This is a genomic window from Parasedimentitalea huanghaiensis (assembly GCF_009753675.1).
Taxonomy (GTDB): domain Bacteria; phylum Pseudomonadota; class Alphaproteobacteria; order Rhodobacterales; family Rhodobacteraceae; genus Parasedimentitalea; species Parasedimentitalea huanghaiensis.
Window position 1 is genome coordinate 1 of record NZ_WQLV01000007.1, and the last position, 57,671, is coordinate 57,671.

Sequence of the window (57,671 nt, forward strand, 5' to 3'; positions counted from 1 at the left end):
GTCTATAGACAACTTCACCTCAACCCAGCAATCGCCACAACAGACCCAAAACTTGCTTAAAGTGACAAAATTGGGCAAGCGCTTAATAGGCTTACACCCTGCCCCGTGACTGCATTAGTTTCACCCAGAACGACATACCTGTGAGAAGAACATCGTCGTTAAAATCAAAGGCTGGATTGTGAAGTTCCGGACCCGGACCTTGATCCATGAAGATCATTGCCCCAGGCCGTTTCTGCAGCATAAATGCAAAATCTTCACCTCCCATACTGGAGGGAAAATCTCGATCCACGTTGTCGTCTCCGACCAGGCTTGCAGCCACATCAGCGGCTATCATTGCCTGTACAGCGTGATTGCTCATCACCGGGTAGTCGCGTGTATAGTTCACCTTAGCAACAGCGCGGTGTGCAGCGGCTGTTCCAGTCACGATCCGGGTCAGTTGCGCCTCGGCTAAATCCCGCACCTCGGCAGAAAGAGAACGCACAGTCCCAGTTAAGAGTGCTTTTTGTGGGATAACATTTGTTGCCTGACCCGCGTTGAACGTGGTTACAGAAACCACCAACGCCTCTTTTGGATCAACACCGCGAGAGGTAATTGATTGTAACGACTGAACGATGTTTGAAGCGATAACAATAGGATCGACCGAGGCCTGCGGCTTGGCCGCATGGGCACCCTTGCCGGCAATCTGTATTTCAAAGGTATCAACCGAAGCGAGGGCAGCCCCAGACCGAATAGCAAAGGCCCCACATCGTGTGTTTGGAAATGTATGCAGCCCATAGACTTCTTGAATGTTGAACCGCTCCATCATGCCATCTTGAACCATCTCTCTGCCACCGCCGCCACCTTCTTCGGCCGGTTGAAAGATGACCACAGCAGTGCCCGAAAAATCACGCGTGTCTGACAGATATTTTGCGGCTCCCAAGAGCATGGCCGTATGACCATCATGGCCGCAAGCAGGCATCAGGCCAGGTTTGACGGAAGTATACTCCACCCCGGTTTCTTCTGGAATTGGCAAGGCATCCATGTCCGCCCGCAGGCCAATTGTACGCCCTGGGCTTGACCCTTTGATCACCCCGACCACGCCGGTCTGGCCAATGCCTGTCACAACTTCATCAACACCAAACTCGCGCAGTTTCTTTGCGACCAAGGCTGCGGTCTCGTGTACGTCAAACAATAGTTCGGGGTTGGCATGTATCTGACGTCGAAGCGCTACAAACTCGTCTTCATAGCCATAGAAATTTGGATTACTTTGCATGATCCGTCAGCCTAAAGAGTACACAAAAAAGGGGCCGAAATCGGCCCTCTTCTGTTTCATTTTTGAACATCTAATCGGGGAAATGCAGCCGGTTTTCGGCATCCCAGGTAAAGCCTGCTTCAGTCAGAATTTTACGCGCCTTGTCCAGATTGTAGTCTGGTACCTCCAACTCAGGATTGCTCCAATAGGCGTTGGAGGGCACAATCGACGAAGGTGTGGGCGCGGCATCTCCACCAAGAACTTCTTCGATGATGGCCTCAAACGGAATGGCATGTGACAACGCTTGGCGAACTGCTTTGTGGGAAAACAATTCTGTGTTCAGATTGTAGCGGGCGGACATATAGCCGTTGGACTCTGCCTGCACCAATTCCAGCTGATCGAGGGCCTTAAACTCTTCAATCACCGTTGGCACCAATGGCTGTAACGTGATGTCGATGTCACCTTTGGTCAGGGAAGAGGACAGAATTTCAGCTGATCCAAACTGGATCATCAGCAGGTCCGCCTTTGGTGCCTTGAAGTGATCTTGGTTGCGCTCGAAGTAGATTTCCCGGCCTTCTTTCCAATACTTCAGATTATAGGCGCCGCTGCCGACTATCTTGGTATTGCGGTAGTCCTGAGGCTTTTCCAGCCCGGTTTCTTCAAGAATGTTAGACCATATATGTTTGGGAAGAATTGGGATTTGACCCAGTGCAGCAGCAACAAAAGGAGCTGACGGCGTCGACAGTTCAAAGCGAATTTTTTGACCATCCACCGTGATGTTGGCCAGGTTTTCCAGATACTGCTGGAAGTAGACTGCGTTGTTTTCCTTTAGATAATTGAATGTGAATTTCACATCTTCTGGAGTCAGGGCGACACCGTCATTGAACGTCAAATCGTCCCGCAGTGTCACTTCGAACGTAGTCTCATTGATTGCATCAAGCGACTCTGCCGCCCACATTTCAGGCTTCCCGGAGGGCCCTACCACCACAAGGCGGTCGTAAACCAAGCCAAGCCGACCCAGGTCTTCAAGCGTTTTGAAAGACAGAGGGTTCCAGCTATCCTGATCGATGGTCCAGCCAAGGCGTACGATCTTATCTTCGTTCAGGGGTTCGACTTTCAACAGGTTCCAAATTGAACGCAGCCCTTCGGGGGTGCTTTCATAACCTTCAATCTTAACATTCTCAGTATTGTACGCAGTGGTGTTGACGACATAGGCGACCAGTGCCTCTGGTTGCTGGTCGTACAGCACTTCTTGCAGCTCATAAATAACTTCGCGACGATCGTCTAAGTCGTAGGTCCTCATTTGCCTGGCACCTAAAGCATCGACTTCCGGTGATGAAAAAGATCCAACATTCATACCGCCCGGACGGGAGTTCTCTGTCTTGAACTGATTGTTGGAGTAGAAATCTGGCTCAAAGCGTGCTGATGATCCGGATAAGACTGACATGACAACGTCGAATTTGTGATCGGTGAACCACATTCCCAGCATCGGTGCGGGAAAGGGCTGCGGGTCCAATTTGATATCAAGCCCCAGCTTGCGCCACGATTCTGCCAGATATGCACTGGTTTCATAGTAATGCTGGTACTTGGTAGACGGCCAAGTCAGAAAATTGATTTCGGGTACCAAACGGCCCTCAGCAACCCCTTGTATTGGCGCGACTAAGAGCCCCACAGCCATTGCGGTCATTGTTGCTAGCTTCATAACTTCCTCCTGATGGTCAAATTGGGTGTTTCTTGTTCGTGAGGTCTTTCAAGTTTGCGCGTGCGCGATCATCGATCGCAGGCCATGTTTGTATTCTTCTGGAAAGGCGCAGTGGGTCAGCCCCAGCAGGATTGGTTCGACATATTTGTCTGTCGGTGCCCAGTTTTTATGCTCGCCTGGAATGATGTAGGTGCTGGATTGAACCTTCTGACCATTTTCATCGGTCAGAGTGACAGGGAAATGGACCCACTGTTCTTCGTCAACATGCGCCGCTTTATCCAAGACAGCCATCGATTCATCTGACAATTCATATTGGATGCCGTATGTGACAGCGCCTTCCTGAGGGATCAAAGTGCAGCCCGCCACACCGGGTTGGCTACACTCGCCAAATCCAAGCGCATAATTGTCGAGCCGCATATATCCAACATTGCGGGCACCAGCGGCCACCTTGCGCATCACATCTTCGGCCAACAAAGTACCATATGCGAAGTAATTCATATTTGTTTCTCCTAATTTTTTTGTCTTGGAACAGCGCCGTATGCCGAGGCTGAACTCATGTTGTTGCTGTGGTGCTTTGCATCCAAGTCTCTGGAGACTTGGCAAGTTTTGAAAACTCGTCGGCCTTACTCCAATGGTGACACAACACCTTCTGGCCATTTTCCAACGTGGTTGGTTCGGGGATTTTCTGGTGGCAGAGCGCAGAGGCAAATGGACAGCGAGGCGCAAACCGGCAGCCTTCCAGATTCTCAAACAGGTTGGGCGGTGAGCCGGGAATTGCAATTGGCGCCGTGACTGACCCTAAGACCGACACCGCGTTGATCAGGCCAATTGTATAAGGATGGCGTGGCTTTTGGATAATATCGCGGGTGTTGCCTGCCTCGATGATCATGCCAGCATACATCACACAGATCTTCTGACAGTTTTCGACGACCAACGCGATATCATGGGTCACCAGGATCATGGCGAAACCACGATCTTGCTGAAGTTGTCGCAACCGCGAGAAGATCTGATCCTGTACGATCACATCAAGCGCCGTTGTTGGTTCGTCAGCAATGATCAGTTGCGGTGAAAGGGCCAAGGCCATGGCAATCACTGCCCGCTGCCGCATGCCACCTGAGAACTGATGCGGATAGTCCCGCGCCCGAGCCGGATCTACGCCCACCATACCAAACAGCTCTGACACCCTCTCTGCAGCTTGTTCTTTCGACATAGCTTGATGGGTTCTAATGGCTTCGATGATCTGCCTGTCGATCCGCTGTACCGGGTTCAGCGCATTCAGGGCGCTTTGAGTGATCATCGAAATTTCTGCCCAACGGGTCTGGCGCCGCAGTTTTTCATCCATTTCGATCAGATTGCGGCCGTCCATTTCTATGCTGCCGCGGTTCACTTTCCCGTTGGGCGGCAGTACGCCCATGATGGTTTTTAATAGGGTGCTTTTGCCACACCCGGATTCTCCCACCAGCCCCAGGCGTTCGCCTGGCAGAATTTCCATTCCGATATTGTGCAAAGCCTTGGCTTGAACGCCTTTGGTGTAATAGCTCACGTCGAGGTTCTGGATTTGAACAAGAGGATCAGTTCCTTGCATCTCCTACATCCTTTCCTGCAATCGCGGATTGATAACTTCTTCGTAGGCGCGGCCAATGAAATAGACCGAAGTCACCAGGATCATGATCGCGATGCCGGGCGGGAACACCCACCATGGGGCGCGGTACATCATCTGTGAGGCGTAGGCGTCGTACAGGATTGACCCCCAGCTCACGACATCTGGATCCCCAAAACCAAGGAAGCCGATGCTCGCCTCTGTGATAATTGCCCAGGCAAGAGCAAAGGTAATCGATGTCACTGCCAAGGGCATGATGTTAGGTGCAATTTCGCGATACAGAATGTCGGTATCATTGGCGCCAGTCGTGCGGGCAGCAGCAATGAACTGGCGTTGACGCAAGGACATCACCTCGGCCCGAACAATCCGCGCAGTTGAGCGCCACATGACAAACATCATTGCCAGAATGATGGTCCAGATGTTGCGGTCGGTCAGCGACAACAAGACGATGATAAAGGGCAGGAATGGTAGTCCCAACAGGATATCGGTAATCCGCATCAAAATGGCGTCAATGCGACCACCAAAGTAACCTGCAATCAGACCAAAGTTGAGACCAATCACCACTGTTCCCAGTGCAGTCAGCAACCCGACCAGCATGGCGGTCTGCGCGCCCCACAACATCTGACTTAAAATATCGCGGCCCAAAACAGTTGTGCCCAGCCAATGATCCCAGCTTGGACTGGCCAAGCGCAGCAATTTTCCAGCCGCATCATAGCAGCGCTCATTTGGTCCGTAGGGGGCAATATGCGGCCCAACAACAGCCAGTACTAAACAAAAGCCAAAGATGATGAGACTGATGCGACCGCTCGTTGACTTCCAGGTTATCTGAATGAAAGATTTGAAGATATTCATGGAGATTGCTCACTCATTGACGATGCGCGGATCAAGCAGGGTGTAAAGAAAGTCTGCGATCAGCGTGCCGAGGACCGTCAAAACGGCGATCAACAAAAATGCAGCCTGAACCACCGGATAGTCTGACCGGCCGACGGCCTCGACCATCAGCAGCCCAAGCCCGGGCCAGGAAAACACTGTTTCGATTACAACTGACCCTGCGACAGCCCAGCCCAATGTCATTGGCAAGGTCGTGGCCAACGGCAATAGAGAGTTGCGCATTGCGTGCCGGTAAAGAACGCTTCGCTCTGAGAGACCCTTCATCCGTGCCAGTTCGACGTAATCTTCGCCAACGGTGGCCAAAATGCTGGATCGCATCAGCAGGAAGGGAAAGCAGAACTGATACAGCGTATTCACCAGAAACGGCAGCGCCAAATGGTGTAGAAAGTCCGCCGAGAAATACATCCGCCAGGTTTCATCAGGGAATTTCCCAGGCGAGACGATGTGACCGATGGGGAAAAGGTCCAGCTGGATGGAGAAATACAGGATTGACAACATCGACAGCCAGAAAACCGGAGCCGATTGCAGCGCAGTCGAGAGGAAAACCAGAATTGTCTCAGTTTTGGAACCGCGGCTCCACCCCACCACAGCGCCCACAATCGAACCCAGCGCGTAGGCCGTGATTAGGGATGGAAACACCAACAGCACGGTATTTAGCAGGCGGCTGCCTATTTCATCCGCAACTGGGCGTCCGGTGTGAAACGACAGGCCAAAATCAAAAACAGACAGGTTTTTGACATAGACAAAATACTGCTCCCACAACGGTTTATCTAGGCCAAACTGCATACGCAGGATCTCCTGCGCCTTGGGATACAGTGCCGGGCTGATCACCGTTGCGGTTGGATCACCGGGCAACATCCGAAACAGGAAAAACATCAATGTCAGCATAGTGAACAACGTCAAAGCCGACTGCCATAGGCGTCGGAACCAGAACATACTCATTGAACCACCTCATTGGGGCATGCGTCGTCAAGATCAGCGAACGAATAGCGACAGGCCGCCTGATGTTCGCCATTGCGCAATGTTGGTGGCACTGTTCGGGCACATTCTGGTTGTGCCACCGGACAACGTGGGTGAAACCGGCAACCGGATGGCATATCCGCAGCGTTAGGAATGGCCCCCTTAATCTGAGCAGCCTCGCGTCTCAGGTCAGGATCAATCTTGGGTGTCGAAGCCAGCAAAGCCCTTGTGTAGGGATGTTGCGGGTTGTTGATGAGTTCCAACGTTGGGCCGCATTCAACAATTTGCCCCAAATACATCACTGCCAGTCTGTCACAGATCGAAGCTGCTGAAGACAGATCATGGGTGATATAGACCATCGCAAGATTTCGATCCTGCACCAGCTTTTTCAGGAGCTGGATAATCCCCCACTTGATCGAAACATCCAGCATAGAGATCGGTTCATCCGCAACTAGCAGTTCCGGTGCCAGCACAATGGCCCTGGCGATACAAACACGCTGACGCTGGCCGCCGCTTAACTGATGAGGAAATTTTTCTAAATAATCCGAAGGCGGCGTTAAGCCCGCCTCCTCTAATGCAGTTATGGCAAGTTGATGTACCTCATTCAGGGACTTCTTAGCCCTCTGATAAATCAGCGGTCGGGTAACAATCTCACCAATCTTGTGCTGAGGGTTGAGCGACCCATAGGGATCCTGAAACACCATTTGCACTCGCCGGTGAAACGCTCGCCGATCCTGATCCTTCAGAGTTATTGCACTGTCTTCACCAAAGTAGACATCGCCAATAGTCGGCGCCTCGAGCCCAACAAGAAGCCGAGCCAGGGTCGATTTTCCACAACCGCTTTCACCAACCAGCCCCATGACCTCACCGGCGGAAACTGAGAAGTCAACGCCATCGACAGCGCGCAGCTTGATACCTTCTCGCCCTCGTAGGACATCTCGAAATGAACGGGAAATCGGATAGTGCTTACTAAGATTTTCAACTTTTATCATCCGGCGCGCGCTAACCAATGTGGCTTTACTGGCTGCATTTCTAGTCTCCCCCTTCAACGTAAATCCGACGACTGCGGCCTGTCAGATCTCAGCGTGAACCTAGCGACGCAAAACCAAATTGCATAATTCAGTTTCCTCCGGTATTCATTCCAAAATGGAATGAAGAGACCCAAAATGCGTAGAACGTTACCCTCCACCAGCTCACTCGCATGTTTCGAAGCGACCTTTCGCCATCGCAGTGTCACCCGAGCTGCGGAAGAGTTAAACATGACACAGAGCGCAGTAAGTCGGCGCATTCAGTCGCTAGAAGAGCTATTAGGAAAGTCGCTTTTTCGGCGTGAAAACAGGCAGTTAATTCCTGATATTGCGGCCATCCAATACGGGAAAGATCTGGGGCGCCTTCTGGGTGAGCTTGAAGCAGTTACCACGAGGTTCATCTCGCAAGGGCATGAACTCGGACTACTGACTGTGGCTGTCCCCCCAACACTTGCTTCACGCTGGTTGATACCAAGACTGAATGATTTCATTACAAAACACAGCCATATTGACCTGAATTTGGTCTCGAAAATCAAACGCTTTGACTTCGACAATGAAGATATTGATGTTGCTGTTTACCTAGGAGATGGCAATTGGCCAGATGTACATCTGCAACCGTTAATGAGCGACTTTGTAGTCCCGGTTTGCGCCCCCAGCCTGTTGAATGGCCAAGAAATTAAGACAGCAAAAGACCTGCTTAAATTCCCCCTCATTCAACACACGACACGCCCCCTGTTGTGGAAAAACTGGTTCACAGAACTGGGCATCGAAACCGCCAAGGCCACGAGCGGTCCGAAATTTGAATTCCACTCTCATGCAATTGGAGCCGCCACTAGTGGTATTGGCATTGCTTTGATGTCCGATCTGGTTGTCCAAAGAGAAATCAATTCTGGGGATTTGATCATACCATTTGGTGGGCGAACAAAATTTGAAGACGGTTACTTTTTTGTCTACCCACCCAAAATGAAGAACGACGTGAATGCCCAGACATTTGGCTTTTGGTTGCAACAGCAATGCGCCAGTTTTCTTGCGACGACCCCATAGGACCTTGGAGCAGGCTAACCCGCAACAATTGACCCAAGGCAAACCGTGCAAGGGAACGGCACAGACTAAAAATTAATTTAGAATGCCTAAATATGCTCAACTTTGTGATATTAAGCCAGAAAAGCGGCCAACCAGCGCAGCCAAAACACGACCTCATTTGACACATTGCCTGTATGGCCCTGTTCCATAGTAGGTAGTGATTGCTCTTAGAATACAAAGGACAGACGGATGGACGGACCAAACAAACGACGTAAGCGTACAGCTGGCCCAGAGCCTACCCAATTGGGAAACGCCATTCGTTACCGCAGGAAGGCGCTTAAAAAAACTTTGGAAGATGTTGCCAACGAAGCAGGTCTGACCACGGGCTTTATCTCTCAAGTTGAACGCGGCATCAGTTCACCTTCGCTGTCATCTTTCATGAGCATTGCATCGTGCCTTCAGACCAACATCGAACAACTTTTGAGCGTGCCGGAAGAGCTACGCGAATATACTCCTAAAGATAAACGTCAGACATATTCGTTAGGTACGGCTGGCCGCCTATATGAAAAACTGGGGCCGGGTTTTGCTGGATCATTGCTTTATTCATCAATCATTCACCGGCCACCGGGGCATGTATCGGAGAAGATGCAACATGATGGTGAAGTGTTTTGTTACCTGCTGGCCGGCCAGCTGGAGTATCACTTAGGTGACGAAATATTCGTTGTTTCTCCGGGCGACACTATTCACCATGACACTTCTAAACCGCATTTTTCCAAAGTTCTGAGCGACACCGAAGCTGTAGAGCTTTGGGTTTGCACCTCGCCAATGAGCGATGCCAACAGCAAAATCTGATCTGCCAAACCCCCGCTGAATTTGATTCGAAAATGCAAATCTCTGTCAGTGGGGGCACTATTGAAGTTGTGTCGGTTGGCAGGGCCTCTTGTCCGGGAAGACCCGCGAAGCGGAGCTTCATGAGTGCCCTTCCACCATGTTCGCGCCGCTACAAGCATCTGAAAAAACAATCAAAAACAAGTCAACTTCAACCCGATCACACTCGATCAGTGTAGATATTCAGCGTTGCTAAAAAAAATTATAGTATGACTAATAAAACGTCTTATACTCCGGCTCACAGTCAATCGTCTTGGGAGGACACGACTATGAGAGGCAAGTTACTAGCGGCGGCCATTGCTGCAGCAACGGCAATTACGACGCCCGCTATGGCGCAAGACCGCGGCGGGGTTTTGAATTTCGCCCGCTATGACGGTTCAAAGCTAATTGATCCAATTTATGCTGACCGCAATCCGGATATCTGGATGGTTGGCAGCCTATTTGACACATTATTGCGGTCCAGCCCCGACGGGAATTCAGTGGTTGCGGGTCTAGCCGAAAGCCACGAAATGTCGGACGACGGCCTATCCGTGACGCTAACCCTACAAGAGGGGCTGCAATTTTCAGACGGCGCGCCGTTAACTGGCGATGATGTAATTTTTTCACTGAACCGGGCACGCAATCCAGACCTCAGCCCCTGGGCGGGCCTGCTAGGGTCAATCGACGATGTGTCGGCAAGCGACCTTACCGTTACCATCTCACTGAAGGCGCCTGATCCCACAATCCTGTCGATGCTGGCTACTTTCAATACAGCGATTGTTTCAAAATCCGTATTTGAGGCCGCAGATGGAGCCAACGATCAGGAAAAGTCTGCCGCAATTTTTGCCGCAGGTGGCGCCGGGGTTGGGTCCGGACCTTTCTACCTCTCAGGCTTTGAACAAGGCTCTTCAATGAGCTTTTCTGCAAACCCGAACTATTGGAAAATGGGCGCCGACGGCAAGGCCTTGCCGTATGTTGACGGTGTTGAATTCCAGATCATACCAGACGACGCGACACGGATCCTAAAGCTGCAAGCCGGTGAAGTTGACGCTGCCGAGTTCATCCCGTTTTCGCGGGTTGCAGAGCTTGAAGCAGATCCGTCGATCAACATGAACCTCTATCCATCAACCCGGATCATCTATTCGCCGATCAACACACGTGAAGCCCGCGCAGACGGCACTCCGAACCCGCTGGCCGATGTACGCGTACGTCAGGCGATCAACTATGCGACTAATAAGGACGCGCTAATTGGGTTGGTTCTACAGGGCGCAGGTAAACCGATGACCTCACCGCTGATGGCCGCTGCCACACAACTGTCGTCAGATCTTGGCCCACTCTACGGCTATGATTTGGAAAAGGCTAAATCTCTGATTGCCGATGCAGGTGTCGCACCGGGGACCAAGATCACCTTTACCACACTGGCTGGTTCAGCCGATGACAGCACTATCTTTGCGGCGCTCCAGCAGATGTGGGCCCCTTTGGGAATTGCACTGGAAGTTGAACAGGTTGATGGAGCGACCCGTGGTGCCAAGAACCGGTCAGGTGAGTTTGACATCCACACCTATGGCTGGGTGAACGATGTAAACGATCCTAGCCAAGTGGTTGGCTGGTTGGGTCATACACCCACCGCTAAAGCAGTAGGCACTGGGTGGGAGAACCCAGAGTTCAACAGTCTGTTCGAAGCTTCAGCGACCGAAATCAACGCTGAAACACGTGCAGATCAGTATGCCCAAATGCAGAAACTCTATGCAGACTCTGCGCCTTTGCTGTTCATGTATGAAACTCCATTTGCCGTGGCAGTATCCAATGCCGTCGAAGGTTATGTCCAAACGCCTCTAGGCAACAATATCTTCGAAGAAGCAACTGTCAGCCGCTAATTGCAGCAGATCTGGTGCCGTCGGCCGATCGTGTCGGCGGCACCTTCTTAAAGAGAGGCAACGATGGCCATCATCCAATACACACTCAAGCGATTGCTGTTGATGATCCCGACCTTTTTTCTGGTCATGATCATTATTTTCCTCCTGGTACGGTTTCTACCCGGAGACCCGGCGATTGCGATAGCAGGTGATCGTGCCTCTGATGCCGATCTGGCCGCGATCCGCGAACGTCTGGGCTTGAACCAACCTCTACTTGTGCAATTCTGGCTGTTTGTGACGAATACCCTACAAGGTGATCTGGGCCGTTCGATCCTGATGCGTGCACCGGTTACGGACATAATCTACGACCGTTTGCCCACTACAATTTTCCTAACAGTTTATGCCGTTTCCCTGTCTCTGCTCATTGCCGGCCCATTGGCTTTTGTCGCAGCTCTGAACCGCAATAAATGGCCGGATGCGGTGATCCGCACTGTGTTTCAGGTCGGGTTATCAATGCCGGTTTTCTATATAGGTTTGATCCTGTTGACTTTTCTAGCCGCACAACTGCGTTGGTTTCCGGTCGGCGGCTATGGAGATACCTTTATCGAACGGCTGCATCACTTGTTTCTGCCTGCCGTGACCGTTGCGCTCTATACCTCTGCGATCATCATGCGCAACCTGCGGTCTGCAATCATCGAAGTTTTGGATGCCGAGTACGTTCAGTTTGCTCGTGCCAAAGGATTGCCGGACCGACTTGTGCTGGGTCGGCATGTCCTGCGCAACGCGTTGATTTCAACCGTCACCCTGCTGGGCCTGTCGATCGGCAACTTGATGAGCGGCACACTGGTGACTGAAACTGTGTTTGCAGTGCCAGGTGTCGGGCGACTGATGCTTGAGGCGATATTTGCCCGTGACTATCCGCTGATCCAAGGTCTGACTTTGACTTTCGCAGTTCTGGTTTCAGTGGTCTTCCTGCTGACTGACCTGTTCCAAAGTACTCTTGATCCCCGGATGCGCCTGACATGACTGATATCACCGCACTCTCCGCTGAAGCCACCATCCCCCAGAAAACCCGCATTGAGTTGGCTCTGCGCAAACCTGGCTTTCTGGTCGGCGCCCTCATCATCGGGGTGTCAGCCATGCTGGCGTTGATGCCGGGAGTTTTTGCACCCTATGACCCCAACCTAATCGACTATGTCGCCGTGAAGCAGCCGCCAAGCTGGGCCCACCCATTTGGCACTGACATGTTAGGCCGGGACAGTCTGAGCCGGGTGATTTTTGCCTATACGGTCAATATGCAGATGGCGATTTTGGCCACGGTGTTCGCAATGACAATCGGTGTTATTGTTGGCGCTCTGGTCGGGTATTACCGCGGTGTCGCTGATATGGTGTTTGGCCGGGTGGTCGATGCTGTAATCACGTTTCCATTTCTGGTTCTGGTGATTTCGGTTGTCGCCGTGCTCGGGCCTGGATTGATCAATATGTATATCGCGATCACGCTGGTGGGCTGGGTATACTACGCACGCCTGATGCGGGCCGAAGTGATTGCCCAGATGGGAAATGACTATGCCGGCGCTGGTATCGTGATGGGATACTCCGACCGGCGTATTATCTTTCGTCATCTGCTGCCCAACGCGATCACCCCGGTGATTGTGTATTGGATGACCGATATGGCTCTGGCGATCCTGCTTGGTTCGTCGCTGGGTTACTTGGGCCTTGGCGCCCAACCACCGCAGGCCGAATGGGGCGTGTTAATCGCAGAAGGCCGTAACTTCATTACCACTGCCTGGTGGCTCAGTCTGATGCCCGGCATCGCCATTGTCCTGACGGGTCTTGGCTTTTCCCTGCTTGGTGACGGTCTTGCAGACCTGCTGCGCCCCCGTGGATGAGGAACGAAAATGAGTGATACCCAGCCAATACTTGAGGTCGAAAACCTCTGCACGACCTTCACTCGGGGGGGCGTCGCACTCCCTGCAGTGCGCGATGTCAGCTTTAATGTCGGCAAGGGCGAAGTGCTTGGTCTTGTTGGTGAAAGTGGATCCGGAAAAAGCGTCACCCTGCGTTCTATCCTCGGTCTATCGCGTCGCTACGGCGATGTTACCGGCAGTGTTAAATGGATGGGGCAGGATATTGCTCAGATGCCGGAACGCAAATTACGCCACATCCGGGGCCGCGACATTGCTATGATTTTTCAGGAACCGATGACCTCGCTCAACCCGCTGTTGACGGTTGGCCTGCAACTGACCGAAACCCTAAAAGCCCATACTGACATGGGCCGCGCCGCTCGCCGGGATCGCGCGATCGAAATGCTAGATCACGTTGGTATCCCAGCCGCCGCCTCGCGACTAAACGAGTACCCACACCAGTTTTCCGGAGGCATGCGCCAGCGGGTGATGATTGCTATCGCACTGGCGGCTAGCCCGAAGCTGTTGTTGGCCGATGAGCCAACCACGGCGTTGGATGTCACAATTCAGGCACAGATCCTTGATCTGATCCTGTCGCTGGCAGATGAGTTGGAGATGGGGGTGATCCTAGTTACCCACGATCTGGGTGTTGTCGCCCAAACCTGCAAAAAGGCTGCAGTCATGTATGCCGGGCGCATTGTCGAACAGGGTGATGTGCGCCAAGTTTTGCGCGCGCCGCGCCATCCCTACACTGTGGGCCTAATGCGCTCCGTACCGCAGGATGTTCCACCGCGTAGCCAATTGTATACGGTGCCTGGCACCCCTCCCAGTCTCGAAGCACTACCGCAAGGATGCGCTTTTGCGCCTCGCTGCCAAGGCCGGACCGAAGGCTGTCTTGTCGCGCGCCCTCCGCTTGCAACCATCGCGCAGGGCCGGTCGGTTGCCTGCTTCAATCCTGTCACCGATGCACAGGGAGCCGCCGCATGACCCAGCCCGTAATGGACATCAAAGATATCGAGCTGGAATTCCAGGTGTCCCGTACACTCACCGACTTTGTAAAACAGCGTCCGGGGCGGGTAGTTCGGGCGCTCAATGGCGTCAGCTTGCAGCTGAATAAGGGAGAGACCCTTGGCGTCGTTGGGGAATCCGGTTGTGGAAAGTCAACACTGGCCCGTTGCATCGTTCGTCTTTACGAACCCAAACGCGGTTCCATTCACTTTGATGGCAAAGACATTTTCGCTGCAGGTGCAAAAGCTGACCGAAGCTATAACCGCCGCGTTCAGATGATGTTTCAGGACCCGTACTCGTCTCTTAATCCACGCATGACCACTGGACAGATCCTGTCCGAGGCTCTCAGCGTGCACAACATGCGCCCGAAAGACGAAATTGCCACGCGCGTCGCCGAATTGTTAGATCTTGTTCGTCTGCCGCAGGATGCTGCGGGCAAGCTACCGCATGAATTCTCTGGCGGGCAACGCCAACGTATCGCTATCGCCCGGGCACTCGCGGTAGAGCCTGAGGTTCTGATCGCCGATGAACTGGTGTCAGCACTGGACGTTTCCGTGCAAGCGCAGGTGGTCAACCTGCTGCTGGAACTGCAGGATCGGTTGAACCTAACAATCCTGTTCGTCGCCCATGACTTGCGTCTGGTCCGCCATGTCTCGAACCGCGTGGCAGTGATCTATCTGGGCCGAATTGTCGAAGTGGGTGATAGCGAAACGTTGTTCTCCAACCCCTCACACCCTTATTCGCAAGCCCTACTTAGCGCCGCACCGTCCCTTGATCCCGACGACAAAGGGAGTGCGATCCGACTTCAAGGTGAATTGCCTTCTCCTTTGAACGTGCCGTCGGGCTGCCCCTTTCATGTGCGTTGTCGCCATGCGACCGATTTTTGCAAAATTGAAGTACCAGAGCTGCGTGCGCTACCCGGACGCGGTGAAGTTGCTTGCCACCACGCTGAAGAGGTCAGTGAACATGCCTGATACTTCTATCCCTAGGGCAACTCAGCATATTGCTGCCTTGCGTACCGAGATGTCTGCGCGAGGTTTGGATGCCTTTATCATTCCCCGTTTTGATGCACATTTGGGGGAATATGTAGCACCTCATGATGAACGGTTGAAATTTATCACTGGTTTCTCTGGATCGGCCGGCATGGCCATCGTCACTCATGATACCGTCGCAGTTTTTGTTGACGGGCGCTACACAGTGCAGGTTGCAAATGAATGTCCAGGTGATCTGTTTACACATTGGCATTTGCACGATGCACCGCCGTCACAATGGTTGGTAACAAACGCTATGGCGGAATGGGCAGTAGGGTTCGACCCAATGCACTTGCCAACCACATGGCATGACCAGTTCCATCAGAGCTGCGCCAATGTGGGGGCAAAGCTTGTACCGCAGAACAGCAATCCAGTGGATGCGATTTGGCACAATCAACCCAAGCCGCCAAAGGGGCTCATCTCAACCTTCCCGCTGCAATTTTCCGGTAAATCCAGTGCGGATAAGTTGTCAGACCTGTTCGCGCACATGGTGAACGCTGGCGCAGATTTCTTTGTCGAAACCCAGCCAGACAATATTGCCTGGCTTATGAATGTACGCGGCGAGGACCTAACCTACACTCCGATACCACATTCCTTTCTTCTGGTGGCACAATCGGGACAGGTATTCTGGTCGGTCGATCAATCGAAATTTGATGATCTGGTGCACGATAGTATTCCCGAAAAAGTTGAGATCTTACCGCATGGCGATTTTTTAAAATCAATTTTGGAACGGGTTGGCGCTGGAAAAGTCGTTTTGCTGGACCCCGGGTTTTCACCTATTGCCGTACGCTTGGCACTTGCGGATGTTCAGGCGGTTGAAGTCAACGAAACTAGCTCTCTGACTTTGGCAAAGGCCAAAAAGAACGCGACAGAACTGGAAGGGATACGCGCCTGCCATGTTCAAGACGGTGTTGCTTTGACGGAATTCTGCGCGTGGATTTCCAAAGCTGTCCCCATGTTATCTGCCACCGGAAGCCCGTTGCGTGAACGCGACGCAGAAGAGAAAATCCTTGCTTTGCGAAAGGCCCGACCTGGTTTCATTTGCGAAAGCTTCGACACGATCTCGGCCGCTTCGGGTAATGCCGCAATGTGCCATTACTCCACAACCCCTGAGCAGAATGCGCCAATCTTGCCTGAAAACCCTTATCTTCTGGACAGTGGTGGCCAATACGACACTGGCACAACCGATGTGACCCGTAGTTTCTGCTTTGGGGCGGCTTCCGAAGAGTACCGGCGGGCCTATACTGCTGTCTTCAAAGCATTTCACGCACTGGCCACCTTGCGTTTCCCCAAAGGCACACAAGGTCACCATATCGACGCAATCTGCCGTCGTCCGCTTTGGGATCTAGGTTTGGACTATGACCATGGCACCGGTCATGGGATCGGTCATTGTCTTTCAGTTCATGAACATCCCCACAGGATTGGCAAAGATGTAAACCCAGTCGATCTTATTCAGGGAATGGTCCTTTCGATCGAGCCTGGGTTTTATGCAGCTGACCAATTTGGCATCCGTATTGAAAACCTTTTTGAAATTATCGAGGAAGCTGATGGGTTTCTGTCCTTCCAAAATCTGACGTTTGCTCCGATCCAGACCGATATGCTCAACCTCAGCAACCTGACCCCATCAGAGCTCGATTGGTTGAACACCTATCACGAAGAGGTGGTCAGCAGATTGTCGCCCTTTCTAACCGAAGTTACACGTGACTGGTTGGTTTCGGTGTGCAGTGCTTTGGCTCTGTCAAAAAGTCATTAGCTGCGAAAGACCTAAGCGGCTGAATTTTTTAAGATTTCCGACCTCGCAACCAAGCAAGTGTCAGAACGATCTTGCGCACACTTAGACTAAACTATACCAGATAGTACAGAGCTTCAAACTGGTGAAACATGCCTCCTAAATCCAAACGCATCTCTAGGGAAACCTGGCTGCAAACCGGCCTTATGCTGCTAAAGACAGAAGGGCCCACCGCCCTAACGGTTGATCGGCTCTGCAAAGAAGTGGATCGCTCCAAAGGTTCATTTTACTTCCACTTTGGTTCGATTGATCCCTACAAAGAGACGCTGCTCCTCTATTGGGAGGCACAGCACACACAGGTGGTCGAGGACTATGTTGCCTCACAACCCAACCCACAGGCACAGCGCCTTTCCGTCCCGGTTATTGCTGCAGAACTCGACGACGGGGTGGAGCGTGCCATTCGGGTTTGGGCTCATACAGAACCCCCTGCCCGTCAGCTAATCGCAAGGGTCGACGCACGCCGCATCGGGTTTGTAGCGCAGTTGATTGTAGAAACTGACGGGCTGGAACCGTCTGAGGCGCGTGAATTGGCTACCATTGAATATGCTGCATTTCTTGGCTTTCAACATTTGATGAGCGGAAGCTCTGCAGACCAACGTCAATCGATGTTTCAGCGCGTATTGCACCTGATATCCCCTAACAATTCGAAAGACACCTAAATGACCAAACTTTTCCTTGCCACGACGCTACTCTCTGGAGTGTTGCAGTGCTACCTGAGCTATGCGCTTCTTACTGACCCTGAGACTATGATTGCATCCTTTGGTCTGCCAACCGATGCATCAGTCGCGTTTGTCGCCCGCCGCGCCGGTGCGATGTTCCTTGGCCTAGCGGCACTTTCTTTTGCTGCAGCGTTTCTATACCGCAATCAGCAGATTGCAGCTCTGGCTTTGGCGATGCCTTGGCTTTGCTTGGCGCTCCTCGGCAGTTATGAACACATGCGCGGTGCTGTGGGAGCGGAGATCTACCCAGCTCTTGTAATCGAAACGATTTTTGCCCTGCTTTTCCTGATGATTGGCCTGTTCGGACGAGACCACCCAACCGCCAAAGCCAACTAAACGTCTCCAGCAGTCAAGGTTTCTGACCGGCCTCAACGGGTGCGCCTGTCAGTTTTCCAATATGGAGCAAATAGAGATCGGTCGACAGGTCTGGCGCGTATTTCAGCAGGGCTAGCGGTTTCACGCGTGAGATAGCCAACGAATAAACCCCGACCATTGGGCCGGGGTTTATCGGAATATCGAACCGCCTTTAAGCGTCAGTTGCAACAAGATTACGCGTCGTTACCCGGTGGAGGCAAAGCCTCAGCTAATTCTTCCCAAGACCGTCCTGACGCCACAAGGCAAGTCTGACCAGTTGGGGTCGTCACCGTGATAGTCCAAGTACCGGTACTGGAAGAGGCAAAGGTTTCGATGACCATTCCCTGTTCACCCAAGCCAATGCTCTGACGACTTTCGCCATATGTATTGGCCAGCCGTTCGATAACGGCATCACGCGGGGCACATTTTCTATTTTGCTGAGCGGTTGCTTGCTGGGCAACCATTACGGTGAGACCAAGGCTCATTGTCAATTTAATCATAGTCTTCATCATGGCTTTTACCTTATTTTTGACTGCTGATGTTGCTCGGACGTTTGAACATTTGAAAGTTAGCTGAACTAAAGATTCTCCTAGGAGGCGGTGACGCAGCCCCTGACAGCTGCGCGCTTTGAAGACCTGTTCTCGCGGCACATCCGCAAGAAAACATTCGTTTTTGTACTCGAGCTCTTGCTGACCAAGGTGGCCTGCATAAGGGTTACATCGTGTTGCTCTTGCTCTTTGGCGTGTTTGGCGAACATGACGGGCTCCCTTTTGTTAGTGTGCCTCTCTGCAATTAAAATACATAAAATTGTCACTATTTGTCTATTAGTGCATAAGTCGAACAATCCCGTCTTTCGAGTTTTCGGCCTGTCCAAAAGGATAGTTCGCCTCACCAAAATGCAGGCGAGCTGCCTTGCTGTCCGCAAAAAGGCAACAATGACGGCGACAATTTTTTGAACTTTTCCACACAAGCATCACCCCCACGAAACAAATGATCTCGTGTTTCTACATGAACGTTAGCGGGCATCATTATTATTCACCCTGAAACATGGACATGACCGGCCTGCTTCGCCGCCTCAACTAGAAACGCTTGAACGCTGCCACCTTTCAGGTTTGCTAAATAGCCCGTTCAGCGTGCGTCATTGAAAATCATATCAGCGGCTTTTTCGGCGATCATCACCACGGGGGACGCGGTATTGCCCGAAACGATTTTGGGCATCACCGAGGCATCAACAATGCGCAGTCCATCAAGCCCGCGTAGCCGTAACTGCGGGTCCACCACCGACTGCTCGTCACTGCCCATACGGCATGTGCCCACAGGGTGGAAAATGGTGGTAGCAATGTTACCGGCTTGCTGCAGAATTTCCTCATCTGTTTGGGTCTCTGGACCGGGCAGGATCTCTTGTGGCATGTGGGGGACCAGCGCCTTGGCTGTCATTATCTGACGGGCCTGTTTTATGGACTGCACCGCAATGCGCCTGTCTTTTTCCGCCGACAGGTAGTTCAGGCGGATATTCGGCTGGGTGCCCGTTTGGGCGCTGGATATATGACAATCACCGACGCTTTCAGGACGCAGATTACACACTGACACAGTGATAGCTGGAAACGGATGCAACGGATCACCCAGTTTATCAGTGGACAGCGGTTGTACGTGGTATTCCAGATCGGGCATCTCAAGCGACGGATCCGATTTGGTAAACATACCAAACTGACTTGGTGCCATCGACATGGGACCGCTTTGGTTAAAGGCATATTGCATCGCAATCCGCGCCTTGCCAAACAGACTGTTGGCCATAGTGTTCAACGTCTTGGCATTCTCTACCTTGAACACGGTCCGAATTTGCAGATGGTCTTGCAGGTTCTCTCCGACCGCGGGCAAATTATGCTCCACATCCACCCCCAGCCCCCTCAGCAAGTCTGGATTGCCGATGCCTGACAGTTCCAGCACCTTGGGTGAGTTGATTGCACCAGCGGCCAACAGCACCTCAGCACTGGCATTGGCTTGCAGCAACTTGCCTTTGTGGCGGAACAGAACGCCGGTGACGCGGTGATTTTCGATCACCAGCCGTTCCGTCTCGGCCTTGGTGATCACACGCAGGTTGGGCCGTTTCATTGCCGGGCGTAAAAAACCCTTGGCGGTATTCCAGCGCACGCCGTTGTTTTGGTTGACCTCAAAAAAGCCGCTGCCTTCGTTGCTGCCATCATTGAAATCTTCGCGCGGCATAACGCCAAATTCCTTGGCTCCCACCTGCACCGCCCGCAGGATGTCCCATTCAAGCCGCTGCTTTGAGACCTTCCATTCACCGCCCGACCTGTGCAGATCAGTGCTTCCACCGTGGTGGTCCTCGGACTTAAGGAAATAGGGCAGCACGTCGTCCCAGGCCCAGCCAACATTGCCCAGCTGACGCCAATGGTCATAATCCGTGGACTGGCCACGCATGTAGATCATGCCGTTGACGGACGAACAGCCGCCCAGCACTTTACCCCGTGGATACACCAGACTGCGTCCATTCAGTCCGGGCTCGGGCACGGTTTTCATCATCCAGTCGGTACGTGGGTTACCGATGCAGTAAAGATACCCCACTGGGATATGTACCCAGTGGTAATTATCCTTCCCCCCAGCCTCTAGCAACAGAACCCGAGTAGTGGGGTCCTCGCTTAGCCGGTTGGCCAACACGCAGCCGGCAGTGCCAGCCCCTACGATAACATAGTCATATTGCCCATCAAGGGGCTGCGCCTGCGCCATAGTCATTGATCCGAGTCTTGAGGTTAGTATTTGATCACGAGTTTGCCGATCATGGCAGCACCTTCGATGATCCGGTGGGCCTCTTTCAAGGTGTTCGAAGACAGTCCATGCAGAACCTTGGTTTCGGTTGTGGCAATGGTCCCATCATCAACCAACCGCGCCATGTGCGTCAGGATCTGGCCCTGCTTGTACATGTCCGGCGTCCCAAACAGCGAGCGTGTGAACATCAGCTCCCACATCAGCGCGGCAGATTTACCTTGCAGCGCCGAAACATCCAGCTTTTCCGAGGTCTCGACAATGGTACCGATCCGGCCCTGAGGCGCGATCAACTCGCACATGGCATCCCAGTGCTGGGCCGTGTCGGCATATTGCACGATGTAATCGGACTGCTCGAACCCGGCCTGCTTCATATCCTTGACCAGATCGCGGTGGTTCACCACATGATGAGCGCCCATTTGACGGCACCATTTGGCCGTTTCAGGCCGCGAAGCTGTGGCGATTACTGTTGCATTGGTCAATTTGCGGGCAATCTGCGCGGTTATTGATCCAACACCACCAGCGCCACCAATGATCAACAATGAAAACGGAGTTTCGCCCTGTGGCACCTGCAGCCGTTCAAACAGGATTTCCCACGCGGTGAGCGAAACCAGTGGCAGAGATGCCGCAGCCTCGGGAGAGACGCTTTTGGGTGCATGGGCGGCAATGCGGTGATCGACACATTGCATCGATGCATAAGAGCCGGGGCGATTGGCATCACCTGCGTACCACACCCGGTCACCCGGTTTGAAACCCGTCACGTCAGCTCCGCATTCGACCACAATGCCCACCGCATCATAGCCAAGGATAAATGGCGTCTCGTGTGGTGTGTCTACAGCGGTGCGAATGCGCCGTTTGGCATCCGCCGGGTTGACCGAGACAGCCTCAATCTCGACCAACAGATCATTCATTTCTGGTTTAGGATCCGGCAGGTCCACATCGAACAGGCTTTCAGCTTCTTCGATTGGTAGCGAATTCAAAAATCCAACAGCACGCATGGCTGTACTCCTTACTTGTCAAATTTGGTGTCAGGACTGGTTAGGTGTCAGGACTGGGTCCACAGCGGTTTCATGGCTTCGCTTAACTGCAGATAGCGGCTGTAGCGTTTGTCATAGTGGGACTGCATCCCGGCGTCCGGCGTGAACGAGGCACGCCAGCGGGTCATTGCAGCAATACCCGCCTCATAATCGGCAAACAGCCCAGCCCCCAAACCCGCGCCGATGGCAGCCCCCAGGGCACCGGTCTCCTGTGCTTCGGCGACTGTCACCGGCACACCTAACCCATCAGCAAACATCTGTGGCCAGATAGGGCTGCGCGACCCACCGCCGGACAGCACCGCCGAGTTGAATTCCACTCCAGCACTGCGCAGCACCTCAATATGGCGGCGATGTTCGAACATCACGCCCTCAAACAGGGCGCGCAGCATGTGGCCTTCGCCGTGCCAGCCGGCAACGCCATAGAACCCAGCGCGATAGTCTGCCCCCTGCCCTGATCCATATAGGAAGGGGTGGAAATACGGATCGTCTGCCGCAGGCGTGATTTCTGCTACCTTTGCATTGCTATATCCAAACGGGTCGTCATGGTGTGCGCCGCGTTCTATGAACTCTCGGACGTACCACTCCAAATTGGCTGCCGAGGTCGCACTGGCCTCGATATTCACAAATCGAGCGCGACCAAAACCGGCAACCATGAACACACCCGGATCGACCACAGGCGCGGATGAAAACACCTGATTGATGCTCCAGGTGCCACAGATGATCGAGGCTTGTCCTGCCTCAACCACGCCAGATCCCATCGCGCTAGAGACCACGTCAAAATACCCGCCCACCACGCGTGTACCTTCCGCCAATCCTGTGGCCTCAGCACACTGGGCGCTGACTGTTCCCGCGACATCAGCAGGGTCAAACAACCAGGGCAACATCGGGCGTGCATCTTCAAGCCCATATAGCGCCAGCAGATCGTCATCATAAATGCAATCCGGCATTCGCAGCAGCCCACAGCCGGACATGTCCGAAATGTCGCTTGTGCGAAGTCCTGTCAGTTTGAAGTTGATGAAATCCTTGCACAACATCACAGATCCAACCTGCGCATAGATTTCAGGGCGGTGCCGTTTGATCCATGCCAGCAACACAGGCGTTTGCGAGGGCCAGGGTTTTTGCAAGCAAATCTCATGCAGGGCATCACCGTGTGCCTCGGCCAGCTCCGCCGCCAGATCCGCCGCACGGGTGTCCAGCGACTGAATGCCAATCAGTGGTTCGCCATCGCGGTCCACCAGATACAGCCCGTTGCCATGACCGGCACAGCCAACCGCTGCAATCTGGCTTGGTGCGATACCTGCCGCATCAATACAGTTACGGATTGCCGTTTTGGCATTGGCCCACAGCTCGTTCAGGTCACGCTCAACATATCCCGGCTGCGGCGTCGAGGATTGCCCATCCAGTGCATGCATCGCGACCTGACGTCCCTGCAGATCAAACAACACCGCCTTGATCACAGTGTTGCCCGCATCCAGCCCCAGCAGATATGTCTGTTGATCACTCACGGTTGTAAATATCCCATGCTTCTTCGCCACTGGCGCCATCGTGGATCATCGCCATCAGTGAGGCGACCACCGCTTTAGGATTGTCATGCTGATAGATATTGCGACCATAGACCATGCCTTTGGCGCCCTGCCCCATCAGCGCCGCTGATTTCATCAGCACGGTTTTCAGGTTTTCCTTGCCGCCGCCCCGCACCAACACAGGCACCCGAGCAGCCTCAACTACGCGATGGAAATCCTCGGCATGTTCGGTTGGGTCGGCCTTGATAATGTCCGCGCCCATTTCACTGGCCAGCCGGGTCAGCGTGACAATCTTGTCGGCATTGCCATCCACCTGATAACCACCACGGATGTCATTGGGCAGCATCACCAGTGGTTCGATCATCAGCGGCATGCCGTATTTTTCGCAGGCCGCCCGCACCTTTGAGATGTTCTCGACACACTGGCGGAACAGCTCGGGCTCGTCCGGCAACATGAACAGGTTCACCACCACCGCAGCAGCATCCATTTCCAGCGCGCCGATAATCGGCTCTTCCGCGTTTTGTAACAGGGACCACATCACCCGGTGGCGTTGGTCGTTATAGGGATTGCCCATGTCGATCCGCATCACCAGCGCCGGTTTGTCTTTCTCGGGCCGGGCTTGCAGCAAATCAGCCTGACCATAGGCCATCTGAATTGCATCCGGGCGGGCGTCGATCAGGGTGTTCACAACACTGCCCATGTCCTCTAGCCCGACCATAAAGCTGGGTTCGTTGCAGACCCCGTGATCAATCGCGACATCCAGACAGCCACCATTGGTGAACATCCGATTCATGCGGGCTTTGGTGCTTACACGCATTCCATTCTCCTTGATTTTGCATTCGGCTCTTGCTCTGACAGCAAGACACCGTGGAATTTTTCCAACTCATTCAACAATGATGTCCGCTCGGCCACCAACTGATCTTGGCTCCAATCCAGGTCCTGCGCCATCAGGTCAGCGATGGCATCAATCAGGGGCAGGCTTAACCGGCCCGTAATGGCCAGATCTGTGCGCCGAAGCACGATGTCGGACAGGTGCACAACATGTTCCCGTTGCACCAGAAACCTGATTTCTGCAGCCGTATAGTGACAGTCCTGCGTCAGCGTCTGATCATCGCCACTGGCAACGCTATATCGCATAAGCTCACGTGATCGGGTGCCATAAACCTGCACCAGATGCTCGGCCCTGTCTGCCGCCAGTGAGAACTCCACCATCAGCGCCCGCGCCATCGCACCATCGCCCGCCGGGAAATCAGCTCCTCCACCGATGGGCAGGTCAATTGTATCCTGCTTGCGAGGCTTACTCAACTCGGCCAGCACTTCGTCCGTTGTCTGTTGCGCAAAGGCGCGAAACGTCGTCCACTTGCCCCCGACCATGCAGAACTGCGGCACCGTGCCGTCGATCTTTTGGGTGAAATGTCCGCGTGAAATGCGACCGGTGAAATCATGATCGCTCGACGGCAGTGGCCGGATACCACTGTAGCTAAACATAACCTCGTCCTCGCTCACCGGGACCTGCGGAAAGATCAAACGCAGTGACGTCAGGATATAGTCCATTTCCTCTGGCTCGCAGCGGGTCCGTGAGGCTGCGGTCACCCGGATATCAGTCGAGCCGGCCAGTACCTTGCCCAGATAAGGAAACACAATGCAAACCCGGCCATCAGTATTTTCGAAATACATCATGTGGCCGTCCAACGCTTGCAGCAGTGCCGGGTTGTCCAGGATCAGATGCGACCCTTTGGTGCCGGACACCAGTGGTGGTGGCTTGGTCTCTGATGACGATAGCTGCGCTATCACTTCGTCTAGCCAAGCCCCCGAAGCATTCACCACCGCCCGCGCGGTCACTGAGAATTGGTCACCAGTTTCTACGTCGTTTACCAAAAATGCCCCATCCATCGCATTCAATTCAGCATAGTTTACCGCAACCGAATCCGGAGCCAGCGTTTCGGTGTCCGTGATCAACTCCACCCCTAACCGCTCTGGATGCGAAATCCATGCATCGTAATAGGTGGCCGAGAACAACAGCTTGCGTGTCAGGTTTGGCCATTGCCTCCAAGTTGATTTGGCGCTGCGAAACTTATGCTTAGGCAAGATCCGGCGTTTGCGGGTCACCAAATCATAAAGCGTCAAACCGGCCTTGATCGGTAACGCGCCACGGTTCGACGGCTTGCCCGATCCGCCAAAGAAACTGGTCGCAGCATTAAACAACCCCGAAAACAGCGAGGTGATAGGGATCGTGGTTGGCAGCGGCCGTACCATATGCGGTGCGTTGCGCAAAAGTGCATCCCGCTCCGCCAGTGACTCGCGCACCAAGTCAAACTCGCCATTTTCCAGATAGCGCAGTCCACCGTGGATCATCCGCGATGGTGCCGCGCTGCAGCCTGAACAAAAATCGTTGCGCTCGACCAGCAGCACCCGCAGCCCTTGCAGGGCCAGTTCGCGGTAGACGCCCAGCCCATTGATACCGCCGCCGATGACGACGACGTCAAAGGCACCGTTATCGCGGATGCGCTGAAAGCTGTTGTGTCGTTGCGCAGACATAACTTCTCCGTTCGCCAGAGTTGCCCTCTGACGCCTTCTTGTTGTCGATTTTTAGTTCTGGTTAGCCGTCGAGGTTGGTCAAATGTGTCCCGGCGGCGACGGTAATGGTTGCGATGTCCTGTTGTGAAAGTCTGATGCGCCCTGCGGCGGCATTCTCGCGGGCCTGGTCCGCGTTGCGGGCACCACAGAGTGAAAAGGTGATGCCGGGTTGTTGCACAGTCCAGGCAATCACCGTCTGCGCCAAGGTTGCGTCATGGGCATCGGCAACAGGTGCGATTTCCACCATCAGTGCCGCAATCTTTTGGCGGTTTGCCATGGAAAATCGCGGGTTGTCCTTGCGCTGATCATCGCCCGAGAATTCCCGATCCGGTCCAACCTTGCCACTTAGCAGTCCCAGTGCCAGCGACGAATAACTTAGCGCCGAAACACCGTGTTCCGCACAAAGCGGCAGTAGCGAGGTCTCAATATCGCGTTTGACCATGCTGTATTCTTCTTGGATGGCATCCAGCTGCCCCCCAGCCACATAGGCAGCAACATCATCTGCACTGGTGTTGCTGGCCCCGATCGAACGAATTTTGCCCTGTTGTTTCAGTGTTTCCAGCGCCTCCATCGTCTCGGCGATAGGGGTGGTCGGATCCTGCCAGTGGGTGATGTAGTGGTCAATATAGTCAGTTTTCAGCCGTGTCAGGCTTTGCTCAACCTCATAAATGATCGCATCTTTACCCAGATAGCGGTGCACTGGCTGACCGTCGTAGTCAAAGAAATGGTTGCCCTTCTGGCTATGCCAGACCAGCCCACATTTGGTTGCCAAAACAACTTTATCACGGCGCCCAACCAAAGCTTTGCCGACGATCTCTTCGGCCAGTCCCTGACCATAAGCAGGAGCAGTGTCGATCAGGGTGACACCTTCGTCTACGGCGGTTTGAATAGCCTCGATTGACTGTGCTTCGTCAGTGCCGCCCCACATCCAGCCGCCAATGGCCCATGTGCCCAGACCAATCACCGAGGCTTCGATCCCGGATGCCCCAATTGGGCGTGTTAGCATTTCATGCGACATGTTTTGACCTTTCCATAGTCTCTAGCACCGCGTTGACGGTCTCTTCGTCCAGGACCAGTGAATCCAGGAAATTTCCATTCAGGACTGCCCGTATGGGCCGTGTTTTCTGTTCCCCGGCAGCGATGCCAATCACGGTGCGGCAGGTTTCCAGCTCGCTCGGGTCCAGTGCCACCAGACGCGAGTTCAGTTCATACTCAGCAAGACGCCCGTTTTCGCCGATCAGATGCGCCATGAATTCAGCCGCAACGCCCATGCCAACCAGCATCTTGCGGTCCGCCTCGGGTACTGGGTTCAGATCGTAGTAGCTGGAGCCGCGTGGTTCGACCGAGCCAACCCCAACCAGCGCCACATTGGCACGGCGAGCCAGGTCGAACACCTCTTTGGTCGAGGCCATGCTTTTCAGCATGTCGCGCTGATTACGGCTTTCGGCAAACAGCGGCGCGTGGATCAACATCGGTGTGCCGCCCAACCGTTCGGCCATTTGCGTCGCAAGATGGTTCACATCCGTATAAAACTTGCCCTGCACCCCGCCGGTCAGCGGCACGACAGTCACGTCTATCTTACGCTCAGGTGACAGGTTCTCGACTACGGCACTCACCGCCTTGCCGCCGGTGATCGCAATGACATCACCGTCCCGGATGGTCTCGAGCAGCATGTTTGCAGCCGCCCGACCAACCTGTTGCAGCGTGGTGTTCGGATTGCCTGACACTGTTGGTGTTACCATCGCGCCATTTAGCGCAGTTGCCCCAACCAAGCGGTTTTCCAGATCTGCCAGCCGCTGAAACGGGCTTGTGACGTCAATCTTGACCATGCCCTGCTTGCGCCCTTGCGCAATCAACCGGTTCACCTTGGACGTTGACAGGTTCAGTCGTTTAGCAATCTCTGACTGCTTTAAGCCTTCGACGAAATGCAACACCAGTACTGTATGGATCTGTCGCGAGAGTTCAAAATCTGGGATACGTTCTGACATGTCTTTGCCCTCCCTTATCCGCGTTTCTTGTGCAGGTAGTGGTCAATCGACACCGCCGCCAACAAAATCGAGCCGCGAATGATGTCCTGCCAGTAGACCGACACATCCAACAGTGCGAGCGAGCTGGACACCACCGACAGCAGCACCACACCAAGGATGGCGCCAAAGATGGTGCCGGACCCGCCCGTCAGGCTGGCGCCGCCAATCACCGCTGCGGCGATCACGTTCAGCTCCATCCCCAACCCAAAGGTGGGCTGCGCCGAGCCAAACCGAGCCATGTAGATAATGCCAGCAAACCCAGCCAATGCAGAACACAGAGTGGTGGTCAGAAAGATCACTTTCTTAGTGCGAATACCGGAATAGGCTGCGGCCTTTTCATTGCTGCCGGTATAGAAAACTTTGCGAAATACAGTGGTACGGCGCAGCATGAAGTCGAACACGAGCACCACCACCAAGAAGATGATAATCACCAGCGGTATTGGCCCTATTGTGCCCTGACCAATGAATTTGAACTCAGGCGGCAGCGTGTACAGCCCCAGCGGTCGCCCGCCAGTACCCAGCAAACACGCCCCCCGTGCGATCACCATGATCGCCAGCGACACAATGAAGTGATGCAGCCCAACGCGGGTGACAAAGAACCCCATAAAGGCCCCAATGGCAGTACAGGCCGCAATCGCGATGGCCGAGGCCACCCAGGGGTCAATGCCCTGCAGGAACAGCCAGCCGGCAATCACCATCGACAGCGCGGTGACCGAGCCAACTGACAGGTCGATCCCGCCAGAGATCAGCAAGATGGTCATTCCAACCACCACGATACCCTCGACCGCGAAGGCCATCACCATGGCCCTCATATTCACCCAGGTCAGGAAATAAGGCGAGGCAAAGGACATAATCACAAACATCACCAATATGATCGCAATCAGCCCGGTTTCACGCATCCGCAGCAATTTGTGCAACGTGCTGGTCGTTGGCTCTGCGGGCGCCGAAGCTGTTATTTCTATCGAGTTCTCCACCGTGCTCTCCCTCAGCCCGTCAGTTCTTGGGCATCCAGGCCCGAAGCCAGATGCATAATGTTTTCTTCAGTAATCATGTCGCCTTCGACCACTCCGCCGATGCGCCCCTCGCGGACCACCAGCACCCGGTCACTGACCCCGATCAGCTCAGGCAGTTCAGACGAGATCACCACAATGCCCACGCCACTGCGGGCCAAATCGCGCAGAATGCGGTGAATTTCGGCCTTGGCGCCAACGTCAACACCGCGCGTAGGTTCATCCAGAAAGATCAGTTTGGGGTTCACCGACAGCATCTTGGCAATCGCGACCTTTTGCTGATTGCCACCCGACAGTGACGAAACTGGATCCGATAGCTGACCACACTTCAGGTTCAGCTTGTTGCCCAATCTTTCGGCCTGCCCGTCCTCTAGCTCACGATTGATCAGCCCCAACGGACTGGCCACTTGGTCCAGCTTCAAGGCGGACACATTGTTAGAGATCGGCATATCCAAAAAGATACCGTCGCCTTTGCGATCTTCGGACAGATAGACCATGCCTGCAGCGATACTGTCTTGATAGTGCTTCAGATCAAGCTGTTCGCCGTTCAGACTAACATCACCGGAAATATCACCTTCCAACCGGCAAATGCCTTTGACGATTTCGCTGCGTCCCGAGCCGATCAACCCGGCAATGCCGAGGATCTCACCCTTTTTCAGCTGGAACGAGACATCGCTGAATCGTTTGTTATCCGTCAGCCCCTGCACATCGAGAATAATGTCTTCTGATTTATCAACCTGCGCCTGTTTGTCCGGATATAGGTTCTCGATCACCCGCCCCACCATGGCGTTGACCACATCCGCAGGTTCAATCTCGGCCACATCACGCGTGGTGATATATTGACCATCGCGAAATACCGTCACCCGATCACAGTTGTCGAAGATCTCGATCATGCGGTGTGAAATGTAAATGATTGCGATACCGCTGTCTGCCAGCCGCCGCATGATACCAAACAGCACCTGCGCCTCTTTCTCGGTCAGTGCAGCGGTGGGCTCATCAAGGATCAAGACCTTACAATCCAGCGTTAACGCCTTGGCGATCTCAACCAACTGCTGGTTCGAAATCGAAAGATCCCGCACCAGAACCGAGGGATCAATATCGCTGAGTTGGCGGAACACTTCACGTGCCTTGGCCTCCAGCCCTTTGTAATCCATCAAGAACGAGCGGCTGATATTGGTGGTCGACATGAATATGTTTTCAGCCACAGAGACGTCCGGGCACAGGGCGATCTCTTGATGCACAAATCCGATACCCAGCTTCTGCGCCTTAGTCGGAGAACTGATCCGGACAGGTTTTCCATCCCAGTTAATCTCGCCGCTGTCCGGTTTTAGAATGCCATCGATGACATTCATCAGCGTGGATTTCCCCGCGCCATTTTCGCCCGCCAATGCGTGGATTTCACCGCGACGCAGTTCAAAATCAACACCCCGAAGCGCGCGAATGGCGCCAAAGGACTTGCTGACGTTTGAAATACTGAGGATCACGTCATCTGGCATGGGCGGGTTTCAGTCCATTTGAATTGCAAAATGTGACGGGCCGCAATTGGCAAACGGCCCATCAAGAATGTTTAGATCAACAATCAGCTGGGATCGCGGCCATCCATGTAGACATTCAGATCAAAGCTATCTGCATTTTCTTTAGTGATGACGGAAAAACCGTTGTCAACAAAAGGAATTTGCATCGGGTTATATCCTGATACCTTGTAGTCGTTGAACGGATCAAAGACTTCGGAATGTGCCGCCAGGAATGTGGACATAAAGCCCATGAATCCCTGCATGGCTTGGTTCGGGTTCAGCGCCATGTGGATATTGCCTGCCTTGATGTGCTCCAGCGTGGTAGGCGTGATATCGGCATGCATGACCAAAACCTCGGCTTTGGCTTCCAGAATGGCGGCAACTGCACCTTCAGCCGAGCCTGCCTCGGGGATCCACAAAGCGCCCAGATTTGGGTTGGCTTGCAAGATCGACGCTGTGGCGCGATAGGCTGCAGTGCTATCCTGATTGGTGGCCTGACGTCCGACCAACTTCATGTTGGGATAGTGCTCTTCCATATAGGACAGCAGTGCGGTGACGCGCAGGTCGTGGTTGGACTGACCTGGGTTCTCCAACACCGCAAATTCAGCACTGTCACCAATCTGGCTTACAATCTCTTCAGCAGCAAACTTGGCCTCGGCCAGATTGTCCGACGTAATGTAAGCGGTGCGCTTTGACTTGGGCGAATCCGCCGCAAAGGTTGCCACTTCGGTGCCACTGTCGATTGCACGATCGATTGGCTCAATAAACGGGTCTGACTGCATCGGATGCACCAGAATGCCAGCCGGCTGTTTGACCATATCCTGTTCAAACGACGCGATCTGTTTGGTGATGTCGTAGTCCGGAGTGCCCGAGAACACAGTCTCGCAACCAAAGGCCTCGGCGGCCTGTTTGAACCCCTGGTAGACCGGGACCCAATAAGGGTGCCCCGACACCATGACGTTCATGATATATGTCTCTCCCGGTTCGCAGCGCAGTCCGCCTTCGGCCTGTGCCGAGGAAACAGAAATAACCGAGGCCGTCATGGCGAGAGACGCCAGAATTCCAGTAACGTTATGCTTCATCATCTTACTCCTCCCTAGAGCATCTGAATTGAAGGTCCTTTACACGATGGCACGAATGTGCCGAGCTGCGGTATTTATTTCAGGCACCGCAAGAAACTTCGCCTTTGATTGGTAGGAGGCAAAATGAAACCGGTCAACGAGCTGGTCAAAAAAAATCACTAGATGAAATTTATTTCACACCTGAGGAGCGGGCGACACCTCGCCCGCTGCCCATCATATGCAGTTGGGCATCAGCGATTTGAGCTTGATAGCTAGCAAACGAGACAAAGCTGGAACCAAAACGGATGCAATGGTTCGGCGAACATCCATTCGAACGCCGCTGCCCACCGGATGAACCAAAGTCCGGCAATCGAAATGTAATCTCGATGAGACCTGCGTAAGCACTTGGCTGTTTAACTTGTCGTTCCATAACAAGTCAGGGAAAGAGCCCTGCAAAGCTTTCCGGAGCCGCCCAGCCAGCCGCAGATAGCGATCTGTTTTGGTTGCCTTGTCACAGAGCAAAGGCTTCGTCGCTTTAACTTTGGCTGGTATGGACTGCCACGAATAACAAAAAGGCTGAAAGATATCCTGTGGGCCGTTATCACCTTATGTCCCCAGTCAAAGGCGACATCCATCACACCGGATGGCGGTTGGTCCAAACAACTTCGAGCAAGGTTTTGAACTACCGACAGGGATCAAGGATCAGCAGGCTTCGATGCTTATGGATCACCCTACCCGCCTTATCCTGATATCCCCTGACAAAGCTCAAATACCGGTTGAACAGTAAGCAACCGGAACTCACGTTATCTGTCCCAGATCAGTGTTTGGTTGCCACCCAGTTTAGAAAAGGACAAAGGCCGACGCGGGGCGGCGAAATCTTCGGCCAAGGGATCCGATGTTAACGTCAGATAGGCCTCCAGCCACGCCAAATGATGTTTGCCGAGCTCTGCACTACCATCGAAGAATGACTGCACCTTCCCTGTCATTGCCTCAGTCTGTGCGCCATCTTCTAGATCGGACAGAGCAAAATGTACTGCCCGTTTTAGGGCTTGATCACATTGATCGACTATTGGTGTACCTTGTTGTTCCAGCAACAAAATTGAAGTCACCAAGGGGGCCAGCGCGTAAAGTTGATAATGCAACGCGAATTTTCCGCGGGTCATTTCTTGGGGCAGACTTCCATCCGGATTGGCAGAACAGAGCACATATGTCGTCGACCAGATCGCCCAGGAACGCATGACTATGTCATTTCTCAATTCTGCAGTTGCTGTTGCGGCAAGTCCAGCCCAGGCCCGCAAATTCCCCGAAGCAGCACCTTTAGGAGCCTGTTCCCAAAACTTCATTTGCTCACTGACACGACGGGATAGCCAGGCGACCACTGTCTCCAATCCCTGTTCGTCGGCGGAAAATTGCGCTGCTTGACCTGTGACGATAGCAAGACCGGCCAAGCGGGCACCGATAGTCAGCTGAGCGGTTTGGGTGCTCAGATCAGACAACGCATCTGCTTCGGCCCAGACTGCGAGCTGGCGGATAAGACAATCGGCCTGATCGGGGCGTTGGCTCATCTCAGATTTCAACAGTGTCTCAAGCCCTTCGGCAAGATCGCGCAAAAAATCATCCAGTGGCTTTAGCGAGATCTCAGCTTTCGCCTGCGCTTCTTTGTTCAGCGTCGCGCGGCTGGCATCACTGCCTTCATAGCGGCTTTGGACTGACAGGCTTTGTATAGGTGGTGGCGCCGGGGCACAGATCGATGCGTCTTGAGCCGCAGCTGCGCCTGCCCCAGATAACACGGCAAAGGATAGACCTATGAAAAGCGCTCCCGTTTCAAACCTTTTGAGTGTGTTACTTCCCATGAGCAGCCCCTAACAACTGGGCAAGTTCACCGGCACGCGGGTGACTTAGATTTTCGGCGCGTGCCAGCCAATCCAGTGCAACTCCAATGTTACTTTGGGTACCAAGACCAAAGCCCAGGGCAAAGCCCAGCTCGACCATGGCTTCATCATACCCGCCTTCGGCAGCCTTTTGTAACCACTGTGTAGACTGGCGCAGATCTTCGGGCGTTCGAGCGCGATCTCGCAAATGCATCGCATACTCGAACCGCGCTCTGTTGTCGCCAGCATTGGCCGCGTTACGCAATACAGCCGCCATATCGCGGCGCTGATCAATCTGTGCACGCACATCTTCATGCGCAGTGCGATAACTGGACATCACCCAGACCAACTCATCACCCTGAGCCTCTTCCAAAACGGCCAACAGATGGCTCGCCGCCGCCTGAGCATCAAAGCCCGGCAAATCAGGGTTTCCGGTCAAACGGTAAAGGCGCAAATTGGCATTGGGCTCGCGCTCGGTCAGGTTGCGGGCCGCGACACCCTGCATATCAGGCGCAGAACCGGCATCAAACAGTCTGACTTGACTGTCGACCAGCTTCAATTTCGACAACAAATGCCCGCCGTCAAAATCCAGTATCACGTTGCGCCAATGATAGACCATTTCCGGGTCCTGGCGAATGGCATAGGCATCGCCCATTTCATCGGCGTCTTTGTTTTCACAACCCATCAAAGATGCTGCGCGGTCAAAATAGTCATCCACCCGGTTTGCCGGCAGAAACGGAATAGCAAAGATCAGCCCTAGAAAATCGCCACGCTCTTCGATCACATCCTTGAATTCATTATATATAACAAATGCACTGGCGGCGTAGTCTTCTGGGCTGGTGCTTTTTGCCAACAGCCGTGACTTCAACCGAATTGAGGCCCCTTCGCCGCGGTTCCCGGCGATGGTCAACATCTTGATGATGTCTTTTGCCACATCAGGTTCGCGCGCTTGATCCTCAAGTAATGCAACCGACAAATCCAAGGCCGACGTCACGCCATTGTTCAAATACACTCTGCGAAAAAACTCTATTGCCAAGGCCCGCTCTGCTGGCGTTCTGGATAGCTCCATTTCCATGCGAACAAAGGTTTCCAACGCTTTATCAGATGGCGAAAGGCGCTTGGCCCAAAGTCGCAGCGCCGCCTCTGACGTCAGTGGGTTTGACTGCAACAGTTGCGCCAGTTCTGCCCGTGCCTGTGTGCGCCCTTGCAAGGCTTGCGTTTGAATCCGTGCCAGTAATTCAGGGGATCGAAACGGGCTCAGCGTCAAAATGTCGGTGGCCGATGCCTGCACCGCAGCTTGCCCAGTTGCGGCATAGTTGCGGGCCCACAGATCGGCGGCGTCCTTATGTGGCGCATCATTCAACTGGCAACGATACAAACCTTCCAGAACCTGCATGGAACTGGCCATGCCGAAGCGCGACACAGTATCAAGCAAAAGATTCTCCGCCCGATTGATACGCACAGGATCATCACGATAGCGGATCAGAAAACGTGCCAGCATTTGCATGCCCGTCTCGTCGCCACGGGTGACCGCAACCTCAAGCAGGTCCATAGCCTCAGCCTCACCAGCCCAGCGACCTTTGCGGGCAATCACCTCTTCGGCGAGATCCGTGAAAACAAACCCCGGAGCCTCTGGCATCGCGGACAGTTCGCGAAGATACTGCAGGCGAACGCTGTCTTCATTGACAACGACGTCATTCTTGCGCACCCCAAGGTCAAAATAGGGGATCATAGAGTTTTGGACTCGCCGGCGGTCTTGACTTTGGTTGAAGCCCAAAATGTCTTCGATTTCTTGCGCTGTGATCACGCCACTAGCCAAAAGCTGGCTGGTTTGGCGTTCGTCAGGCGACAGACCCAGTTGTGCAGCACGTCTCAGATAGGTGCGCATTTCGTCTAGATCTTTGCGATCCGCGTCGGCGTTCAAATGGTATTCCACAACGCGCCACGCGGCCTTTACCCCGCCCATATCCGCCGCAAACTTGCGCCAGGCATGTGCCATATCAGGATTGGCGACCACAAGATCACCCTTCAGATACTCCTGTGCAATGCGTTCGGCCCGCTTGCAAACACTCGGGGTCAATTCACCCAGCAATCCACCAAAGGCCAGCGTGACCGTCAAGTCCAACGGTGCGTCCCAACCTTCGAGCATTTCACCCCGTATTTGCATGCGGGCGATCTCAGTCAAGGCGCGGGCATTGCCACCAAAGGCTGCCTCACGCAGCATTTCCTGGGCAAAAGGAAGATCAGTGGGCACCAGAATGCCTTCGCGATAATAGCGCGCCAAGACAAGTTGCTGATTGTTTGATAGCTCGTCAGACCGGACACGTAGCTGTCCAATCAGATTTATGCTGCGCAATTCATCAAGGCGTCTGGCCTTAAGATACAAGGCCACACGAGCAAACTCTTCACTCACCCCAGCGAATGAATCGTCCAACTGAGCGCGGCGAGTGATTAATGCGTTGATAAAATCGAACCAACGATCCGCGTCCTGTCGTTGCAGGCGATGAATGTCGCGGACCAAAAATTTCAACCGCAACTCATGGGTCAAAACCAGATCACCCAGTCCATGTTCTGTGTGAAACTCTGCCTCACCAGCCGCAGGGGCATTGCACAAATCGCGTGACGAAATGCTGGGCGGCAAAAAATCGATCGGAAGGGGATTGGCCGAGGCGCCAAATGGCAACAGGATGCCAAGTATCCCTAAACTCAGTCCTATTTCCAGACCTGCAAGTTTACGCAGCATCAGTATGCCTCCTCTTGCTGACAGGCGGTTAGACTGGCGGCAGGGCCAAAGGAACCACCACCCAATTGGACGTCCACATGAGATGCCCCCTCAGGCCACAGCCCTGACATCGGCATGTAGAACCGCCCAGTCAGAACCTGATCAGGAGTGCGGTAGACTGTTCGGGCACGAACACTCTTGTTCCGGGCGGCAAAAATAAAGCGAGCCGCTTGTACCTGAACGCCATCATTATCGAAGAACAAGGTGTAGCGTTTGGCTGGATCAAGGCCGCTCAGATCCGCCTGAAAAACCTTGCGGCCCTTATCAAACCGCAAAGGTAAGACAATCTCGCATCTCGGCCCGGCTGCTGTAATCAATTCCCGCAGGGGTTGCTCTCCAAATTCACCAGAGTTTATCCAAATGGGCTGTTCCCAAATTAGAAATAACGGCCTGTTGGCCTGAAACTGTTGTGAAGTCAGATAGGCGGTCATCGCCGCCAGGGAGCCACCTTTGGCAAGGCTGTAGTGACCAGCGGACAGGCCGGTGGCCTCTTGCAAATGATGCGCAAAACCCAATGTCGATCCACCAGTCATCTCTGAACTGACCACTGCAACTTCAATGGGCGCAACCGAGTTGAACAGATCCTGCGGGGCCGCCCCTTGACGCATCAGAACTTGATCAAATGTCAAACCAGGCAGGTCTTTTTCGCAATGATCTTGCAAATCAAGGCGCCTGTCTGAGTGCATAGCTGCTTTACCACTAAGCCCGCTGAGAAACGCCGTTTGTGGCAATGCAGCATACCCGGGCGATCCTGCAACCATTTCCGCCGCAGCCCGCACCATGGTGCGCACACCGTGCGAGTTCAACCGCGGGTCAGGTCCAAAAAATACCGGGGCATCCATAGCAGCGCGCGCCAGGATATGACGGACATTTGGAGCAGCCACCCCATGGTGATTCAAGCGCTGAATGTTCTCATCATAGACCGTAGCAGCAATATCAATGTCAAAGCCCAAATCAACTGCGGCCCAAGGTAAATTTTGAGGTTGTCCCAGGGCCTTAGTTGGCGTCGCCAGATAGATTAACGTTGTTCCCTGTGCTGCGAGAGTGTCAGACAGTTCCGCAAGGTCTTGGGCAATTTCTTCGGTGATCTCATGTGACATCATCAGGTCAGGAGACACGCTGTAGAACATGCCCTGCGATCCTTCCACACTCGGGCTGGTTCCTGAGTTCATCAGCCCAGAACAAGCATATTCAGAGCTTTGCGCGGCCAGAGGTGCGCCGAATAGCGAAAGCAACAACGCAGCGCACTGAGCCCGTGCGTTACATTTGAAAAATTTGACCATGTTGCCCGTCATAAGCTAGCCCCTGCTGCCCTGTTATTCTTTAAGCTATTCATTAGCTGCGTATGTCTTGTCCATGAGCGCCACCAGATTCTGAGCTGACGTCATGATACCCAGATGCGATGACGTCTGCGCACGCTGCAAATAGGACCTCGCCCAGCCTTGCTGTTCTTTAGTGAGGTTAACTTGCTCCAAAAGAGCCACCGCCAAGCGCAACTCGACCCTGCCATCACCATTGCGTTGGCTTTGTTCTAGGATTTTGTCTCTTGTACTTTCACTGAGCTCACCGAACAGCTTGCCCTTACCATTGAATTCAATGACCGCATCCAGGGCCAGTGTATTTCCGGCCCAAGCATACGGATAAAGCACCTGAATATACTTTCGAAGACGGTCGCGTGGCTCTGTGGCTGGATCAAGGCGCATCATCGCCTTGATCATGTCGGGCAACGTCCAGACCCGCCCGGTGCCCACCGCAATTGCGCTGTAATAGGCCACGTCTGACGGCGTGTTCACCGTCGCGCCGGCGGAGATCAGGCGACGCGCATAGGTCTGAGCCGCCAGTCCATAGCCGGCCTCACTCAGTTTTATCAGATTAGCGTCGCTTACAGGTTGATGTGCATGCAGCTGCTGACGCGCAGCGACCAGCGATGGCGACAACCCCTTCATGCTGAGAGGATCAGGTGTAATCGTGACGCTGATCCGCGAGGCCTTGGTATCGTCTGCAAACGGCAGCGGCATGTTTTGCGCGACTGCTGCCGTGGCGCAAAACACCCAAAGGCCTAGAAAAAAGCGTAATATCATGATCATGACTCACATTCAGCCAAGCCAACCTGCACAGGGTATTGGGTACCACCGGCTGACATCAGCATCGGAGTCTCGCCGCTCAAATTAGTGGCGACAGCTCTGTTTTGCAGCGCAATATCACCGTCAATCAAACGTGGAAGTTGATCTGACAAGTCGTTTCCTACTAGCATAAGCTGTCCACCTGTGGCCGTAGATAGCCCTGCTTTGTTCTGGCGCAGAGTATTGTCTGAAACATAGGTCACTGCATCTCTAGGCTGATCTGAAACCCAAATCCCAGCGCTACGGCTTCCACTGATTTTATTTGCCTGAACCGTAGTTTGGCTACTGGAGCGAATATCAACCCCCTTTTGGCGGCTGTTCAGAATCACATTGTCGCGTACAACAGCACAATTTGAGCTGGAAATTTTGATTGCACCGCCGCTGCGCCGCCAAATCACATTCCCCGACACCAGGACGTGATTGCTTTGGCCCTGCACCAAAATGCCAGAGCGGTCACCTTGTAGCAGAACATTCCCCTGGAGAGTGCTGTGGTCGGACCCGCGCAAAACCCGTATCGCATTTGTCGGACCCGAACCAAAAAACAGGTTACCCTGTACATTGGTACCCAACGAGGTCGACAGCAGCAAAGCATTGTTACGCATATTATAAAACTGGCTACCAGAGACCTCACCACCAGATATCCCAGTCAATGACACCGTCTGCACATCATCAAAATAAGTATCTGTGATCCACGTTTCCCCGACCGTTGGCAAAAGCGGATGAGCCACAACCGACAGGCCGGAAAACTTTGGTGACTTGCCAAAGCCAAGTCCCTGAAAGACAGCCTTGTCAACTTGCAGTGCACCACCACCACCGATGGTGAAAAAGGGAACAAAATCCCCGCTGCTTGGAGAGGCTTCCCCAACAACGCTAACGCGACTGCCGGTTATCTCCACGCGGCCAAAGCTGATGATAAACGCCCCATCCCCACGGCTAAGTTGCAGATGGTCTTCTGGGCCCAACTGCAACACCGTGTCATCCCAGAGAATGACCGGAACCCGCAAAGTGTTGTTCCTTGGCTGCATTTGGGCTTGTGGAAAAGTTTGTGCCTGGCTGGCACGGATGTGGTCCAGCGTCACCAATCCGGAGCGAAATGTCAGTGCCTGGGTTCTTTCACCTGGATGTGCGTTCAAGACATCAAGATTATCTTGCCCACCGTGCACCTGCGTCAGCAGCGCCAGCGCTGTGCGAAAATCTTCAACGCTTGTGTTGGCCAACTGGGTCGGAGAATCTGTGGTTTTTACGCCAGTCACTGGGATTTGGTACGAAGATGGCAAGTCTGGTGTCAGGCCCGACAATCCAGTGCGATGCATCAACTGCCCCAAGGGCAAACGCAAGGTAGCTCTGTCCTGAACCAAGAAATCGGACAGCTCGGTCAGTTGCTGATCTAGTTTCGTCAAATCAGAGTTGGGCCCAGCCCAAGAGGGGCTGGGCACCAGAAAGGAGACACAGAACATCAACGCAACCCAAAGAGCCCGGATCTGTATTTGTACCTGCCTGTCAGCCATTGATCACAATAGGCTCGTTTTGCTTATCTAAGTCCGCATTTTCCAGCGTCACAAACAGGAGTTCCGCAGTGGTATCGCCACTGTTAAGGATGCGAACACTACCGGCCTCATCTGCATAGATACGCCCGCCTTCCACCGCTGCCTTGCTCCAGTCTGGGCCTGTGGCATGAACGGTCCCCTGAACCACAATGACCTGCTGGCTGCGCGAGCCACGGTCGAGCAAAATCGTCCGCCCCACTTCGATTTCGGCGGTTCCCAGGTGAAACCGGTCTGTTTCGACTATCTTTTCCAGTTGGTCTTGTTTGTGGAACGGCACCATGGTCGGAGTGGAATTGACGTGAACTTCTGCCTCGGAGCGCTTGCTGGCTTTGAGCAGATCAACAACCGCTTTGACGTTCTGGGTTTCATCCATTTTTGCCACAAGCAGTGCGTCTGGCGTGTCGATGACAATGATATCGCTCAGTCCGACCACACTGACCAAACGAGTATCGGTAGAGACCATCGTGTTTATCGAATTCAGCGCGACAACATCGCCTTGCAGGACATTGCCATCTTTGTCGGGCTGCGAAATATTGTACATCGCCAACCAGCTGCCTACGTCATTCCACGACACATCCAAAGGCGCCAGAGCGATACGGTCTGTTTGTTCAAACACTACACTTTCGGTGGGCTGGGCAGCGGATTCGGCGAATTCTGCCTCGTCGAGATACAAGGCTTCGGGCGTATCAGAACCAAAGTCCACAGAGGCACTCACGTGGCCCGCGGTCGTTGGATCAAATTTCTGGTATTCTTCGATGATAGTTTTGGCGGAAAACATCGACAGTCCTGACGCCCAATAGGCCGACTTACTGTCAATCAATGCCTGAGCTTCCTCCTGCGGAGGTTTTTCGACAAAGCCGCCAACCTGTCGAACTGTGTCAAACCCAGCCAAAGGTCCGGCATCGGTGATGTAACCAAACCCGGTTTCCGCATAACGCGGCGGAATACCGAAGGTGATGATATGACCAGCCTGAGCCGCTGGAATGCACGCCTCGATTGTTTCCGTCAAACGACCTTCAATCACGTGATCCGCAGGGATCACGACAAATAAGGCGTCTGGATCTTTGCGCGCAATAGCATGGGCAGCCGCGAGGACAGCTGGACCGGTGTTGCGTCCAACGGGTTCGCAAATTATCTGCGCCTTGGACTGAATTTCACGCAGTTGTTTCACCACGGTGCCACGATGAATGCCACCGGTGACAATCACAGGATCCTGGTAAACTGGCCCGCGATGGCGTTGCACGGCGACCTGGAAAAAGGTCATCGACTCAGGGCCGCTGATTTTTTGGAACTGCTTGGGGCTTTGAGTTCGTGACAAAGGCCAAAGGCGGGTGCCTTTTCCGCCGCAGATGATCAGTGGATAAATCGTGGTCATTGTAATTGCCTCTCGCTTCAATCTCAAAGGCCCAACAGGCCCTTCGACAGCCGCAATCTTGCGGATTTGCCGATATCCTTTGTTGTCAAAGCACCCTCTTCAGAAACAAGTTCGACAGGGACAAAAACGTCACCACGCAGGCTCGCTGCTGTGGTTGCCTCACTGGCGATAACCTCGACAGGAATGCTTCTCCCGTCATTGAGATCCATATGAACCTGATCTCCGTTCATCGCCCGATTCAGCCCTTCTATGCTCATCAGAGTCTGTGCTCTGATTAATGAAGTATTAACATAAATTGTCAGAATTAAGTCCGTTTGAAGGACAGTTGTGCCATCTGAAATTCCTTTTGTAACAACCACTTCACAGTCACATGGCATCGTGAAGTTCAATACATTGCCGGTATTGGCGTTAACCGAATACAGCACCTCTCCCTTGGCGGCGTTAGGATTTAGGTAAGAAATTTGCCCGGCGGCTGTAGCGCGCATTTTTTGACCGGCTCGCTCCACAAACACCGGATGCATTTCGTAACTCGTTGAATAGCGTTGAAGTAGCACACTGCCTGCTACAATAATTAGCAAAACCGACAACGCGGCCACACCAAGTGAGCGCACCCGGTTCATGAGTGAATGCCCCCTCGCCTCACCCTTTGGCTTTTTGGGTGCGGTCGGCCCAGTATAGCTGATCATACCGTCTACGGATACAAAATCCCCGCCAATATGGCTGTTCACTATATAGCGTAGCTGCGGCAGGTGCCCGCCGGTGGGATCTGTAAACTGAAAGACTGATTTGCCCTGAACGTCTTCACTAATCACCATAACTTCGGGATGCAACGAGAGTACAAAGCTCTCGAATGCAAAGTTGATAATAGCGATATGCCGCGTGCCGTTCCCCAGCATCCCACCTTCTGTCGCCTGTGCATGGATCTGCATAAGCGAGATACTGTCACCGGTATATCGTTGCCCGGCGACAGTCACCGAATACGGAATTTTCAACAGTGGATGCTCATCATCGTAGCCAAAATCTACCGGTAAAGGCTGGCTCTGTGTTGTGCCTGACGGGGATTGAGGTTCGCGATGAACTGGCTGGGGTGCAGGTTCCGGGGGACTGGCTTCGCCCGGGTTGTAGTTCTTGCTCATACTGGCAGTCCGCTGGACAAGAGGACGACGGGCTTCGGCCCGTGGTTCGGGTGTTTCAGGCTTGTCAGAGGGAGCCAGTCGAAAAAGGTTGTTGTCCATAAGGGTACCTCGTCGTGCCTATTAGAGAGTGTTCAGAAACATTACGGCGATGGTCAGCCATGACAGGGCAAGCGCGTGGTGAGCAAAGGATTCCCAAGCTTTGACACGGTCCTGCAGGGCCATAGCCTTGCCCGAACCGCCGCTGCCTTGCCGCGTCCATTTCTGTTTATCCAGTCGAAAAAGAACAAAAGTTTTGATGATGGCCCCAGCAACCTGCCCGAAATACAAGATCGGGGGATGAGTGATGGGGAACCATTCTTTGTTAAACAGGGCGATAAAGATACAAAACATATAGCGGGTCGCCATAACCCAAGCGATGTAGAGTGGGATCACCGAAAGCGAAACTGTTGCCGCCGCTACAATAACTGAGATCGGGCCAACAAGTGTGGTCCACATAGAAACCCGCTGATCAAGGATCGACCACCAGGTAAAAAATCCGATTTTGCGCGGATCTTCACGAAGTGCCCGACCATTTGTGCGCATCATATTGCCAAACCATCGGATCATCAGCGTTTTGGCACTGTCATAAAACGTGTCACGCGGTTGGTCTTCCGCGGATTGTGACTGGATATCGGGCATATAGGCCATCTGATATCCATTACGAAGTAGCCAATACCAAGTGGATTTGTCATCACCGGTTAGGAAATTCACCCGACCAAGACGCCAATGATCAAGAAAGTCAAAACCAACACCTTTGATAAAGCCTGGATCTGTCGCAAGGGAAGCGCGAAACACTGACATACGCCCCGTCAGCGTCAGCACCCGGTTGCCCAGTCCCATTGAACACATCATCACCTGACGCTGGTTGAAGCGCAGTGTGAACCAGTCTTTGAACAGATTCTGTTTGTCGATGATTGCGGCCTCATCGGTGGTCAGCGCCCCCATGCGCGGATCCGAAAAGAAAGGAGCCGCTTGGGCCCAGATATCAACCGGCACCACAGTATCCCCATCGACAAACACCATAATGTCATCTTTGGTCGGGGCCTTATCAGCCAAGATGCGTAAAGCCTTCTCCATGGCGTCACGTTTACCGCTGGATTTGATTCGATCGATAACCAGTTCGACATTGCTCATATCGAACTTCGAAGACGCATAGAGCTGCTGGATCAGACGCTCATCTTTACCGTCCACAACTGAGGCCACAATCGTCGCGCCATCGCGAGCTTTTGACGCTGCCTCAAACAAACGACGATAAACCATGATCGTCACTTCGTTATCGACCATATAGCTGGTCAGCATAAAGTAGCAGTGCGATTTAACGTTGCTGGCCCAAAAACGCCTGTGGTGACGCCGCTTCCAGATTGGATAGGCAATGCGGCGAAAAAAAACGGCCCGACCAAAATTGGTCACCGCCCAAGTATAGCGCCAAGTCCCCAAAAAGCCGACGATGAACACCGCATTAGATGCGTGATGCAACTCCCCCAGGAAACCCTGGGGGACAACGGCCACCAACAAATAGATGACCGCAAAATACGCCGTATGAGTAAGGACCATTGTCATTGCGGTTTTACCAGCAAATGCCTTCGTAGTTTTCGTCTGACACCATATCGCGATGCAATCGGGTCAGGTCGACAACTGTCTGGGTTTTGGCTGCTTCTTTAAGCTTTTCAACGGTCTCGTTGTAGTAGTTCCCCACCAAAACCGCACCGGCGTCATTGATTAGCTCATCAAGATCGCCGACCAGTCGGTTTTCAAGATTTGGGACGCTTTCATTGCCACGCCCCGCACCTGGGGTACCGCTGTCATAAGCTTCTTTGACAAATGGGTCGTAGATATTGACCTCTATGCCTTTGTTGATCAGGCGTGCCGCAAGGCTGACCAGGGGACTTTCGCGCAGATCATCAGTACCTGGTTTAAAGCTGATACCGACAAAGCCAACTGTCTGTGCGCCGCTCTTTTCAACCATGGCTTCTGCCTTGGAAATCTGAGCTTCGTTGGCCTCTAAGACTGCATTCAACAGATGCGCTGGTGTATCGTTCTGACTGGCGAGGTGGCGCAACGCACGCACATCTTTTGGCAGACAAGAACCACCAAAGGCAAAGCCCGGGCGCATGAAATAGGGCGACATCGCCGCCTTTTTGTCACTGCACAGAATTTCCATAACGCTTTGACCGTCAATCCCGCAGGACTTGGCAATGTTACCGATTTCGTTGGCAAAGGTCACCTTGACCGCACGCCAAGTGTTAGAGGTGTATTTCACCATTTCAGCGGTACGAATATCGACTTTGTTGACCGCACAGGGCATGTCTTTATTCAGATCCGCCAGGATCTGGCCGGTCGGCTCATCCATAAAGCCAAAGACCACCAGACCGGGGTCATAGCTGTCGGCAATGGCAGTGCTTTCGCGCAAGAATTCCGGGTAATAGCCAACCCCGAATCCCACACCAGCCTTTTTGCCAGATGTCTGTTCCAAAACCGGAATACATGCGCTTTCAGTGCTGCCCGGCACAATGGTCGAGCGGATAACGACCGAATGATAGACGTCTTTTTCACGCAATGCTTTGCCAATGTCTTCGCAGACACTGGTTACGTACGATAGTCCTACAGATCCGTCAGCTGCTGAAGGTGTTCCAACACAGACGAAGGACATCTCCGTCTCGTGCACTGCTCTGCCAAAATCGCTGGTTGCGCGCAGCTTACCTTTGGCCACCATTTCTCGGACAAGATCATCGATCCCTTCCTCAACAATGGGGGACATACCCGCATTAATTGCATCAATTTTACCCTGGTCTACATCAACTGCAATGACTTCATGACCGTCCTGCGCAAGACACGCAGCGGACACGACGCCAACATAGCCAATGCCAAAGACACTGATCTTTGCCATATCGTTCTGCCTCTCAATATCGGCGCCATCTGATGCAGCGCTCGACTCGCAATGTATGGAGGAGAATCGAAATCAGACAAGCAAGCGGGTTTTCTAGCGTTAACTTTTTGTTAACTGTGCCCCGTTCGCTACAGTTAGTTCCTTATTTCATGCGCGTTGCGTTACAGATCACCCTCTTTCGATTTGTAATTTTTATCGTTATGTTACAGTGTATTAGCTCATTCTGTTGCGCCACCTATTTTTGACGTCTATAGAATGCCATCTAGACTTTAGATCAACGAAGAATGAGACGCCCAATGCAGCGAATGGCCCGGATTGCATTTTTTCTCAGCGCTTTCTTAACCGGCTGCACCGGTGCGATTCCCAATTCGACCAGTGGAAGTAACGAAGTGTTTACGCCCGGAGACGGCTACGAAAGGTTTTACAGTTCAGCCGACCACAACTTCCGATACGCATTTGCTGAACACCAGGCGCCCACCCGCCGGGGCAGCCGTAGTGAGCGGTTCGAACTGCGTGATGGCGATTGTGGCGGTGGTGATTGCGGTAATCCCCGCTACCGCACCGAAATTCAGATGCCAACCAAGTCGAACCCTGCCAACGTCGGCAAAGATATTTGGTATGGCTGGAGCTTCCTAAACTCTGGCGTCCCCAGTTTTACTCGCGAAAACTCTTTGCGACTTGTCTTTGGTCAATGGGGCATGCCTGGCGGGGCAACACCTTCGATCCGGCTGATCCAATTGGGCACGGACGAAGGCAATTGGACGGCCTGCCAAAACACCACCTGTGCCGGGTCAGCCATAAATCACGGCGACGTTGTCATTCAGCTCGCGGATATGAATCGTGCCTTCGACTGGGGTAAACACAAGAATGAAGGTTATGTGTGCCGCTTATTTGAGATGCAGGAGCATAAAGACCGGTGGGTTGACTTGGTTATGAACACTAACTTTTCAGACGGTGAAGACGGCTATTTGCAGGTCTGGGTCAATGGTGATCTACGGTGTAACTATAACGGCCCAATCGTTTCTCCCAACAGCTTGCTCAAAGGAGCAAAACCGGGGCATCGCCGTGGTATCTTTTCAAGCTACACAGAACGCTGGACAAAAACACATGGCGCAAAACCCAAGCCAACTCTGGTCGTGTACTATGACGAATTCGCGGTTGGGTCATCGCGCAGCCAGGTCGACCCATTGTTGCGCGAGCAATCTAATAAGCCGGCAATCGACTAGCATTTTCCACAAGGAGTGCGCAGCAAAAAGGCCCGTATCCCTACGAGCCCTTTTGAATTTCAATCCAAAACTAAGCTTCTGTTAAAGATTGGCAATCGTGACAGCAGTACCATCCGAGTAGCATAGCACAAGATCATTACCTTCTCTGTATGCATGCACATTGCTGGTAAAGCGCTTGCCATCCTTTGGGATGATTTTCATCACAGTATTATCGACCATATCAATGGTTTTATGACCAGATTTGGCAATCGTATGGGTCTTCGTACACATAGGGGCAGCTCCTAAGTCAGTGCGATTAGAGGCGGCACGATACACATAGTCAGCGGGATCCTTTCCAGTAGCTGTGCAGCCAGCTTCCGCAAAAAATCTTCATCAGGACCGGGGAGGTCCAGCGCTGCAAGGCCCATCGTGGCAGGAAAACACCTTCATTCGCTTCAGTTCATTTGTGCCCGTAAAATCGTGCTCGGGCAATCCAATTTAAGGTAAAATTGCGGCGAAATGGGGCAAAGAGGCCTTATTTCGCCAATTGTGGGCACAGTTTTGACAATAGAAGCCCCGAGACGAATGGGCTGATTTCATCGTTTGGAAACAGATTACCTAGCATGTCAGAACTGTTTCGTTGTCGTCATTACAATTAGCGCGCATATGACCGTTCAGACGCGAATCAACTTCTACACGACAGCATAATACCCTCTCACCTCGCCCCTGCCTGCAAGAATGGCGATGCGGCTAAGCTGGAATTCTCATGTAAAAATATGTGCTCTGCTCATTTCGTCATTTCTTTGGCGTGTATTCCCAAGAGCAAGAGACTTGGCCAAAGTAGATAGACCTCGATCTCGATGTTCTCACCAAAAGACAGCAGCACAAAAACCAGAATGATCCCAAAAGGCAGCGTTCCGCGGTTCGATTTTATGGTGTCAGTCACTGCCAACACCAATTGCCACAGCAGTGGGATCAATAGTGCGAGAAACCCGGTGACGCCTTTTACAAAGAGCAACCCATACCAAGTGTGGTGGCTGCCGATGGGCATGTATTCAACGATGTGAGACCCCGGCGCGACCCTACCGTGGCCAAACCACACCGCTTCATTCTCCCAGCGTTCAGTTGCAATACGTTGCAGGGTGGCGCGCACGCGGGAGCTGTCGGCACGGGCAGATTTGAAGGCGCGGACACTAGACTGGGCCGAGGTGATCAACCCGTCAGCAACCATTGAGGCCACCACCAAACAGCCTGCCAACCCCTGCCAGGCCCAAGATTGGGCGGACAGACGCAACAGACGTGGGATCGCCGGACAGACGACCAGCCCAACCAGCCCCATGCGCGATTTAGAGGCAAGTATTAGGAAAATACCAGCAGTCACGCCGATGGCTTTCCAGCGGGTGCATTTTTCTTCGAGTGCAAACAGCACCATCAACACCCCCAACAGCGCCGCAAAAGGCGACCATGGCGCGTAGAATTGCCAACGTGGTGTGCCGCTGGCCGGGTCCAGCGTATACAGGAAAACAGTAAAATACTCGGGCCCCGGCCCGCCAACCACCTTGAGCGGAGATGTGAAAATCTTTTCAGGCAGGCCAATATAGGGCGCAACCAGCATCAGGGGTGCAAGAACAAGAACCCACAGGCCAACAACACATTGGCCACGGATCAGGATCGCGCGCCGGATGGGCAAGACGGCTCCGGCCAGTGGGAACAGTGCCATCAACGCCCAGCCCTTGGCCCAGCCGATGGTCGAACGGATAATCGTCTTCGTGCCGAAATCGAAATTGATCAACCCAACCCAAAGAATGATCAGCATGGCGGTCATACCGATAATCCAGGCCCAGACAACGGCTGGTATCGGGGTGTCACACCGTAGATCCTCGCGCACAGCTGCCCCGAAATAGACCACGAGCGCGGCCAATCCACCTAGCATCCAGCCCAGCACCGGACCAACAATATACAGAGCGCCAACGGCATAGAACGGCCAGGTCCAGATCAAAACTTTGTAGACGATGTTTTCAGCCGGGTTACGTGGAGTGATATCGCTCATGAGCGGTGCTCTTCACGGCGGGCAATCAACCAGTTGATCATCCCAAAGCGGGCCCAACCCAGCGCCAACGCAACCATGACGCAAAACGTGGCGGCAACACCGGCAACAATGGTGAGCATGCGCCGGGGGGATGACGGTTTCAGCGGCAGCGAGGGGGCTTCGAGTACCTGAACCAGTGGATAAGACGCATAAACATCAACCTTGGAGGACTGCCCCCGTGCAATGGCCGAGGTGAAAACTGCCTCGGATACGCGGAAGTCACGTTGCAGATCTTCCAGGCGCGCCGCCATGGGGGCAATGATTTCCAGCTTCTGGCGTTCTTCCAGACAGCGTTTGTGCAAGGTGTGATATTCAGCGTTCGCCCCTTGCCTCTCAGCCTCGGCGCGCACCAGATCCGCCAGCAAGGCCGTCCGATCGCCTCGCTGTGACATCTCGAGCCCAATAACTTCTGGTTCGGTCAACCCGGTACGTGCCACGGCAATTGTCACCAGTGTTCCCTGCGCCAAATCATGCTGCGCCTTGGCCTCAAGCACGCGCGGGTGCTGGGAGCCATAGTGCGAACGCATTTCGGTCAGCAGGGCCGCCTTGTCCGACGCATCTTTCACATAGGTGAGATAGTTGTTGTCGGAATAGAGGTTCAGAACCCTTGCGGCCTTGGCTGCTGGCAAGCCCAGGGTTACCTCCAGTGCGTTGACATAGGCTGTCTTCTCCAGCAGCCGGGCCTGAGCATTTTCGGTCAAAACCCGCAGGGCATCATTATCGCGTACCTGCGCGGAAAACTGATCCTTGGACAGGAAACCGGTTTCCTGTTGCAGCCGGTCAATATCAATACGCGTGGCGGCAACCGAGCTGCGGTATTCCTCAATCGCGGAAACCGCACTTTGCTCGCGCATGCTGAGTTCATCATTCCGCAGCAGGGTTAGTTCGCTTTGAAAGGCTTGCAGAATAGCCTCGGCCCGCAGCTGTGCCTCTTGCGCGCTGGGGCCTTTCATTTGAACCCGGATCAGGCCGGTTTGATCCACTAGATCAATCACCGGCGCAGGCAATTCAGTCACCGGCATATCCAGACTAACGGCTGCGGCCAATCTGATCCGATTGGCTGTAATTAGCCGTTTGTAGGTCTGGGTAGGGCTGACGGAATCCGTGGCAAAGGCTGACGACGCATAAGACGATGCCTGACCGATGCTTTCCAAATTGACCGAAGCTGAAGCCCCGGATCCCGGCAGGATCAACGCCATTTGGGAAGTATACTTGGGCGGAGTGGTTGTCAGATAGGTGAAAATAGGCATCCAGATGCCAGCACACCACATCAGAAAAAACGTAGTGTAACGACTGCAGCGCCAGAAGAAATTACGTGGTTTGCGTGGCAAAAACTGGGCGTTTGGGTAGCCGTTGTTGACCGCCTTGCTTTGCTTCAGCGATACTTTGGTCGCTCCGCTTTTTCCGAAAATTTTGCTGGATGCAGCCAAAAACGCCATTATGTCATCTCACTGAAAAACTGTTTCAATGGATGATACTGCGCGTCAGGCGTGGCTCGGTGATCCCATTCGCATTGCGCCTGTCACAGTTGGATGCTGGCCTATCCGTTGGGATAGCCTAAACTCAAAATATTCCCGCATCCCTTGCAACAAGAGCCGCCTGTGTGCGGTTGCCAACCTCAAGTTTTCGATAGAGCGTTTTGACATGCAGTTTGATCGTCGGCTCGGATAAGTCGAGGTCTCGAGCAATTTCCTTATTGGATTTACCCTCGGTCAACCCATGTAACACTTGTCGTTCGCGTTCGGTCAATTTATCCAAAATGGGATGGCTGACCTTACCCTCTTCAGCGGTCATGAAATCCAGCGGCGCATATTTTTCACCCATGGCCATGAACTTGATTGCATTGACCAGAGATTTCGCCGGCAGTGTTTTGGGGATGAATCCAATGGCGCCCATCTCAAGTGCCTGTTCAGCAATTTCGCGACTGGCCTCGCCTGACATCAGCGCGACCCGGTGGACCCCGTTGATTTCATTAGCGACAGAAATGCCATCTAAACCATTCATACCTGGCATATTGTAGTCCAAGAGAACTAGATCATAGGTCCACTCCCCCTTTAGCAAGGCACAAGCTTCGTCAAAATCAGCTGCTGTGTGCAACTCAATTCCATCTTCGCTTTGCATAAATGCACCCAGCGCATCCCGCAGGAGTTCGTGGTCATCTGCAATAAGAATTCGCACTACAAAACCTCATCAAAATATAGCTTCTATAGCCATCACTCTAAGAGCAAATGGTAGGGGTTAGGTATAAATTTAGGTCAGATTTCTATCCAAATGGATAATCCTCCCCTGCAGGCGGGTAAATTCACAGCCGGTCGCGCCGTTTGGGCACTTTCGTCTCACCTTTAATCCTGATGCCCTGAACTGCCAACCCCATTGATGGTGCACAGTTATTCGTGAAGCAAGCCACGAGGAGCCACGCCATGCAGCATCGATCCAACGTTGAAAAGTTTTTCGCCCAGGGAGCCAAACCTGTATTTCCTAAGTTGGATCAATGCTCTGTCGTGAATGTTGATCTGGTCGATGCGACAGCTGAAGCAGTTATCAACACTTTGCTCCAGCCAGGACGGAACCGGGTCTTTTTCTACAACGCCCATTGCGCGAACCTGAGAGCCACGGATGCAGACTATGCGCAGGCACTGACGCGCGCAGATTTGATACTACCCGATGGCATCGGTATAGAGCTGGCCGCCCGGATGCGCGGCGATGCGCTGACGTCCAACTTAAATGGCACTGACCTGCTGCCCTCCCTTCTGGCGTCAGCCGCAAAACAAAACAAAAGTGTTTTCTTGCTCGGCGGGCGACCCGGCACGGCGCAAAAGGCTGCTACTCACCTTCAGTCCCTCATTCCTGGGCTTCACATTGCCGGTACTCGCGATGGATATGGTGGCGCTGAAGACGCAGAAGATGCGATCTCTGTCATCAATGCTTCAAGGGCCGACATCTTGCTGGTCGCCATGGGGGTCCCAATGCAAGAGTTGTGGTTGGACCGCCATGGGCACAAGCTTGATGCGGATCTCATGATGGCGGTTGGCGGGCTGTTTGATTTTTGGGCGGGGAATGTAAAACGCGCGCCACTATGGTTGCGGCAACTCAAAAGTGAATGGGTCTGGCGGCTTGCAATGGAGCCACGCCGACTGGCACAGCGCTACCTGCTTGGAAATTTCGCCTTCATGTGGCGTGCAGCCCGACATGCAATGCGCTCCAGTTCCCAATACGCTATCCACAAACGGATATTGGACATCGTGCTCAGCCTAGGGGCACTGATTGCTCTGTCACCGCTCCTTTTGCTGATCTGTGCTGCCATCAGGTTAGAAAGCCCCGGTGCAGTGATTTTCCGCCAAAAACGCGTTGGTCGAAATGGCAAGCCCTTCACCCTGTACAAATTCCGCTCTATGCATGTTGACGCCGGTGCGAGACGCCAAGAGTTGCTAGCGACCTCGGATCGCGGAGGCATCTGTTTCAAAGCGCGTAATGATCCGCGGGTGACACGGGTTGGCCGGTTCCTGCGCCGGTTCTCGTTGGACGAGTTGCCGCAAATTGTGAATATCCTGTCTGGTAAGATGTCAATCGTCGGCCCCCGCCCTGCGCTGCCCGAAGAAGTTGCCGCGTATTCCCGACGCGCGCATCGCCGCCTTAGCGTCAAACCCGGACTGACCGGCATTTGGCAAGTCTCTGGTCGCGCGGACATCGATTTCGACCGCATGGTGGATATGGACATCGCCTATGCCCGCTCCCGCTCAATCCTGTTGGATCTGATGCTGATCGCGGTGACGTTTCAGGCGGTTTTCAAAGGTCGCGGAGCTTACTGAACCCTCCCCGGTCGCGGGGTTCGCCCTGCGGCCAACTTTTCCCGAACAGCCATCACTGCCCCTATCCGATCGGATAGGTCCTAATACTTGAGGGAGGCAGAAAGATCTGCAGGCAATGTGCAAAACTCAAGATGAAAACACAAAGGTGCATCATGAAAACCAACGGAATATTCTCTTTCGCCCGCGCGATGTTTTTTGCTGCAATAGTCGCAACACAGGGTTCGGCAGGAACGACGGATGCCACCGAGCCCTCAGTGCTGGAAGTAACCGGCGGCCAACTTCTTGATCAACCTGTCTCGCTGGGTGTTCAGGACCTTCGAGATATTGCCGTCCGGAACATCGTCACATCAACTATCTGGACCGAAGGGGTACATGAGTTTTCTGGTGTGCCACTTTACGAGCTTCTGCAACATCTAGACGTAACAGGAAGCACAATCGAAGCTATCGCACTTAACGATTACTCTGTATTCATCCCAATAAGTGATGCGCGGGAAGGCGGGCCGATAGTGGCCTTTGCTATCGACGGGCAACCGATCCCAAGACGCGAAAAAGGCCCACTGTGGATCATATACCCCTTCGATCAGTCGCCTGAGTTCCGAACAGAAACAGTCTATTCCCGCAGCATTTGGCAGCTCAATCGATTAAACATTATTGAATGATGCTATAGTAGGATCACTACATCGGTTAGAAAGTATCGCAATTTGCCACGTTATCCTAGGTTATTTCTCTTCCTCAAGAATTGGTTTTTCCTACCCCTGGTTGTCCTGTGCCTGCCGCTTTTGGTCTTGCTGGGCCAAGAGGTTTACCGGGATCTGAAATTGCTGCGGTCAGCCGATACCGACTCAGTTCAATGGACATTGTCGCAGGTCGAGATCGAGTATCTCGACTTTTTGCTGACGCTAGAAAGAAACAGTGATCCACAAAGAGCTGACCTCTCTGTTGTTCGAAAGGATTTTGACATTCTTTACAGCCGCTTGGGGATACTTTCCAACGGAAAACTATTTGCCTCTGTACGTGAAATTGACAGTTTTTTGAACTCAGTTGATAAATTACAACTCTTTCTGGATCAGACCATTGCTTTTATAGATGGGCCAGACGACACACTGCGCTTAGCTATCCCAAGTCTGTTACAACAAACTGCTACGTTGCGCCCAGAAGTGCGAAGCCTGTTTATTTTGGGGCTTGCGCGATTTGCCCGTGATTCCGACATGCAGCGGTCACAGGTATTTTCAACCCTGACACAGCTAGCGATTGTTTCACTCACAATATTGGTCGGACTGGGGGTGCTATTTATTTATTCTTTAATGGCCAACGCTCAAATCCAGGCCCGAGGGCGTGCATTGACCCGCGCCAACGCACGGATGCGGACGATCCTTTCTACCACACAAGAGGCCGTAATTGTTGCCGACACCATGGGAAATGTAGTGGATTTGAACACTGCAGCAGAATCTACATTCGGCTACTCATTAGCTGAGGCCAAGGGCCAGAGTATCGGTGATTTGATAGTCCCTGCTGAGCAACAACAAGCGCACCGAATGGGATTTGAACGCATGGTACGCACCGGGAAAAGCCAGCTAATAGGAACAGGCCGTGTTCGACTTGACGCCCGCAATGCCGATGGAAAGCGCTTTCCTGTCGACCTTGCCATGCAGTCAGCCCAAACTGAAGATGGCGATGTGATTATTGGTTTTCTCAGGGATATCTCTCAACAGTTAAATACCGAGGCAGAACTGCGCAAGGCACGAGATCAAGCGTTGGCCGGTGAAAAAGCCAAGGCGAATTTCCTAGCAGTAATGAGCCATGAAATTCGTACCCCCCTAAATGGCCTGCTGGGCAACCTGACTTTAATCAGCAAAACTCAGTTAGATGCGGATCAAACGACGTTCACACGTAACATGGAGGTATCTGGGCGGCAATTGATGCATCACGTTAATTCAATTTTGGATATTGCCAAGTTCGAGTCCGGTAAAACATCGGTGACTCAATCGGTCTTTCATCTTGGACGTTTTCTGCAGGAAATTATCGACAGCCAAAGCGGTCACGCGGGGCACAACCAAACCACCATCGAATGGGAATGGCTCGGGTCTAGTATGGCTTGGGTCAAGGCTGACCAAACCATACTAGAACAGATCCTGTTGAATCTTGTGGGCAATGCGATCAAGTTCACCCATGCCGGTCGCATCAGTATTGAAGTAGAGCAGCTGACCCCACATGACGGCGACTGCAATGTGGAATTGCGGATCATCGACAGCGGCATTGGCATCTCCGAAGCGGATCAAGCCAGAATTTTCGAAGACTTCGAGACCTGCGATTCAACCTATACCCGCGACAGCAGTGGAACCGGGCTGGGTCTGGGCATTGCCAGACGCATGGTTCAACTGCTTGGTGGCAAGATAGGTGTCGAAAGCACACCGGGCGAAGGCAGCGTTTTCTGGCTGCGCCTGCCTTTCCTGTCGGTTGCAGAACCCGCCAGCGTCGGAGGCGAGGAAAAGGTCAAAGCCTCTGACCGCTCGCTTTCGATCTTGATTGCCGAGGACATCGAAACCAACGCCTTTGTTGCGCGCCGACTGTTAGAGCGGGACGGCCACACAGTGACGATTGTCACCGATGGATTATCTGCTGTCGCAAGGGCCAAACTCGAACTGTTTGACGTGATATTGATGGATATCAGCATGCCCGGCATGGATGGCCTTCAGGCCACGCAGGAAATACGAAATGCGCCATCGCCCTTCTGTGACATCCCAATACTGGCATTCTCGGCAAATGTGCTGCCCGAACAGACCGACCATTTCCGCGCCAGTGGTATGAACGGGTTTATTGGCAAGCCATTGCAATTGCCGGAGCTGCGTCGGGCGCTGCAGGCGGTGCTTAAGAAATCCCTTTCAATCAACTCGGCTCCACCGGAAAACCCACAGCCTAATTCAGTGGACGAGAACGCAACGATGGCTCAGGATCTGCTGGACCAGAGCGAATATGACACCTTTCTGGGCCGCTTTCTGGCCGAAGGCGATGCGTTGTTGGCCGAACTGGCGCAGGAGCCGTTGGAAACGCTGGGGTTGGAGACCATTGCTTCAAAGTGCCACCAGATACGCAGCACCGCCAGCCTGTTTGGCGCCACAGATTTTGCCATCAGCCTCGGACATATTGAGACCGCCGCCAAACAGGAAGACGCGGTGGTCAGCTTGATCGAGATTGCCAAGCTATCTGATGTGTGGGCTGCAACATGCAAAACGCTGGATCCAAACCGCACGTCAGCGCCTGTTGCCGAGTAAGCCTACTCGTTCAGCAACAGGCCCACGCCGATCAACCCCAGCACGCGTGCAACCTCGGCGACATTGGTCAAGGTGCTGTCATAACAGGCGACCGCATCACCTGGCAGGATATAGGGATCATAGTCATCCCGATCCGCCCGGCGCAACATGTCCTCGATATCGCGTTCGATAGCGATCGACACTTCTGTCATCGGGTTACGCGACAACAGTAACCCCGACCGGTGGGCGCTGCTGGCGCGCGCACCGCCAACGCAATTCAAATCCACAATGGCCTGCAAATAGCGAGTGCCATAGGGCATTTCGCGCACGTTGCGGCCAATGGCCGAAATGGCATTGCCGGTTGCCGGTTGGGTCAGGTTCGACATAAACACACTCACCCCCGGAGGGCTGACGGGGCTGGGGCGCATCAGATCGTCCTGAAAACACTGGCGGGATGGCACAAAAACCTGATCACCCGTCAGCAACATGACATCCACCATGTTGTGACCTTGAAAGACGCCACGTAGATCCAGCGTGTACAGTCGGCCATTGCGCCGTAGTTCCACCGCAGATAGATCGGCGTCTGGACGAACCCCGCCGGTTGCGCGCAGGGCTGCCGACAAGTTTCGGGCCTCGGTTGACGCGCCCAGCGCCTCTTGTCGGCCGACATCGCGCTGATCGCCAGCAACGCCACCCAGTTCGACCTGATGCGGTTCAAACACAGCGCCGGATACCCCAACCAGGGCCGAAGCAACATCCATGATCCGGACCGAAACCAAAGGGGCCGTATCATACAGCTGTTTTTCTACGAGTATGGTGTTGAGATCCCGTTCAACATCAGCGGTACTGCGACCCTGTGCCCGGATCGACGGCAAGTAAGGTATTTTCAGCGTGCCATCGCGCGAGACCACGTAGTTGCCGCCAAGATCTTCATCGTTGCCAATTCGGACCTCGACCAGATCATTACGAGACAGTCTTTCACCCAACAGAGTATTGGCGACTCCACTGACCTTGGTGCCATAGGCTCCGCCACGATAAGGCAGGCAGATCTCGGAATTCAGACGAGCTGATTTAAGGAACCCAGCATCAGCGCGGCTGACCTCGATGTCACGGTATTGCGCTTGATAGCCGTAATCACCGGACTTGGTTTCAATATTGTCAGGGTGGCCAGTTGCTGCACAGCTGGCAAGCAGCACAACAGAAAGCGTGCTGAGACGTTTCATCCACTGTTCAACCAAAACGTGCCCTACCTCGTTATTTTTTTCACTTAATCAAACAATAGACCAAGCCTGAGTCTAGTTCGCCTTATGCAGGTGGATCGTTTTCCTATCCCAATGGGTCAATTGCGCACCAGAATTGTCCGGTTCTCTCCGTATGTGGGTCCATCTTCGACGGACGTGCGTCGTTAGGTTGGAGGAAACAACAGATGAGTTTCCGATGTCCCACGTCTCTTCAGGCACTTCCTCCCTCCTAGCAAATTTGCTGGCCTTTGGGGCATCGGAAATCTCGGCCAAGTCCACCCGGTTGTTGGTTGTTGTCGCTATTTCACGAAATTTGAGCGCAGAAAGTGTTGGTTATGCTGCCGCCGCACTGGCCATCGGTGAAGTGCTAAAGTCGCTGACCGAAAACGGCATTGGCCAACGGATCATCGCTGCGCACAAAGACAATCTTGAGGCGGTATGCCATTCGGCACACCGTTTGTTTTGGGGCTATTGCGTTGGACTGGCGCTGCTCCAGATGGCCATCGGTCTTGGGCTTTATTTGTCGGGCCAAACCACTGTTGGGGCACTGGTTGGGCTGATGGCTATCGAATATCTGTTTATGCCTGCGGGTCTGGTGCAGGTCGCACTGGCCATGCGCGAGAACCGACTGAAGCGGGTTGCGATGATTTCTGCCACGCAGGTGTCGGGGGCAAACCTAATCACCGTTGCATTGGCCTTCACCTGGGCCTCGCCAATGGTGTTGGTCCTGCCACGTATTTTAACCGCGCCGGTCTGGTTGGTGGCGGTGCGCCATCTACGCCCGTGGCAGCGTATCAGCACCGCACCGTTGGCTCCGCGGCAC

At 53.5% G+C, this 57,671-nt stretch carries 47 protein-coding genes (1 of these 47 running past the window's edge); 15 read left to right on the forward strand and 32 right to left on the reverse strand.

Annotated features, from left to right (window positions below; translation table 11 throughout):
• Positions 1-91 precede the first annotated feature (91 nt).
• The 7 genes from GO984_RS12240 to GO984_RS12270 form a co-directional block, all read right to left on the reverse strand.
• Entirely contained in the window at positions 92-1,252 is a 1,161-nt protein-coding gene (locus GO984_RS12240; protein ID WP_157022817.1) for a M20 aminoacylase family protein, read from the reverse strand.
• A 70-nt stretch (positions 1,253-1,322) separates the two neighbouring features.
• Positions 1,323-2,933 carry an ABC transporter substrate-binding protein gene (locus GO984_RS12245; protein ID WP_157022818.1) on the reverse strand — a complete coding sequence of 537 codons (1,611 nt, stop codon included), beginning with the start codon at positions 2,931-2,933 and terminating at the stop codon, positions 1,323-1,325.
• A 48-nt stretch (positions 2,934-2,981) separates the two neighbouring features.
• Positions 2,982-3,431, reverse strand: coding sequence for a gamma-glutamylcyclotransferase family protein (locus tag GO984_RS12250; RefSeq protein WP_167740314.1), 450 nt, complete (start codon positions 3,429-3,431; stop codon positions 2,982-2,984).
• Between the two features lie 55 nt (positions 3,432-3,486).
• A complete protein-coding gene (locus tag GO984_RS12255) occupies positions 3,487-4,518 on the reverse strand; it encodes an ABC transporter ATP-binding protein (RefSeq protein ID WP_157022820.1) in 1,032 nt (343 codons plus the stop codon).
• A gap of 3 nt (positions 4,519-4,521) precedes the next feature.
• Complete coding sequence (locus tag GO984_RS12260) at positions 4,522-5,385, reverse strand: ABC transporter permease (protein WP_157022821.1); 864 nt, start codon at positions 5,383-5,385, stop codon at positions 4,522-4,524.
• Between the two features lie 9 nt (positions 5,386-5,394).
• A complete protein-coding gene (locus GO984_RS12265; RefSeq protein ID WP_157022822.1) occupies positions 5,395-6,366 on the reverse strand; it encodes an ABC transporter permease in 972 nt (323 codons plus the stop codon).
• On the reverse strand, positions 6,363-7,376 hold the full coding sequence (locus tag GO984_RS12270; RefSeq protein ID WP_157022823.1) for an ABC transporter ATP-binding protein: 1,014 nt from the start codon (positions 7,374-7,376) through the stop codon (positions 6,363-6,365). The genes GO984_RS12265 and GO984_RS12270 overlap by 4 nt, the downstream gene beginning before the upstream one ends.
• A gap of 174 nt (positions 7,377-7,550) precedes the next feature.
• Between GO984_RS12270 and GO984_RS12275 the strand changes: the two genes are divergently transcribed.
• The 10 genes from GO984_RS12275 (at position 7,551) to GO984_RS12320 (ending at position 17,945) form a co-directional block, all read left to right on the forward strand.
• Positions 7,551-8,456, forward strand: a complete 906-nt coding sequence (locus tag GO984_RS12275; RefSeq protein WP_167740315.1) for a LysR substrate-binding domain-containing protein — start codon at positions 7,551-7,553, stop codon at positions 8,454-8,456.
• Between the two features lie 228 nt (positions 8,457-8,684).
• Positions 8,685-9,287 carry a helix-turn-helix domain-containing protein gene (locus GO984_RS12280; RefSeq protein ID WP_157022825.1) on the forward strand — a complete coding sequence of 201 codons (603 nt, stop codon included), beginning with the start codon at positions 8,685-8,687 and terminating at the stop codon, positions 9,285-9,287.
• Positions 9,288-9,592: 305 nt separating this feature from the next.
• Complete coding sequence (locus tag GO984_RS12285; protein ID WP_157022826.1) at positions 9,593-11,179, forward strand: ABC transporter substrate-binding protein; 1,587 nt, start codon at positions 9,593-9,595, stop codon at positions 11,177-11,179.
• Between the two features lie 63 nt (positions 11,180-11,242).
• A complete protein-coding gene (locus GO984_RS12290) occupies positions 11,243-12,184 on the forward strand; it encodes an ABC transporter permease (RefSeq protein WP_157022827.1) in 942 nt (313 codons plus the stop codon).
• Positions 12,181-13,047: an ABC transporter permease gene (locus GO984_RS12295; protein WP_157022828.1), complete on the forward strand. Its 867-nt coding sequence runs from the start codon at positions 12,181-12,183 to the stop codon at positions 13,045-13,047. Before GO984_RS12290 ends, GO984_RS12295 begins: the two co-directional genes overlap by 4 nt.
• A 9-nt stretch (positions 13,048-13,056) precedes the next feature.
• The gene (locus tag GO984_RS12300) at positions 13,057-14,049 is read left to right on the forward strand and encodes an ABC transporter ATP-binding protein (RefSeq protein ID WP_157022829.1); all 993 of its coding nucleotides are present in this window, start codon (positions 13,057-13,059) and stop codon (positions 14,047-14,049) included.
• A complete protein-coding gene (locus GO984_RS12305) occupies positions 14,046-15,044 on the forward strand; it encodes an ABC transporter ATP-binding protein (protein ID WP_157022830.1) in 999 nt (332 codons plus the stop codon). Before GO984_RS12300 ends, GO984_RS12305 begins: the two co-directional genes overlap by 4 nt.
• Positions 15,037-16,854 (forward strand): aminopeptidase P family protein, encoded by a 1,818-nt coding sequence (locus GO984_RS12310; RefSeq protein ID WP_157022831.1) that lies wholly within the window; start codon positions 15,037-15,039, stop codon positions 16,852-16,854. Before GO984_RS12305 ends, GO984_RS12310 begins: the two co-directional genes overlap by 8 nt.
• 128 nt (positions 16,855-16,982) lie before the next feature.
• Positions 16,983-17,549, forward strand: coding sequence for a TetR/AcrR family transcriptional regulator (locus GO984_RS12315; RefSeq protein WP_157022832.1), 567 nt, complete (start codon positions 16,983-16,985; stop codon positions 17,547-17,549).
• Positions 17,550-17,945, forward strand: coding sequence for a hypothetical protein (locus GO984_RS12320; RefSeq protein WP_157022833.1), 396 nt, complete (start codon positions 17,550-17,552; stop codon positions 17,943-17,945).
• Between the two features lie 212 nt (positions 17,946-18,157).
• Here GO984_RS12320 and GO984_RS12325 read toward each other — a convergent pair whose 3' ends face one another.
• The 20 genes from GO984_RS12325 to GO984_RS12420 form a co-directional block, all read right to left on the reverse strand.
• Positions 18,158-18,472 carry a hypothetical protein gene (locus GO984_RS12325; protein WP_245231104.1) on the reverse strand — a complete coding sequence of 105 codons (315 nt, stop codon included), beginning with the start codon at positions 18,470-18,472 and terminating at the stop codon, positions 18,158-18,160.
• A gap of 619 nt (positions 18,473-19,091) precedes the next feature.
• Complete coding sequence (locus GO984_RS12330) at positions 19,092-20,708, reverse strand: GMC family oxidoreductase (RefSeq protein ID WP_157023029.1); 1,617 nt, start codon at positions 20,706-20,708, stop codon at positions 19,092-19,094.
• Positions 20,709-20,731: 23 nt separating this feature from the next.
• Positions 20,732-21,742 (reverse strand): zinc-binding alcohol dehydrogenase family protein, encoded by a 1,011-nt coding sequence (locus tag GO984_RS12335; RefSeq protein WP_157022835.1) that lies wholly within the window; start codon positions 21,740-21,742, stop codon positions 20,732-20,734.
• Positions 21,743-21,789: 47 nt separating this feature from the next.
• Positions 21,790-23,286, reverse strand: coding sequence for an FGGY-family carbohydrate kinase (locus GO984_RS12340; RefSeq protein WP_342448082.1), 1,497 nt, complete (start codon positions 23,284-23,286; stop codon positions 21,790-21,792).
• Complete coding sequence (locus tag GO984_RS12345; protein ID WP_157022837.1) at positions 23,279-24,121, reverse strand: class I fructose-bisphosphate aldolase; 843 nt, start codon at positions 24,119-24,121, stop codon at positions 23,279-23,281. The genes GO984_RS12340 and GO984_RS12345 overlap by 8 nt, the downstream gene beginning before the upstream one ends.
• The gene (locus GO984_RS12350; protein WP_157022838.1) at positions 24,112-25,842 is read right to left on the reverse strand and encodes a glycerol-3-phosphate dehydrogenase/oxidase; all 1,731 of its coding nucleotides are present in this window, start codon (positions 25,840-25,842) and stop codon (positions 24,112-24,114) included. The genes GO984_RS12345 and GO984_RS12350 overlap by 10 nt, the downstream gene beginning before the upstream one ends.
• 61 nt (positions 25,843-25,903) lie before the next feature.
• Positions 25,904-26,899, reverse strand: a complete 996-nt coding sequence (locus tag GO984_RS12355; protein ID WP_157022839.1) for an aldo/keto reductase — start codon at positions 26,897-26,899, stop codon at positions 25,904-25,906.
• On the reverse strand, positions 26,889-27,869 hold the full coding sequence (locus GO984_RS12360) for a sugar-binding transcriptional regulator (RefSeq protein WP_157022840.1): 981 nt from the start codon (positions 27,867-27,869) through the stop codon (positions 26,889-26,891). The genes GO984_RS12355 and GO984_RS12360 overlap by 11 nt, the downstream gene beginning before the upstream one ends.
• Before the next feature lie 14 nt (positions 27,870-27,883).
• The gene (locus tag GO984_RS12365) at positions 27,884-28,882 is read right to left on the reverse strand and encodes an ABC transporter permease (protein WP_342448083.1); all 999 of its coding nucleotides are present in this window, start codon (positions 28,880-28,882) and stop codon (positions 27,884-27,886) included.
• A gap of 11 nt (positions 28,883-28,893) precedes the next feature.
• A complete protein-coding gene (locus GO984_RS12370) occupies positions 28,894-30,414 on the reverse strand; it encodes a sugar ABC transporter ATP-binding protein (protein ID WP_157022841.1) in 1,521 nt (506 codons plus the stop codon).
• Between the two features lie 83 nt (positions 30,415-30,497).
• Complete coding sequence (locus GO984_RS12375; RefSeq protein WP_209279409.1) at positions 30,498-31,517, reverse strand: substrate-binding domain-containing protein; 1,020 nt, start codon at positions 31,515-31,517, stop codon at positions 30,498-30,500.
• A 779-nt stretch (positions 31,518-32,296) separates the two neighbouring features.
• The gene (locus GO984_RS12380) at positions 32,297-33,346 is read right to left on the reverse strand and encodes an alginate lyase family protein (RefSeq protein WP_157022842.1); all 1,050 of its coding nucleotides are present in this window, start codon (positions 33,344-33,346) and stop codon (positions 32,297-32,299) included.
• A complete protein-coding gene (locus GO984_RS12385; protein ID WP_157022843.1) occupies positions 33,336-36,107 on the reverse strand; it encodes an SEL1-like repeat protein in 2,772 nt (923 codons plus the stop codon). Before GO984_RS12385 ends, GO984_RS12380 begins: the two co-directional genes overlap by 11 nt.
• Entirely contained in the window at positions 36,107-37,429 is a 1,323-nt protein-coding gene (locus GO984_RS12390) for an alginate O-acetyltransferase AlgX-related protein (protein ID WP_167740317.1), read from the reverse strand. The genes GO984_RS12385 and GO984_RS12390 overlap by 1 nt, the downstream gene beginning before the upstream one ends.
• 45 nt (positions 37,430-37,474) lie before the next feature.
• A complete protein-coding gene (locus GO984_RS12395) occupies positions 37,475-38,227 on the reverse strand; it encodes a hypothetical protein (protein ID WP_157022845.1) in 753 nt (250 codons plus the stop codon).
• 2 nt (positions 38,228-38,229) lie between these two features.
• Complete coding sequence (locus tag GO984_RS12400; RefSeq protein ID WP_157022846.1) at positions 38,230-39,777, reverse strand: right-handed parallel beta-helix repeat-containing protein; 1,548 nt, start codon at positions 39,775-39,777, stop codon at positions 38,230-38,232.
• Positions 39,770-41,191: a mannose-1-phosphate guanylyltransferase gene (locus tag GO984_RS12405; protein ID WP_157022847.1), complete on the reverse strand. Its 1,422-nt coding sequence runs from the start codon at positions 41,189-41,191 to the stop codon at positions 39,770-39,772. Before GO984_RS12405 ends, GO984_RS12400 begins: the two co-directional genes overlap by 8 nt.
• Before the next feature lie 23 nt (positions 41,192-41,214).
• Complete coding sequence (locus GO984_RS12410) at positions 41,215-42,426, reverse strand: hypothetical protein (protein ID WP_157022848.1); 1,212 nt, start codon at positions 42,424-42,426, stop codon at positions 41,215-41,217.
• A 21-nt stretch (positions 42,427-42,447) separates the two neighbouring features.
• Positions 42,448-43,920, reverse strand: a complete 1,473-nt coding sequence (locus tag GO984_RS12415; protein ID WP_157022849.1) for a glycosyltransferase — start codon at positions 43,918-43,920, stop codon at positions 42,448-42,450.
• Positions 43,921-43,933: 13 nt separating this feature from the next.
• Positions 43,934-45,253 carry a nucleotide sugar dehydrogenase gene (locus tag GO984_RS12420; protein WP_157022850.1) on the reverse strand — a complete coding sequence of 440 codons (1,320 nt, stop codon included), beginning with the start codon at positions 45,251-45,253 and terminating at the stop codon, positions 43,934-43,936.
• Positions 45,254-45,549: 296 nt separating this feature from the next.
• Here GO984_RS12420 and GO984_RS12425 point away from each other — a divergent pair, with 296 nt between their 5' ends.
• Positions 45,550-46,479: a heparin lyase I family protein gene (locus GO984_RS12425; RefSeq protein WP_167740318.1), complete on the forward strand. Its 930-nt coding sequence runs from the start codon at positions 45,550-45,552 to the stop codon at positions 46,477-46,479.
• 81 nt (positions 46,480-46,560) lie between these two features.
• Here GO984_RS12425 and GO984_RS12430 read toward each other — a convergent pair whose 3' ends face one another.
• The 4 genes from GO984_RS12430 to GO984_RS12445 all read right to left on the reverse strand — a co-directional run bounded on the left by GO984_RS12430 (position 46,561) and on the right by GO984_RS12445 (position 50,725).
• Complete coding sequence (locus GO984_RS12430; RefSeq protein ID WP_157022852.1) at positions 46,561-46,749, reverse strand: hypothetical protein; 189 nt, start codon at positions 46,747-46,749, stop codon at positions 46,561-46,563.
• A 496-nt stretch (positions 46,750-47,245) separates the two neighbouring features.
• Positions 47,246-48,508 carry an O-antigen ligase domain-containing protein gene (locus tag GO984_RS12435; protein WP_157022853.1) on the reverse strand — a complete coding sequence of 421 codons (1,263 nt, stop codon included), beginning with the start codon at positions 48,506-48,508 and terminating at the stop codon, positions 47,246-47,248.
• Positions 48,505-49,986, reverse strand: a complete 1,482-nt coding sequence (locus tag GO984_RS12440) for a GumC family protein (RefSeq protein ID WP_157022854.1) — start codon at positions 49,984-49,986, stop codon at positions 48,505-48,507. Before GO984_RS12440 ends, GO984_RS12435 begins: the two co-directional genes overlap by 4 nt.
• A 124-nt stretch (positions 49,987-50,110) precedes the next feature.
• Complete coding sequence (locus GO984_RS12445; protein ID WP_167740319.1) at positions 50,111-50,725, reverse strand: LuxR C-terminal-related transcriptional regulator; 615 nt, start codon at positions 50,723-50,725, stop codon at positions 50,111-50,113.
• A gap of 242 nt (positions 50,726-50,967) precedes the next feature.
• On the opposite strand from GO984_RS12445, the gene GO984_RS12450 reads away from it, so the two are divergent.
• From GO984_RS12450 to GO984_RS12460, 3 genes are all read left to right on the forward strand, one after another.
• Positions 50,968-52,356, forward strand: coding sequence for a WecB/TagA/CpsF family glycosyltransferase (locus GO984_RS12450; protein ID WP_157022855.1), 1,389 nt, complete (start codon positions 50,968-50,970; stop codon positions 52,354-52,356).
• 152 nt (positions 52,357-52,508) lie between these two features.
• Positions 52,509-53,015: a putative pterin-binding protein gene (locus tag GO984_RS12455; protein WP_157022856.1), complete on the forward strand. Its 507-nt coding sequence runs from the start codon at positions 52,509-52,511 to the stop codon at positions 53,013-53,015.
• A gap of 159 nt (positions 53,016-53,174) precedes the next feature.
• The gene (locus GO984_RS12460; protein WP_157022857.1) at positions 53,175-55,628 is read left to right on the forward strand and encodes an ATP-binding protein; all 2,454 of its coding nucleotides are present in this window, start codon (positions 53,175-53,177) and stop codon (positions 55,626-55,628) included.
• A gap of 2 nt (positions 55,629-55,630) precedes the next feature.
• Here the strand turns inward: GO984_RS12460 and GO984_RS12465 are convergent, their stop codons facing one another.
• Entirely contained in the window at positions 55,631-56,830 is a 1,200-nt protein-coding gene (locus GO984_RS12465) for a polysaccharide biosynthesis/export family protein (protein ID WP_157022858.1), read from the reverse strand.
• A gap of 214 nt (positions 56,831-57,044) precedes the next feature.
• On the opposite strand from GO984_RS12465, the gene GO984_RS12470 reads away from it, so the two are divergent.
• A protein-coding gene (locus GO984_RS12470; RefSeq protein WP_157022859.1) for an oligosaccharide flippase family protein crosses the window boundary here: on the forward strand, positions 57,045-57,671 show its 5' portion. Its footprint extends 609 nt past the window's final position; only the first 627 of its 1,236 coding nucleotides appear in the window; it begins with the start codon at positions 57,045-57,047; its stop codon lies off the right edge, out of view.

Coding starts and splice junctions, on each gene's coding strand:
- GO984_RS12240 (WP_157022817.1), bottom strand. CDS start 1,252: ATGCAAAGTAATCCAAATTTCTATGGCTATGAAGACGAGTTTGTAGCG.
- GO984_RS12245 (WP_157022818.1), bottom strand. CDS start 2,933: ATGAAGCTAGCAACAATGACCGCAATGGCTGTGGGGCTCTTAGTCGCG.
- GO984_RS12250 (WP_167740314.1), bottom strand. CDS start 3,431: ATGAATTACTTCGCATATGGTACTTTGTTGGCCGAAGATGTGATGCGC.
- GO984_RS12255 (WP_157022820.1), bottom strand. CDS start 4,518: ATGCAAGGAACTGATCCTCTTGTTCAAATCCAGAACCTCGACGTGAGC.
- GO984_RS12260 (WP_157022821.1), bottom strand. CDS start 5,385: ATGAATATCTTCAAATCTTTCATTCAGATAACCTGGAAGTCAACGAGC.
- GO984_RS12265 (WP_157022822.1), bottom strand. CDS start 6,366: ATGAGTATGTTCTGGTTCCGACGCCTATGGCAGTCGGCTTTGACGTTG.
- GO984_RS12270 (WP_157022823.1), bottom strand. CDS start 7,376: ATGATAAAAGTTGAAAATCTTAGTAAGCACTATCCGATTTCCCGTTCA.
- GO984_RS12275 (WP_167740315.1), top strand. CDS start 7,551: ATGCGTAGAACGTTACCCTCCACCAGCTCACTCGCATGTTTCGAAGCG.
- GO984_RS12280 (WP_157022825.1), top strand. CDS start 8,685: ATGGACGGACCAAACAAACGACGTAAGCGTACAGCTGGCCCAGAGCCT.
- GO984_RS12285 (WP_157022826.1), top strand. CDS start 9,593: ATGAGAGGCAAGTTACTAGCGGCGGCCATTGCTGCAGCAACGGCAATT.
- GO984_RS12290 (WP_157022827.1), top strand. CDS start 11,243: ATGGCCATCATCCAATACACACTCAAGCGATTGCTGTTGATGATCCCG.
- GO984_RS12295 (WP_157022828.1), top strand. CDS start 12,181: ATGACTGATATCACCGCACTCTCCGCTGAAGCCACCATCCCCCAGAAA.
- GO984_RS12300 (WP_157022829.1), top strand. CDS start 13,057: ATGAGTGATACCCAGCCAATACTTGAGGTCGAAAACCTCTGCACGACC.
- GO984_RS12305 (WP_157022830.1), top strand. CDS start 14,046: ATGACCCAGCCCGTAATGGACATCAAAGATATCGAGCTGGAATTCCAG.
- GO984_RS12310 (WP_157022831.1), top strand. CDS start 15,037: ATGCCTGATACTTCTATCCCTAGGGCAACTCAGCATATTGCTGCCTTG.
- GO984_RS12315 (WP_157022832.1), top strand. CDS start 16,983: ATGCCTCCTAAATCCAAACGCATCTCTAGGGAAACCTGGCTGCAAACC.
- GO984_RS12320 (WP_157022833.1), top strand. CDS start 17,550: ATGACCAAACTTTTCCTTGCCACGACGCTACTCTCTGGAGTGTTGCAG.
- GO984_RS12325 (WP_245231104.1), bottom strand. CDS start 18,472: ATGAAGACTATGATTAAATTGACAATGAGCCTTGGTCTCACCGTAATG.
- GO984_RS12330 (WP_157023029.1), bottom strand. CDS start 20,708: ATGGCGCAGGCGCAGCCCCTTGATGGGCAATATGACTATGTTATCGTA.
- GO984_RS12335 (WP_157022835.1), bottom strand. CDS start 21,742: ATGCGTGCTGTTGGATTTTTGAATTCGCTACCAATCGAAGAAGCTGAA.
- GO984_RS12345 (WP_157022837.1), bottom strand. CDS start 24,121: ATGCGTGTAAGCACCAAAGCCCGCATGAATCGGATGTTCACCAATGGT.
- GO984_RS12350 (WP_157022838.1), bottom strand. CDS start 25,842: ATGTCTGCGCAACGACACAACAGCTTTCAGCGCATCCGCGATAACGGT.
- GO984_RS12355 (WP_157022839.1), bottom strand. CDS start 26,899: ATGTCGCATGAAATGCTAACACGCCCAATTGGGGCATCCGGGATCGAA.
- GO984_RS12360 (WP_157022840.1), bottom strand. CDS start 27,869: ATGTCAGAACGTATCCCAGATTTTGAACTCTCGCGACAGATCCATACA.
- GO984_RS12370 (WP_157022841.1), bottom strand. CDS start 30,414: ATGCCAGATGACGTGATCCTCAGTATTTCAAACGTCAGCAAGTCCTTT.
- GO984_RS12375 (WP_209279409.1), bottom strand. CDS start 31,517: ATGATGAAGCATAACGTTACTGGAATTCTGGCGTCTCTCGCCATGACG.
- GO984_RS12380 (WP_157022842.1), bottom strand. CDS start 33,346: ATGGGAAGTAACACACTCAAAAGGTTTGAAACGGGAGCGCTTTTCATA.
- GO984_RS12385 (WP_157022843.1), bottom strand. CDS start 36,107: ATGCTGCGTAAACTTGCAGGTCTGGAAATAGGACTGAGTTTAGGGATA.
- GO984_RS12390 (WP_167740317.1), bottom strand. CDS start 37,429: ATGGTCAAATTTTTCAAATGTAACGCACGGGCTCAGTGCGCTGCGTTG.
- GO984_RS12395 (WP_157022845.1), bottom strand. CDS start 38,227: ATGATATTACGCTTTTTTCTAGGCCTTTGGGTGTTTTGCGCCACGGCA.
- GO984_RS12400 (WP_157022846.1), bottom strand. CDS start 39,777: ATGGCTGACAGGCAGGTACAAATACAGATCCGGGCTCTTTGGGTTGCG.
- GO984_RS12405 (WP_157022847.1), bottom strand. CDS start 41,191: ATGACCACGATTTATCCACTGATCATCTGCGGCGGAAAAGGCACCCGC.
- GO984_RS12410 (WP_157022848.1), bottom strand. CDS start 42,426: ATGGACAACAACCTTTTTCGACTGGCTCCCTCTGACAAGCCTGAAACA.
- GO984_RS12415 (WP_157022849.1), bottom strand. CDS start 43,920: ATGGTCCTTACTCATACGGCGTATTTTGCGGTCATCTATTTGTTGGTG.
- GO984_RS12420 (WP_157022850.1), bottom strand. CDS start 45,253: ATGGCAAAGATCAGTGTCTTTGGCATTGGCTATGTTGGCGTCGTGTCC.
- GO984_RS12425 (WP_167740318.1), top strand. CDS start 45,550: ATGCAGCGAATGGCCCGGATTGCATTTTTTCTCAGCGCTTTCTTAACC.
- GO984_RS12430 (WP_157022852.1), bottom strand. CDS start 46,749: ATGTGTACGAAGACCCATACGATTGCCAAATCTGGTCATAAAACCATT.
- GO984_RS12435 (WP_157022853.1), bottom strand. CDS start 48,508: ATGAGCGATATCACTCCACGTAACCCGGCTGAAAACATCGTCTACAAA.
- GO984_RS12440 (WP_157022854.1), bottom strand. CDS start 49,986: ATGGCGTTTTTGGCTGCATCCAGCAAAATTTTCGGAAAAAGCGGAGCG.
- GO984_RS12450 (WP_157022855.1), top strand. CDS start 50,968: ATGCAGCATCGATCCAACGTTGAAAAGTTTTTCGCCCAGGGAGCCAAA.
- GO984_RS12455 (WP_157022856.1), top strand. CDS start 52,509: ATGAAAACCAACGGAATATTCTCTTTCGCCCGCGCGATGTTTTTTGCT.
- GO984_RS12465 (WP_157022858.1), bottom strand. CDS start 56,830: ATGAAACGTCTCAGCACGCTTTCTGTTGTGCTGCTTGCCAGCTGTGCA.